We start from the raw sequence: 57,671 nt of genomic DNA, 5'->3' as shown, positions 1-57,671 counted from the left end.
AGGCGAGCATCTCGTCCGTGTAGCCGAAGTCGTTGAAGGTCGCGACCTTCAGGGTGATCGGGCCGTCCTCCTCGCCGGATCCTTCGTCGGATCCACCGCCGCAGGCGGTGAGGGCGAGCGCGACGGCGGCCACGCCGGCGGTCGCCTGGAGGGTACGGGCGGCTGCGCGCCGCGTGGGTCGGGTACTGCTCAGCACTGGGGACTCCCTTGTCGTGCGGTCTGGTCCTACGGGTTCTGCGGGTTCCTGCGGGTCGCGATCTCGTGCCGCGCTCGGCACAGCTGCGTACCGGCATTGGGAGCGCTCCCACTCCTGGGGTGTGGGAGCGCTACCACGCGACCTGATCGTCGCGTTCCGGGCCCCGCCGTGTCAAGGCGGGAGCGGGCGAACCCTGGTTCGCCTACTCCTTGATCCGGAAGCCGGAGACGGTCTGCACCGCCTGGTTCCAGGCGATCTCGGGGCTGTTGGTCCCGGCGTCCACGGCGGCCAGCGCGTTGTTGACCTCGTCACGGATGGCGAAGTAGTACGGCCCCTTGTGCGGGGCGCTGTCGATGGACTGGGCCCGCGCGGTGAAGATCTTGCCCACCGGCGCGTTGTTGAAGAACGGGTTCACGTAGCCCTGCACGGCCTCGGAGTCCTGGGCCTCGAGCTGCGACGGGAACGCGCCGGCGGTCGTGAAGGCCTCCGTCTGCTGCTCCGGTGCCGTAAGCCACGCGGCCAGCTCCTTGGCCTCCTCGGTGTGCAGGCCGGCCGAGGGCACCGTCAGGAACGAGCCGCCCCAGTTGCCGCCGCCGCCCGGGAAGACGTTGGCGACGTCCCAGCCCTTGACCCCCTGGGAGTAGGACTCGATCGGGCCCATCATCCAGCCGGGGCAGAGCATCGTGGCGAACGCGTTCTGCTGGAACCCGGCCGTCCACTGCGGGGTCCACTGCTCCAGGCCGGCCGAGAGGCCGGCGTCGATGCCGGAGGTGATCTGGTCGTAGATCGCGCGGACCTCGCTGTTGCTCGCCAGGTCGGTCGGCTTCTGCGTCGCCGGGTCCTCGAAGGCGGCGGGCAGCTGGTTGACCATGCCCTGGAACATGCCGGTGGTGCCGTCGAACCACGCGGCGTCGGACTGCGCCGTGAACTGGCGGCCCACCTCGAAGTAGCGCTCCCACGTGGCGTCCTTGCCGCCGAGCAGCTGGGCGACCTCGTCGCGGCCGGTCGGCAGGCCGGCGGCCTCGAACAGGTCGGCGCGGTAGCAGATCGCCTCCGGGCCGATGTCGGTGCCGTAGCCGAGCAGCTTGCCGTCCGTCGTCGTGGCCTGGGCCACCTTCCAGTCCACCCAGCGCTTGGTGACCTCGGGGTCCGTCAGGTCCTCGAAGAGCTCCGAGTGCTCCATCAGCTCCGGCAGCCAGTCGACCTCGGCCGCGACCACGTCGGCGAGCTCGGAGCCGTCACCCGTGGTGAACGCCTTGAGCATCTGCAGGCGGGCCTCGTCGGACGTCGGCGCCACGACGTGCTCGATGGTCACGTTCGGGTGCTCCTCGGTGTACCGGGCGAGCAGCTCGTCGGTGTACCCGAAGTCGTTGAACGTGGACACGGTCAGGGTGATCGGACCGTCGTCGCCGTCGGAGCCCGCGGTGTCCCCACCCAGGAGCGAGCCGCATCCGGTGAGGGGCAGGACGAGGGCCGCGAGCGTAGCGACAGCCGCGCGGCGGGGGGCGACGGTCCGGCTTCGGACCGGTCCGTGTTTGGTGGGCACTGATACTCCTCGGGTTCGGTACGCGTGTGGATGCGTGAAAGCGATATCAGAGCACAAACTCGCCCACATCCGACACGAATGTTCGCTCAGGTTCTAGCACCTCGCCGTCGCGAAACGAACGAGATGGAACGAACGTAAAGTACCAATTAGCAAACGATGTCTGAAATGCCGCAGTCGTGCCTGGAAGGGAAAAAACTCGTCAGGATCCGAGCCGGGCCGCACCGTCCGGTGCGGCCCGCAGGGGCATCCTGGCAGGGACATCCCGGTCAGGGGAAGTCCCGTCCGGACGGCTCAGGCCGTTCCCGTGCGCTTGCCGGCGAGCCAGTCGCGCCCCGCCGCGGCCTCGGTCTCGAGGGTGGTGCGCACGGCGCTGACCGCGGCTTCCTCGATCACGGTGCCGAACAGCGGCACCGTCGCCCGGACGTCGCCCGCGTAGGTGAGGCGGGTGCCGCCGTCGGGCAGGGCGGTCAGGGCCGCGGTGGCCGTCACCCGCACCGGCGCGCCTAGGATCTCGACCGCCACGGTGCCCGTCCGGCGCCCGTCGGACGCCGCCTCCCAGGCCTCGGCCTGGCGGATCTCGAGGTGCGCACCCACGAACGGGCGGGCCTGCACGGGGATGATGTCGGTCGGCAGGGTGCGACGAACCACCACGGTGAAGCCGGTGACCGCGGTCCCCGTGACGTCGGCCTGCTCGACCACGCCGTTCACCGAGCCGGTGGAGCGCTGGGCGCGCCACCGCACGAACGACTCGTCGGCGAGCATCGTGGAGACGTCGTCGATGTCTGCGGGGAACGTCAGGTCCACTGTCAGGTGCACGGGCTCTCCTCCTCGCGCCGACGGGGCATGCCGGTGGTCGAACTCTAACCGACACCTTGCGCGCGTCCGATCTGGGGGAGCCGCGGCCGGACCCCGGGTACGCGCCGCGCCCTCATCGGGCCATGCGCCGGTTCCGACATAGGCTGGGCGCGTGTCCGCGATGAGTGACCTGATCCTTGAGCACGCCGACCTCGAGCCGGCCGACGTGGAGTGGCTGCATCTCCTGGTCGGCGACTGGCAGGTGGTCTCGGACCTCGCGTTCGCGGACCTCGTCCTGTGGCTGCCGACCGACGACGGGCGGTTTGTCGCGATCGCGCAGTGCCGGCCGTCGACGGGTGCCACCGTGCACTACGACGACGTCGTCGGCTCGTTCGCGCCCGAGGGGCAGCGCCCGCAGCTCGCCAAGGCGATGGCCGAGGCGAAGGCGCAGCGCGCCCGCGAGCCGCGCTGGTTCGGCGCGTACGCCGTGCGGGAGGAGGCGATCCCCGTGGTGCACAAGGACACGGCCGTCGCCGTGATCGCGCGACAGACCAACCTCGGTTCGGGCCGCACGCCGTCGCGCCTGGAGCTGAACTACGTCGAGGCGGCCGACGACCTCGTGGCGATGATCCCGCGGGGCGAGTTCCCCCTGCCGAACGCCGCGACAGGTTCGCGCCGCGGCGCGCCCCGTGTGGGCGACGGCCTGATCCGCCTCAACTCCGAGGGCGAGGTGCTGTACGCCAGCCCCAACGCGCTGTCGTGCTTCCACCGGCTCGGCGTGATCGGTCCGCTCGTGGGGCAGTCCCTCGTCGAGGTGACGGCGGACATGGTGGAGCAGCTCCAGCCCGTGGACGAGTCGCTGCCGCTCGTGGTGATGGGGCGCGCCCCGTGGCGCACGGACATCGAGGCGCACGGGGTGTCCCTGTCGCTGCGCGCGATGCCGCTGACCGACCGCGGCCAGCGCATCGGCGCCGTGCTGCTGTGCCGCGACGTGTCCGAGCTGCGCCGGCGGGAGCGTGAGCTCATCACCAAGGACGCGACGATCCGTGAGATCCATCACCGCGTGAAGAACAACCTGCAGACCGTGGCCGCGCTGCTGCGGCTCCAGGCCCGGCGCATGGACGTGCCGGCCGCCAAGGAGGCGCTCGAGGAGGCCATGCGGCGCGTCTCCACGATCGCCCTGGTGCACGAGAGCCTGTCGCAGACGCTCGACGAGCAGGTCGAGCTCGACGACATGGTGGGCAGGGCGCTACGGCTCACGGCCGACGTCGCCTCGGCGGACACCTCGGTGCGGACCGTGCGCACCGGCTCGTTCGGCATGGTGCCCGCGCAGGACGCGACGCCGCTCGCCCTGGTGCTGACGGAGCTGGTCACCAACGCGGTCGAGCACGGGTTCGTCGGGCGTTCCGCGGGCACGGTGGAGATCGCCGTGGAGCGCGAGAACTCCGACCTGCGGGTGGTCGTGGCCGACGACGGCGTGGGGCTGCCCGAGAACGGTGGCGCCGGTGGCCGGGGTCCCGGCAGCGGCCTGGGCACGCAGATCGTGCGCACGCTCGTCACCAACGAGCTCGGCGGGACCATCGAGTGGTCGGCGCGGCCCGGCGGCGGCACCGAGGTGGTGCTGCAGCTCGTGCTGCGGGTGGCGGAGCCGGCCCGCTCCTGACGGTGTCAGGAAAGACGCGAGCCACGCCTGGGCGGAGGGGGCGTGCTCAGGCGTGGCTCGCGGAGATCGTGGTGCGGGGTGGTGCTGTGCTGTCGGTTCAGCCTGCGCGACGAGCGCGCGCGGTGCGGCGCTTGAGCGCACGGCGCTCGTCCTCGCTCATGCCGCCCCAGACGCCGGCATCCTGGCCGGACTCGATCGCCCACTTGAGGCAGGTGTCGACTACGTCGCAGCGACGGCACACGGCCTTGGCCTCCTCGATCTGCAGCAGGGCAGGGCCCGTGTTGCCGATGGGGAAGAACAGCTCGGGGTCCTCTTCGAGGCATGCTGCGCGGTGGCGCCAGTCCATGGTCACGTACTCCTTGGAAGGAACTTCCCACCGTCCGGCTCGCCACTAGGGAGCATCGTCGTCGTGCGTCTGGGGCGCGCAGGTCTGGTTGTGGATCGTTTTCCGATCCCTGAGCGCCAGGCGGCGACCGACGGGGGTGTGTTCGGGGGTGTGTGGGATTGCTGCATCTAGGTTCACACGCTCGTGAACGCTCGCACAAGGGGTTACGGCGAAGTTTCTGACCCATGAACCCTGAGGTATCCGTCACACTATTGTGAATACCCGTCTCACAAGTATCCTAGTCCGTCGTGCCCGTACTGGAAGCCTTTTTCGCGCCTCGTGTCCCGCCGTTTCTTCGTGCCCTGGTGATCGGCGTCGTGGTCGAGGTGATCGGCCTCGTTGCTTTCGCGCTGGTGCTCCTTGGTGAACTCATTACGGGTGGTTCCATGTCGCTGGGAGTGAGCCTCTTTCTGGTTCTGTTCCTCCTGGGAGTCGCCTGGGTTCTCGTGGTGTGCTGCCGTGCACTTCTCGCGGGTCGTCGATCCGGTCGCGGACCCGTCGTGACCTGGCAGCTCTTTCAGATCATCGGGTCGATCGCGGCGATCGGGAGCGGCAGCGGACCCTCCGTCCCGGGCGGGTGGGTGGCCCTCGTGATCGCGGTGGGCGTGGCCGTGCTGCTCATGACGCCCTCCGTCGTCGCGGCGACGTCCGGGACCCGCTCGGAGGACTGAGCACCCGGGGCCGGCGCGGCGGTGCGACCTCCGGCTCCAGCACCTGGCACAGCACCGGATCGCCCCGGCCGCACCACGCGGCCCTGCCCGGCGGCCCGCCCGCACCCGCGAGCATCGCCGGTGCCCCGAGCACGACGTCGGCCGCGCGGTCGGTGCTCAGCAGCACCAGGTGCGGTCCGAAGCGCGCGGCCAGGCCGCCCACCGACGGGCCGTCGGACGTGACGGCGAACGCGGCCGCCGAGCGCAGCGCCGCGACGGGCAGCGTGGCGCGCACGTCCTCGACGCCGTCGATCAGCACCAGCGTGCGGGGCGCGGCGGGCGCGGGGCTGGTGCGGCTCCGGGGGCCGGTCCGATAAGCGTCGACGCCGGTCACGGGTTCGCCGGACAGCAGCCGGTCCAGCGCCTCGGCGTCGTCCGGGTGGGTGGTGCCGGCGTAGCCGGGACGGTCCCGCAGCGCTCCCAGCCCGGCGGCGTCGCGCGTGATCCCGTGGACCCGCCAGCCCTGGCGCAGCGCAGCCAGAGCCACCGTGACCAGGGCGGTCGTGCGGCCCGACCGGGCCCGGCCGAGCACCGCGAGGTGGCCGTCCTCCGGGCGCCAGGTGACCGTCGTGCGGCGCTGTCCCTCCGGGTCGTCGCCCAGCGCGAGCGCGAGGCCGCCTCCGTCCCGTCGGGTGCGCGGGGGCAGGTCGGCGGCCCCTGCTGACCGGGGGAGGGGCGGCAGCCAGGGCGGTGCGCCCGGGCGGTGACCCAGCATGTCGGCGGCGCGGCGGACGGCGTCGACGACGAGCATGGCGGCGTCCTGTCCGGGGGTGTCCTGGCTGGCGGCGTCCTGCCGTGCGGCGCCGTGTCCTGGGGCGTGGGGCCCGACGGCGTGGGGTCCGGTGGTGTGGGGCCTGGTGGCGTGGGGCGCGATGACGTCCGGTTCCGCGGCGTCCCGAGCGGCGATGCGTCGTACCGGTAGGCGACCTCCTAGGCGTGCGGGCGCGCGGCGCACCAGCGGCATCCGCGGTTCGGGCGGCCTCGTCGCGTGCGCGCACTGCAACAGCACCGGCGGCGCCGATCCGAGGCGCAGCACGGCTCTCCCGGGCGTCACGCTCGGGAGGTACGCGGCGGCAGGGTCGTCGACGACGTCGCGCGACTCCAGCGGATCGGTGACCCGGAGCGCCAGCCGGGCGCCGACGTTGGCCCGCAGGTCGGGGCCGACGGCGCCGCCCGGCCGCTGGGTCGCGAGCACCAGGTGCACGCCGAGCGACCGGCCCTGCGCCGCGACGCGCAGCAGGGCCGGCAGGAACGCGGGCAGGTCGTCGGCCAGGGCGCGGAACTCGTCGATCACGACGACCAGCCGGGGCAGCACGCCGGGCGGCAGGGCGACGACGTCGGCCGCGCCGTGCTCGGCGAGCACCCGTTCCCGGCGCCGTAGCTCCGCGCGCAGCCCGGCGAGGGCCCGCGCTGCCAGGCCGGGTTCGAGGTCGGTCACCTGCCCCACCACGTGCGGCAGCCGGCCGCAGGCGCCGAGGCTCGCGCCGCCCTTGAAGTCGACCAGCACGAGCGCCAGGTCGGCGGGCGACCGGGCCAGCGCCAGCCCGAGCACCAGCGTCTGGAGCAGCTCGGACTTGCCCGACCCGGTCGTGCCCGCCACGAGCAGGTGCGGCCCGTCCCGGACCAGGTCCAGGAGCACGGGCCCGCCGTCCGCGCTGATGCCGAGCGGCACGGACCAGCCGTCCGCGGGGACCCGGCCCGCTGCGGACGCCCGGCCCGCTGCGGACGCCCGGCCCGCTGCGGCCGGCCAATCCGCTGCGGGCGGCCGATCCTGTGCGGACGCTCGGCCGTCGGCGCGGGCCCAGCGAGCGGCGACGTGGTCCGGTCCCGGGATCTCGTCGAGACCGTGCGCCCTGGTCAGGGACACCGCGGCGGGCAGGCGTGGGTCGCCGCCGTGGGCTGTCGCGAGGCTCCGCCGGGCGTCGGCGGTTCCGGCGAGGGCGCTGCCGGCGCCGGCGACGAGGGAACGGCCGGTGTCGTCGCCGCCGCTGCCGCCGATCGAGCCCCCTAGCGTGGCTGCCGTCCGGCCGAGCCAGGCGGCGCCCGCCAGCAGCCGGGCCAGGTGGTCTGCCCACTCGGCGGTGACGCCGACCAGCGGCACGGTCCGCGCGGCGCCGTCCGGCCCCGTGATCCGGACCCGGCGCGCGTCGAGCACCTGGACAACCGCCCGGCAGCCGGGAGGCATGGCCCCGACGGACACGACCAGGTGGGCGTACGACGGGGCTGGCCTGCCCACCGTGCCGCCGCTGACCACGTCGCTGCGCACCACGCCGCCGCCGATCCCGCCGCCGCCCATCCCGTCGTCGTGCACCCCGCTGTCGTGCACCCCGCCATCGACCACCACCACCGATGCTTCGCCGTCCGGGAGCCAGCGGACCCAGGCCCAGCCCGGGGCGCCGTCGTCGACCCGCACGGCCGCGCCTCGGGCGGCGAGCCCGGCGACCAGCGCGCGGGCGACCGACCGGGCGAGGTCCGCGGGACCGAGTACGGCGACCGCGCCGTCCCGCAGCAGCGCGGCCCACGGGGAGTCTGGCGCGGACGGGAGGTCCACCGCGGCCCCGGACACCCCGCCGGGCACCGCGCCGGAGGCCGCCGCCCCACCTCGAACCCGGGCGGCCGCCCAGGCCGCCCGCGCCGCCGTCCACGCACCCGGCGAGACGTGCAGCGCGGCGTGCGCGAACGCGAGCAGGCGCGCCGGCCCCGGCAGCTCCCGCGACCCGCCGCCCGCGGCACCCCGGCCCGCGGTCCGCTGCCGGGCAGTGCGCAGCTGCGGGGCGGCCACAACCAGGCCTACCAGCGCGAACACCGCCAGGACCGGCTGGCGCAGGACCGCCGCGAGCACCAGCGACGCGACGGCGGGGAGCAGCACGAGCGGCCACGCCACGCCGCCCGAAGCGGCCTCCGGCCGGGGCACGAGCAGGTCGGCCGGACCCCGGGACCGGCGGATCGCGAGACGTCCGCCCCGGCGCAGGCGGGCCCACGCCCGCAGGGCGGCCCACAGGCCGTCGACGCCCACGACCGTCCCGGCGTCGGGACCGGTCACCCGGACGACGAGCCAGGCCCCGCCGGGCCCGCCGGAGCCGAGCCCGGAGCCGAGCCCGGAGCCCGGCCCGGCTCCCGGCCCCGCGACCAGCCCGCCGGCGCTGTGCCCCACACCCTCCGCGACCGGCCCGGCCCCGTCCGCCCCGGCCCCGTCCGGCCGCCGCACCCGCAGCACGGCACCGGGCAGCAGCGGTCGCTCACCGACCACCTGGTCGTCGGTCAGGCGCACACCGTCGACCGTCAGCGGCGCCCACCGCAGCTCGGGGCGGCGGACGAGCGCGGCCAGCGGCGCGCGCACGTGGCCGAGGCGCGTGCCCGGTCGCAGGAGCACGTCCTCGCCGGGGTGCAGGGTCATGCGCACGGCGTCGTCGGACGACGAGGTGGAGGTCATGCCCCCAGCCTTGCCGCCGCTCGGCCGGTACCAGCGCCCTGACCAGGGTTTCTGTGCACAACCCCGGTTTCCACAGGCTCTCCGTCGTGCTCCCTGGGGCACAACCCCTGGGGGACTGCCCCTACCCGGGACTGACGAGATGTACGACCAAGGGATGACACGACCAGGGAAGGATCAGGCCGACGCCCGATGTCCAGACCGGCCCCGGCTCCGTAGGTTCGTTGCTGCCGGCCGAACCGGGGTCCACCCCCGGGAAGGCCGGACCACTTCCGGGCCGCACACGGGACACGTTCCCGCAGGCGACGCCCGGTGCGTGCCGCCACCGGCGACCCGCACATCAAGCACATCAAGCACAGCACGCACAGCACGCACAGCAGCGCCGGCATCCAGCAGCGTCGCATCAAGCAGCGTCGATCACCGAGGAGAAATCTCGTGGACACCACCGTGTACGTCCCGGCGGACCAGCCGGCTCCGGGCTCGGGCGGGGCCGCCCGTGCCGTCCGGGCCAGGAACCTGACCAAGACGTACGGCAAGGGTGAGGCGATCGTGCGCGCCCTGGACGGCGTGGACGTCGACTTCGAGCAGGGCCGGTTCACCGCGATCATGGGCCCCTCCGGCTCGGGCAAGTCGACCCTGATGCACCTGCTGGCCGGCCTGGACTCCGCCACCGGGGGGCAGGCCTTCCTCGGCGAGACCGAGATCACCGGCCTGAACGACAAGGCCCTCACGCGCCTGCGCCGGGACCGGATCGGGTTCGTGTTCCAGCAGTTCAACCTGCTGCCGATGTTCACCGCCGAACAGAACATCACGCTGCCCGTCGAGCTGGCCGGCGCGACCCTGGACCGGGCGTGGCTGAACACGCTGGTGGAGACCCTGGGCCTGACCGGGCGCCTGACCCACCGCCCCGGCGAGCTCTCGGGCGGGCAGCAGCAGCGCGTCGCGATCGCGCGTGCCCTGATCGCGCAGCCCGACGTCGTGTTCGCCGACGAGCCCACCGGCAACCTCGACTCCCGCTCCGGCGCGGAGGTCCTGTCGTTCCTGCGTCGTTCGGTGCGGGAGCTGGGCCGCACCATCATCATGGTCACCCACGACCCGTCCGCCGCCGCGTACGCGGACCGGGTCGTGCTGATCGCCGACGGCCGGATCGCCGGCGACATCTCCGACCCGACGCCCGAGTCCGCCATGGCGGGCCTGGACGCCCTGCGCACGCTCGAGCCCGCCGTCACCACCGGGGCCACGGGCGCCGTGTCCGGGACGGGTGCGTGATGTCGAACTCCTTCCCCACAGCGCGCCTGACCCTGGGGCAGATGCGCCGCAGCATCGGCCGGCTCACCGCCGCGGGTGTCGCGATCGCCATCGGCACCGCGTTCGTCGCGGCCACGCTCCTGGTGGGCAACGTCATCACGAGCACCACGTACGACCAGGTCGCGGCCCAGTACGCCGACGCCGACCTCGTGGTGTCCGACGACGCCGCGGCCCTGACGCCGGACGACGTCGAGGCCGTACGGGCCACCGACGGTGTCGCGGCGGCCGACGGTTCCCTGAGCACCTACGTGGCGCTCAACCACGGCGGCAAGACGATCTACCAGTCGATCGTCCCGCAGGCCTCCGACCCCCGGCTCTCCCCGCTGGTCCTGACGGACGGGGCGTGGCCGGAAGGACCCCACGGCATCGCCCTCCCGGCGGACGTCGCGGAGCGGTTCGACCTCGGCGTGGGGGACACCGTCTCCTCCAACCGCTGGGTGCTGGACGACGAGCCCACCGTCGCGGACGACGGCAGCAGCTACTACGACGGCCACGACGTCAACGAGAAGCTGACGGTCTCGGGGCTGGTGGACGACCCGAACCAGGCTTACGCGCTCGCCGGCGGCATGGCCGTCGTCAGCCCGGAGGCCATGAGCCGGTGGCTCGCCGGCGACCGGGAGCCCGGTCAGCCGGAGACGCTCCAGGAGATCGTCGTGGCCCTCGACCAGCCGGGTGACCCGGCCGCGACCGAGGCGGTCCGGGACGCGCTCGCCGAGGCGGTCCCGGCGGCCACCGGCGTCGTGACCACGCAGGAGTACGCCGAGGAGGTCGTGGCAGGCCTCACGGGCGGCCAGAACATCATCTTCCTGGTGTTCGTCCTGGGCTTCGCCGCCGTGGCGCTCGTCGTCGCCGGCCTCGTCATCGCCAACACCTTCCAGGTGCTCGTCGCGCAGCGGTCGCGGACTCTCGCCCTGCTCCGCGCGGTCGGCGCGGACACCGGCCAGGTCTACCGCAGCGTCCTGCTCGAGGCAGCCATCCTCGGTCTCGTCGCCTCGGTGGCGGGCGTGCTGCTCGGGTCCCTGCTCGTGCAGGGTGGCCTGTTGTTGGCGCCGGTCTTCGACCTCGGGGTCCAGCTGCCCGCGGCCATCGCCGTGAGCGCGCCTGTGGTGCTCCTCCCGCTCGCCGTCGGCGTGCTGGTGACGCTCGCCGCCGCGCTCGCCCCGGCCCGTGCGGCCTCCCGCGTGGCTCCGCTCGCCGCCCTGCGGCCTTCCGATGCGCCGACGCTGCGCGGCGCCGGCCGGGCCCGTGCGGTCCTGGCCGGCCTCGCCACCTTCGGTGGGCTCACCGTCATGGCCGGCGGGGTCTATCTGGGGATGACCGACAAGGCAGACATCGGCGTGCTGGCCGCCGTGGCCGGTGGCTGTGTGTCGCTGGTGGGCGTGGTGATCGGTGCCGTCTTCTGGCTGCCCAAGGTCGCCGCCGGTATCGGCCGCCTGATCGGCTCTGCCGGACCTGCCGCTCGGCTCGCGGCTGCCAACACGCAGCGCAACCCGCGTCGCACGGCGGCGACGGCGACCGCCCTGCTCATCGGGGTCACGCTCGTCTCCATGATGACCACGGGCGCCGCCAGCGCCCGGCTCGCCCTGGACGAGGAGCTGGACGCGCAGTACCCCGTGGACCTCCAGGTCTCCTCGACGTCGTACGGCACCGAGGGGAACCTCGTCGTCCTGCCGGGCTCCGTGACCGAGGCCGTGCGCGGCGTCGACGACCTGCACGCCGTGGCCGAGGTGACGACGTCCACCGCGGACGTCGGCGGTGACGACGGGACGGTGCTCCCGGTCACCGCCGCGGAACCCGAGCAGCTGCGGAAGGTGCTGAACACTCCGGGCGACGTCGCGTCGCTGGAGCACGGCACACTGCTCCTGCCCGACCAGGTCGCCGAGGACTACGGCCTGGAGGGGCGCGAAAGTCTCACGCTCACCGGCCCGGCCGGCGAGGTGACCCTGGACGTCGTCCGCACCGATCTGCGCACCTCCTCCGCCTACCTGACCCCGCGCGACCTGGCCGGCTTCACCCAGGACGTGAGCGCGAACACCCTCTGGGGGAGCGTCGCCGAGGGCAAGGACCCGGCGGACGCCGTCGCCGCCGTGCAGGACGCCGTCTCCGTGACCGGCGAGGCCGTGGACGTGACGGGCGCGGTCGTCGAACGGGAGGCCTACCAGGAGGTGATCGACGTCGTCCTGGGGATCGTGGTCGGCCTGCTCGCGGTGGCCGTGATCATCGCGCTCATCGGCGTGGCCAACACCCTCTCCCTGTCCGTCGTCGAGCGGACCCGCGAGAACGCCATGCTCCGCGCGATCGGGCTCTCCACCGGGCAGCTGCGGGCCACGCTCGCCGTCGAGGGCATGCTGATCGCCGGCGTCGGCGCGGTGCTCGGGATCGTGCTGGGCCTCGTGTACGGCTGGGCAGGCGCGGCCTCGGCCCTGTCCTCGGTGGGCACCGTGCCGCTCGCGGTCCCGTGGACCGACATCGCGCTGGTGCTCGGCGTCGCCCTGGTCGCGGGGCTGGTCGCCTCGGTCGTGCCGGCGCGGGCCGCCGTGCGCACCCACCCCGTGGCGGCGCTCGCCGCGGAGTAGCGCCCCGCAAGGACGGTCAGCACGCAGCAGCCGCGACGACCCGAGGAGAGATCCCGTGGACCCCCATCGTGTACCTCCCCCCGGACCGGCCAGGCCGCGCGTGCTGACCGTCGGCCCCACCGTCCGTCTCACGCTGGCGCAGATGCGCCGCAGCCTCGGCCGGCTCGCCGCCGCGGGGCTCGCGGTGCTCATCAGCACCGCGTTCGTCGCGGCGACGCTGCAGGCCGGCACCGTCGTCACCCGCACCACGTACGACCAGGTGGCCGCGCAGTACGCGGACGCGGACCTCGTGGTCTTCGACCGGGCGGGCACGATGACGCCGGCCGACGTCGACGCGCTACGGGCCGTGGACGGCGTCGCGGCGGCCGACGGGTTCCGCGGCACGTACGTGGAGCTCGCGCACGGCGGCCGGACGGTCCGCCAGTCGCTCGTCGCGGCGCCGTCCGACCCCCGGCTGACGCCGCTGGTGCTGGCCGACGGCGCCTGGCCGGACGGCCCGGACCGCATCGCCCTTCCCGTGGACGTCGCGGAGCTGTTCGGCGTCGGCGTGGGCGACACCGTCTCGTCGACGCGCTGCCTGCGGGCCGGAAAGCCCGCTCCGGGCACGCCCGGCCTCGGCGAGCGCGGCACCGAGTGCTACGGCGGCCAGGAGGCCGTCGAGGCGCTCACGGTCTCGGGCCTGGTCGACGACCCCGTCTCGGCGTACGCCGCGGGCGGCGGCGTCGCCGTGGTCACCCCGGCGGCGCTGGAGCGGCAGCTCGCCGGGTCCGGCGCGACGTCGGGCAAGGCGGCCGGCAAGGCAGCCGTCGAGTCGCCCGGCATGCGGACCGTCGTCGTCGCCCTCGACCGGCCCGGCGACGAGGCCGCCGTCGCGGAGGTCCGGGGCGCCCTCGCCGCGGCCGTCCCGTCCGCCACCGGCGTCACCACCCCCGAGGAGTACGCCGAGGACGTGGTGGCGGGGATCTCCGGCGGCCAGAACATCGTCTACCTCGTGTTCGTCCTGGCCCTCGCCGCCGTGTCCCTCGTGGTCGCGGGCCTGGTCATCGCCAACACGTTCCAGGTGCTGGTGGCGCAGCGGTCGCACACCCTCGCGCTGCTGCGCTGCGTGGGCGCGGGCACCGGGCAGATCCACCGGAGCGTCCTGCTCGAGGCGGTGCTGCTCGGCACGGTCGCCTCGGTGGCGGGCATCGTCGTCGGCTCGCTGTTCGTGCAGGCGGGGCTCCTGGTCGCGCCGGCCTTCGACCTCGGGGTGGCGCTGCCGCGGACGATCCCCCTGACCCCGACGGCGTTCCTCGTGCCGCTCGCGGCCGGGCTGCTGGTCACCCTCGCCGCCGCGGTCGCCCCGGCGCGGGTGGCGTCGCGGGTCGCCCCGCTCGCCGCGCTGCGCCCGGCCGCCGGTCTCGACCCGGCCGGGACCGGCCGGGCGCGCGCCGTGTTCGCGGCGTTCGCCACCCTGGGCGGGCTCGCGGTGATGGCCGCCGGCGTGGCCCTCGGCAGGTCCGGCAGCATCGACACCGGGCTGTTCGCCGCGGTCCTGGGCGGCTCCGTGTCGCTCGTCGGCATCATCGTGGGATCCGTCTTCTGGCTGCCGCGCGTCGCCGCACTCTTCGGGCGCCTGGCCGGCGCCGGGGGCGCGACGGCCCGCTTGGCCTCCGCCAACGCGCTGCGCAACCCCCGGCGGACGGCGGCGACCTCCACCGCCCTGCTCATCGGCGTCACCCTGGTCTCGATGATGACCACGGGCGCCGCCAGCGCGCGCCTCACCATGAACGACCAGCTCGACGCGCGGTTCCCGGTCGACCTGCGCGTCACCAGCACCGCGCACGACGCCGACGGCGCCGCGGCCGCCGTGCCCGCCGCCGTCACCGACGCCCTGGCCGGCGTCGACGGGCTGGGCGCCGTGGTCCCGGTGACGAACGCGTCGGTCCGCCGGGCCGACGGCGGCACCCCCGTGCAGGTCGCCGCCGTCGACCCGGCGGACCTGCGATCCGTCGCGAACACCCCCGCCGACGACCGGCTGCGGCCGGGCAGGATCGTCGTCCCCCAGCGGGCCGCCACGCTGTACGACCTGGCGGGTGCCGACACGCTCGTGCTCACCGGTCCGGGCGGCCGGGTGACCCTCGACGTCGTGCACAGCGGCTCCCGCTCCGACCGCGCCTACCTGACGCCCCAGGACCTCGCCGCCATCGCGCCGGGCCTGGCCCCCGGCGAGGTGTGGGCGCAGGTCGACGGCGACCGCGACGCCGCCGACGTCGTCTCCGCCGTGCAGGCGGCGGTCTCGACCACGGGGGAGACCGTCGGCGTCACCGGGACCGTCGTCGAACGGTCCACCTACCAGCAGATGGTCGACGTGATCCTCTCCATCGTGGTCGGGCTGCTCACCGTCGCCGTCCTCATCGCGCTGGTCGGCGTGGCCAACACGCTGTCGCTGTCCGTCATCGAGCGCACGCGCGAGAACGCGATGCTGCGGGCCATCGGGCTCTCGCGCGGCCAGCTCCGGGCCACGCTCGCCGTCGAAGGAATGGTCATCGCCGGCGTCGGCGCGGTGCTGGGCATCGTGCTGGGCCTGGTCTACGGCTGGGTGGGCGCCACGACCGCGCTGTCCGTGCTCGGCCAGGTGCCCCTAGTCGTCCCGTGGACCGAGGTGGGGGTCGTGCTCGCCGTCGCGCTCGTCGCAGGGCTGCTCGCCTCGGTGGTGCCCGCCCGCGCCGCCGTCCGCACCCACCCGGTCGCGGCGCTCGCCGCCGAGTAGCCGGGTCAGGCGCCCGGGCGGACCAGGCCCGTCTCGTACGCCGTCACGACGGCCTGGACGCGGTCCCGCGCGTCGAGCTTCGCGAGGATGCGGCCCACGTGCGTCTTGACCGTCGCCTCCGCGACGAACAGGTCCGACGCGATCTCCGTGTTGGACCGCCCGCGCGCCATGAGCACCAGGACCTCGCGCTCGCGGCCCGTGAGCCCGGCCAGCGCCTCCTGGGGGCCCGCCGCCTCCTCGGGCGGCAGCGCCGTGACCAGGCGTTCCATGAGCCGCCGTGTGGACGACGGCGCGATCACCGCGTCGCCCTGGTGCACCGTGCGGATCGCCGTGAGCAGCTCCTCCGGCTGGGCATCCTTGAGCAGGAACCCGCTGGCCCCCGCCCGGATCGCGTCGAGCACGTACTCGTCGAGGTCGAACGTGGTCAGCACGACGACGCGCGGGTCGCCCGCCGCGACACCGCCCTCGCCCAGCAGCGCCCGTGTCGCGGACAGCCCGTCCATGCCCGGCATGCGCACGTCCATCAGCACCACGTCGGACGCCGTCGCGGCGAGCAGGCGCAGCGCGTCGCGGCCGTCGTCGGCCTCGACCACCACCCGCAGGTCGGGCTGGGAGTCGATCACCATCCGCAGCCCGGCGCGGACCAGCGGCTGGTCGTCGACCAGGGCGACCCGTACGGGCGTGTCGAGGGCGTCAGTCATCGTTCTCCTTGGGCGTGGTGCTCGGTTCGGTGGTGGGTGCTGCTGCGACGGCGGGCTCGGCGGGCTCCGCGGGGGCGGCCGGCTCGTGGGCCTCGGCCCGCGGGATCGGCACGACGAACCGGACCGAGAACCCGCCGCCGCCGCGCGGCCCGGCCGTGAGCGTCCCGCCGAACATCTCGGCGCGCTCCCGCATCCCCAGCAGGCCGAACCCGGCCGCCGGCTGCGGTGCGGCCGCGTCGGCGGAGCCGGCCGCCGCCAGCCCGCGGCCGTCGTCGTCCACGCGCAGCTCCACCTCTTCCTCGCCCCAGCGCAGCAGCAGGGTGACGGCGGGCCGGGGGCCGGCGTGCTTGCGGACGTTGGTGAGCGCCTCCTGGCACACCCGGAACAGCGTGAGCCCGACGCCGGGCGGCAGCCGCCGCTCCACGCCCACCCGGGCCCAGGAGACGCGCAGGCCGTCGGCCCGGGCCTGGTCCACGAGGTCGCGCAGGTCCGTGACGTCGGGCTGGGGGCGCAAGGGCGCGGCGGCGTCCGGGACCACGGCCCCCGTCTCGCCGGCCCGGTCGGCACCGGGAGCGAGCGCCACGCCCGCGCCGGACGGCGGCCGGGGGCGGCCCGACGGCGCGCCGTCCGGCGCCACCAGGCCCAGCGGGATGCCGCCGTCGTCCGGGCCCTCGCGGAGCACGCCGAGCAGCCGGCGCATGTCGGCCAGCGCCGCCCGGCCGGTCTCGGCGATGGTGCCGAGCGAGCGCTGGGCGGCCGCCGGGTCGGCGGCCGCGGCGTACCGCCCGCCGTCGGCCTGCGCGATGACCACGGACAGGGAGTGGGCCACGATGTCGTGCATCTCGCGGGCGATGCGGGCCCGCTCGGCGGCGGTGGCGATCAGCGCCTGCTGGTCGCGCTCGATCTCGAGGCGCTCGGCGCGGTCGCGCAGCGCCTCCATCATGAGGCGGCGGGACCTGCGCACCAGGCCGAGGGCGAAGGCGGTGGCCAGCAGGGAGCCGGCCCCGAGCATCGTGGGGATCCCGTGCGCGAGGCTGCTGCCGAAGTTGATCCAGCCCGAGATCCCGAGGGTCAGCACCCCGACGACCGCGGCGCCGCCGGCCGCCAGGTACGACCACCGGGGCCCGTAGACGGTGACGCAGTACAGCGACACGAGCACGACGAGGTCCGCGGGCAGGACGACCGGCACCCCGAGGAACGTCATGTGCACCATGCAGGCGACGAAGACCAGGGCGCAGGAGACCACCGGACGGGTGCGGCACCACGGCATCGGGGCGAGCACCGAGGCCGAGATGATCATGGCCTGCGTCGTCGGCCCGGACGAGTACATGTCGGTCGACAGGACGAGCGCGAGGAGCCCGAGCAGGACGGTCCACGTGAGGTCCACGAGGAACCTGTGCCGCTCCGTCCACCCCTGCCACCGCTCGTACCAACCCATGCAGGTCAGAGTAGGTGGAACCGTTGCGCCGGCGCGTCATACCGTGGTAGCACTTGCGTCATCGCGGTGTCAGCCGAAAGGATTCGGTCTGACGGCTGTCAACAGCCGTGACCGGGTAGCGCCAGAGCGTCGGTTATGCCCTACGATGGCGAAATGACTCACGTACTCCTAGCCGAGGACGACCCGGCCATTGCCGAGCCGTTGGCACGAGCGCTCTCCCGTGAGGGATACGACGTCGTCGTGCAAGGAACCGGCAAAGGTGCGATCGAGAGCTCGACCGGTGCGGACATCGTCGTTCTGGACCTGGGCCTTCCCGACATGGACGGGCTCGATGTCGCGCGCGAGATCAGGGCCAACGGCCTCACCGTGCCCGTGCTGGTGCTGACCGCCCGTGCCGACGAGGTCGACCTCGTCGTGGGCCTCGACGCCGGTGCCGACGACTACGTCACCAAGCCCTTCCGCCTGGCCGAGCTGCTCGCCCGTGTCCGGGCGCTGCTGCGCCGCTCGCACGGCGAGACGGGCGAGGAGGAGGAGCTGCACGCGCAGGACGTCCGCGTCGACGTCTCCGCGCACCGCGCCTTCCAGGGCGACCGCGAGCTGCACCTGACCACCAAGGAGTTCGACCTGCTGCGCGTCCTCGTGCAGAACGCCGGCTCCGTGGTTGTCCGGGACACGCTGATGCGCGACGTGTGGGGCTCCGACCCGGTCGGTTCCACCAAGACGCTGGACATGCACGTCTCGTGGCTGCGCCGCAAGCTCGGTGACGACGCGAACGCCCCGCGCTACGTCTCCACCGTGCGTGGCCTCGGCTTCCGTTTCGAGATCGGGGCGAGCTAGCCAGATGCGCGCCCGCGTACTGCAGGCGACGATCGCCGCGGTTGCGGTCGCGGTCCTGCTCCTGGGCATCCCGCTCGCGATCTTCGGTGCCCGTTACATCTACGGCCAGGAAGAGCAGCGGGTCGAGACCCGGGTGCAGGACCTCCTGGCTTCCTCCGTCAACTCCTACGAGCGCAACCGCTCCGCAGCCGAGGCCGGTTTCGTCGACCAGTCCGTGCTGGACCGGGCGGTACAGCCGCAGGGCAACGACATCGTCGCCTACGTCACGGTGAACCAGCCGAACGGCGAGCAGCTCACCTCGGGCGAGCCCATCGCCGGCGCGACGATCGAGCGGGGGCTCATCTCCGAGGAGCAGCCCGTCATGGGCGTGCTGGTCTCGGTCTCGGCCTGGCCCGCGTACATCAAGGCGATCAACGTCGTGGTGCTCGTCGTGTTCGGCAGCGTGGGGGCCTTCGCCGCCGGCGCCGTCACGGCGGCGTGGCAGGCGAACCGGCTGGCGCAACCCTTCGTGTACCTCGCGGCGTCGGCGGAACAGCTCGGCGCGGGACAGGTGCGTCCACGGCTGGATCCCTCCGGGGTGGAGGAGATCGACCTCGTGGCGGCCGAGCTGGCCCGCAGCTCGGACCGGCTCGCGGCGCGGCTCGCGGTGGAGCGGCAGTTCACGTCGGACGCGTCGCACCAGCTCCGCACGCCGCTCACGGCGCTGACGATGCGCCTGGAGGAGATCACGCTCACCTCCAGCGAGCCGGAGGTGCAGGAGGAGGCCCGGATCTCGCTCGAACAGGTGGAACGCCTGGTCGGCGTGGTCGACGACCTGCTCGCCCGCTCCCGGCGCGCGCAGGGCGGCACCACCGAGTCGGTGGACGTCGCCGTCGTCTTCCTCCAGCAGGAGGAGGAGTGGCGCGAGACCTTCGAGCGGGCCGGCCGGCACCTGAACGTCGAGGACTCGGGCGGCGCCCGCGTGCTGGCGACCCCGGGTGCGCTCGCCCAGGTGCTGTCCACCCTGCTGGAGAACTCGCTCAAGCACGGCGACGGCACCACGACCCTCCGGATCCGCGAGGGGCAGCGCGGCGCCATGGCCGTCGAGGTCACGGACGAGGGCGACGGGGTGCCCGAGGACATGCAGGGCAAGATCTTCGAGCGTGGCGTCACGTCCGGCGCGGGGACGGGCCTGGGCCTCGCCCTGGCGCGCGACCTCGTCGCGGCCGACGGCGGCAACCTGCAGCTCACGCAGCGCACCCCGCCGGTGTTCTCGGTGTTCCTCTCGGGCGTGCCGAAGACCCTCGACCCGCACCAGGTGCTGCCGGTCGGGTCGAAGATCTCCACCCTCGGGCAGAAGAAGGTGCGCGGCCGCCGGTAGGCTTCACCGACGTGAGTGCAACAGAGTTCCGTCAGTCCGGCCCACCCGTCGTAGCCGTCGTCGGCGGCGGGCAGCTCGCCCGCATGATGGCCCCCGCCGCCGGCGAGCTGGGCATCCGGCTGCGCGTCCTGGTCGAGGACCCGGCGTCGTCCGCGGCGCAGGTCGTCACCGACGCACCGGTGGGCGTCGCGTCCGACGAGGCCGCGATCCGCTCGCTCATCGCGCCCGACGGCGACCGCGCCGCCGCCGTGCTGACGTTCGAGCACGAGCACGTGCCGAACGCGCTGCTCACGGACCTGATCGAGCACGGGACGCCCGTGCGGCCCGGCCCGCACGCGCTGGTGCAGGCGCAGGACAAGATCGTGATGCGGCAGCGCCTGACCGAGCTCGGCGTGCCGTGCCCCCGCTGGGCGCCGCTGCCCGCGACCTCCCCCGCGGAGGGGCGGGCCGCCCTTGCGGCCTTCCTCGACGAGGTGGGCGGCAGCGCCGTGGTGAAGACCTCCCGCGGCGGGTACGACGGCAAGGGCGTCCGGGTGGTCACCTCCCCGGACGACGTCGCCGACTGGTTCGCGGCCGTGGCCGACGGCGGCCCGCAGCTCCTGGTCGAGGAGAAGGTGCCGTTCACGCGCGAGCTCGCGGCGCTGGTCGCCCGACGCCCGTCCGGCGAGGTGCGGCCCTGGCCCGTCGTGGAGTCGATCCAGCGGGACGGCGTCTGCTCCGAGGTGATCGCCCCCGCGCCAGGCCTGTCCGCCGCCCTCGACGCGCAGGCCCGCCAGATCGCGGCAACCGTGGCCGAGGGCCTGGACGTGACCGGCGTGCTGGCCGTCGAGCTGTTCGAGGTGCCGGGGCCGGACGGGACGCCGACGGTGCTGGTCAACGAGCTCGCGATGCGCCCGCACAACAGCGGGCACTGGACCATCGACGGCGCCGTGACCAGCCAGTTCGAGCAGCACCTGCGCGCCGTCCTGGACCTGCCGCTGGGTGCCGCCGAGCCGACGGCCACCTGGACCGTCATGGCGAACGTCCTGGGCTCCACGCTGGACGAGCTCACCGACGCGCTGCCGGACGTGCTCGCCGCGTTCCCCGAGGCGCGCGTCAACCTGTACGGCAAGGGCATCCGCCCCGGCCGCAAGCTGGGTCACGTGAACGTGAGCGGCGACGACCTGGACGAGGTGCGCCGCCGGGCCGTCGCGGCCGCTGCGCTACTGCGGGGCGAGACGCCGGACGCCGTCGTGCACGCGCCCGCCGCGCCCGCCGTCGCGTCCGTTGCTGCCGGCGCGACCACCGAGGAAGAGGCGAACGCATGAGCACCACCCCGCAGGTCGGCATCGTGATGGGGTCCGACTCCGACTGGCCCGTCATGCAGGCGGCGGCCGAGGCGCTGGGCGAGTTCGGCGTGCCCGTCGAGGTCGACGTGGTCTCCGCGCACCGCATGCCCACCGAGATGATCGACTATGGGCGGCAGGCCGCAGGCCGGGGGCTGCGCGTGCTCATCGCAGGCGCGGGCGGTGCCGCCCACCTGCCCGGCATGCTGGCGTCGGTGACGCCGCTGCCCGTGATCGGGGTGCCGGTGCCGCTGAAGTACCTCGACGGCATGGACTCCCTGCTCTCGATCGTGCAGATGCCGGCGGGCGTGCCGGTCGCGACGGTGTCGATCGGCGGGGCGCGGAACGCTGGCCTGCTCGCGGCGCGGATCCTCGCGTCCGGCGCGGGCGACGAGGCCGCGGTGCTCCGGCAGCGCATGGAGGCGTTCCAGGAGGAGCTGAGCAAGGTGGCGCACGCCAAGGGCGAGAAGCTGCGCGCCCAGCTCTGATCCGGCTCGCCCCCGGAAACATGTCAGACGCCCAGGTCCCCCGAGGGACCTGGGCGTCTGACACGTCCGGGGCGGGTGCGGGTCAGGAGCCCGGCACGCCGCCGATCTTCTCGCCCGCCGCGTACTCGCCGTCGCGGACCTTGGCCCAGAACTCGCCGGTCTGGTTCTCGTCCAGCAGCACCGCCGAGGCGCCCGACGGCGTCCGGTAGTTGATCGTCGCGATCGGCGGGGTGCCGGTCACGCCGTCGTCGCCGTTCGCGGACCGGAAGGCCAGCCCGAGCATCGCGATGTCGATGATGCCCGTGTCGGTGTCGGTCACCACGGCCGCCAGGCCGGCGTCCGCGAGCCCCACCTGGTTGGCCGGGTTGAGCAGCACGCCCGGGTCGGCGACCTTCTTGCCGATCTGCGCGATGACCTGCTGCTGCCGCTCCGCGCGGCCGATGTCGCCCTTCGGGTCGGAGTAGCGCATGCGGGAGAACGCGAGGGCGGTCTTGCCGTCCGCGACGTGGCAGCCCTTCTCCCACTTGAGCTTCGACTTCACGTCGTGCACGTCGTCGGGGTAGCACAGCCGCACGCCGCCCACGGCGTCCACGACGCCCGAGACGCCGCCGAAGCCCACCTCGACGTAGTGGTCGACGGTCAGGCCGCTGAGCCGCTCCACGGCCTGGACCAGCATCGGCGCGCCGCCGTAGGAGTACGCGGCGTTGATCTTGTTGCTGCCCGAGCCGTCGGGCATCTCCGCGAACGTGTCGCGGGGGATCGAGATGAGCGCCACCGGACCCGACCGCGGCTTGTGCAGCACCATGATCGTGTCCGTGCGGGCGCCGCTCGTGGAGTCGTCGATGCCGCCGCTGCCGCGGGCGTCCGAGCCGGCGAGCAGGTAGGTGGTGCCCGGGGTGTTGTCCGCGCCGGACAGCGCCTCGACGTGCTGGATCTTGCCGTTGGCCCAGATCAGCAGGCCGATCGGCCACGCGAGGACCGCGAGGAGCACGAGCACCGCGATGACGCCGGCCACGCGGCCCTTGCGGATGCGGATGTTGCTGCCGCCCCGGCCGCCGCGCCCGCCCGAGGCGAGCGCGCCCTGCTGCGGGTAGCCGCCGCCCCGGCCGTTGCCGCCGGCGGCGGGACGGGGCGCGCTGCGCACCGGCGTCGGGCGCACGGGCCCGGCGCTCGCCCGGACCGGGCGGCCCGGCGGGATGGCCTGCGGCGGCTGGCCGCCGTTGCTCGGCGGCGCCGACCGCGGCGGGATGGACCTCGGCACCTGCCCGGCGGACTCGCTGCGCGCGGGCAGCCCCGACCTTCGTGGTGGAACGGGCGGGGGATTCGTCCCCCTGCGCTCGCCGGACACCGGTACCTCCCGTGAAGACTGTCGACGGATACGTGGTTCGTAGCGCGCCTCGTCGGAGCCTTCCGGCCGTCCGATGCGGTGGGCGCCACCGACGCCGGGAACCCCGACGCCGGGCGTCTCCGCATTAGCGGGTCCGCCCTGCTGCTGCCTGCTCGACGTCGCGCCGGGGGCGACCCGCGGGCGCTCGCCCGTGTCACCCACCGGGATGGCGTCGTCGGCGCCCGGACGCCCGCTCGCGCCCTGGGGCGTGAAGCTGGGCGGGATCCGGACACGCGTGACGTCGTCGTCGGCCTGCGGGGCCGAACGGTTCGACGTTCTGGGATCTGACATGGGCTCAGCCGCAGACCTTGGTGGTGTCGGCGCCGGTGAAGGCCTCTTCACCGGCCTGCTTGATCTCGGTCGACTCCGGCGTGGGCTCCGTCCCGGAGCCGTCGCCGGCCTCTGTTCCGGCGTCGGTCCCGGTCCCGGTGCCCGCGTCGGTGTCCGTGCTCTCCTCGCCCGTCGCCGTACCGGCGTCCGTCGCGGAATCCGAGGGGTCCGCGGACGGGGCGTCCGGGTCGCTGTTGATCGGCCGGTCGTGCTTGACGTTGTCCCACAGCTGTACGGCATCGTCCGTCCATACGACGTTAGCCGCGTTGTTCGGGTCGTACTCGTTGGGGACGGTCATGAACGTGATCGTGTCAGGCCGCACGTTCCGCATGGAGTAGGCCAACCCGGCGAGTCCGTCGATGCTGGCCAGCTCCTCGTTCATGGTGAGCGAGCCGGTGACCGCCTTGAGGAACTTGAGCGTCTTGGACGGGTTGGTCAGCACGTCCTGGCTCAGCACCTTGCGGGAGAGGGAGGCCATGACCTCCTGCTGGCGACCGATGCGGCCGAGGTCGGAACCGTCGCCGAGCCCGTCACCCTTGCGTGCCCGGGCGTAGTCGAGGGCCTTCTGCCCCTGGAGCGTGTGGGTGCCGGGCGAGAGCGAGAGGTGGTTCGCGTCGGCGGAGTAGATCTCCTCCTCGACGCAGACCTCGACACCGCCCACGGCGTCGACCATCGCGGAGAAGCCGGCGAAGTCCGCGACGATGAACCCGTCCATGTACACGCCGGTGAGCTCTTCGATCGTCTTGACGGTGCACAGGGCGCCGTCGGCGACCGTCCCGCCGACCTGCACGCCCTGCGAGAACGCGGCGTTGAACTTCCTGCCGTACAGCTCGGCCGTGGTCGCGCCGTCGGACGTGGTGCAGCTCGGCACGTCCACCGTGGAGTCGCGGGGGATGGAGATCATCTCGATCCGCGACCGGTCGCCCGAGATGTGCATGACGATGGTCGTGTCCGAGCGGGCGCCCATCTCTCCGCCGCCCGCCAGCGCGTCGTTGTCCCCGCTGCGCGAGTCGCTGCCCATGACCACGATGTTCAGCGGGACGCCCGCGTTCGGGTCCTTCGGGAGCACCTGCTTGGGCCGGTTCGTGCCGAGCGCCGCCATGTCGGCGGTCTCGATGTTCCCGGTCAGCTGGGTCACCGCGGTGGCACCGCCGGCGACGGCCAGCGAGAGGACCGCGACGACCACCATGGCGATCGCGCGGGAGACGCTGCTCAGCTGTCCCAGCGCCCGGGCATGCGACGGCCCCCGGGTGGGGTTCGTCGCACCAGAGGCGCTCAAGTCGGGAAATGTCACGGCCACCGATCCTAGAGGCTGCATGTTGCACGGCGGCGCACCGCCCGGGGGCGGACCGTAGAGGGTTCGTGGAGAAGCCCTGGCTCGATCGGCCTGGACCCTTTTCGACCGGTCCGTCCCCGGTGGTGGCCCGGGAAGTCCTGTGGTCCGGGCTTTGCCCGGTTCAGTCGACGCGCTCGCTGCCGCGCAGGCGCGCGAGCCGGTCGGCGTCCGCCTCCAGCGCGGCGGCCGTGGCGGACGACGTGAGGACCACCGACCCGCCGCCCGCCCAGACGCCGAGCAGGTCGCGCAGCACGTCGGCGACGGGCGCGCGCCCGTCGACGAGCACGCGCGCCCCGGCGCCGGGCTCCGGGACCAGCTCCTTGTGCCCGACGGCGCCCGCTGCGGTCACCAGCGCGTCCTGGTCGGGATCCACCTCGGGCACCCAGGCGATCGCGTCGCCGTAGGTCATCACCGCGGACGCCGCGTCGATAGCGCCGGCCGGCAGGTCGCCGTCGTACTTCCGGGCGAGCGCGGGCAGGGAGACGACGACGATGTCCGCCCCGCCGTCCGCCCACCGCTCCGGCGCGTCGGTGACCACCACGTCCGGCCCGGCCGTGCCGGCGTCGGGCAGCGCGACCGTCGCACCCGTGCGCCAGGCGGCCAGCGCCCAGACGGCGGTGCGCCAGTGCACGGGCAGGTCGACGACGACGGTGGTGCCCGGTGCGGCGTCGAACTCCTCGACGAGCAGGTTGACCGTCTTGCTGGCCCAGTTGGCGAGGACGGCGCCGGAGAGCTCGACCCGCTCGCCGTCGTCGCCGTACCAGGTGAGGCGCGGCCGGCCGCCGTCGGCGGCGAGGCGGGCCAGGAGCGAGGCGACGTCGGGCACGGAGCCGCCGGTGCGGGGCGCGATCTGCATGCCGCCAGCCTAGGTGTGAACCCGGGGGGAGGACGTGGCGCGACGTCGTGCACGGGGTGGCGGGTGTGTGCGCGTGCTGCGTGCGTGGCGCACTCCCGGCGGCATGTCGGACAGGTGCGCCATATCGCGACCGGATCGTTCTCGCGGTCGTCGCCCGGCTGGTTCGCCGGCCATTGTCCGCAGGGGCCCGGAAGGACACTCCGGCGTGTCGGCGCGCCGGGGGTTTCGCAGGCCGGAAAAGCGACCGGCGGGTGAGACGTGCGCCACGACCTGCGGAAGGACTCGTGAATTACCCGTGGAACCAGTGGGCGATAGCACATTTCCGCTTGACGACTCCAGGCGACACGCGTGTAATTCCATGTATGCAGTTTTCGTAGCGAATACGCAACGGGGCCTGAAACTGCAGGTCTGGCCAGACAGGCTTGATGGGTCGGTCGATCACATGATCTACCGGCCAGGCCTCGGGGCACGGACACGGCATGGAGGGGCACGTCATGTGGAACATGCTGGAATCGGACGTGGAGTTCCCGACTGACGCGGAGAGCGAGGTCGCACCGGTGGCACCGGTCCTGCCCCTCTTCGGCGAGCTGTATGTGCTCAACGAACCGGACGACTCCCTGCTCGGCTGGCAGGAGCGCGCCCTGTGCGCGCAGACCGACCCGGAGGCCTTCTTCCCGGAGAAGGGTGGGTCCACCCGCGAGGCCAAGAAGGTCTGCTCGGGCTGCGAGGTGCGGGCGGAGTGCCTGGACTACGCGCTGGAGAACGACGAGCGGTTCGGCATCTGGGGCGGTCTCTCGGAGCGGGAGCGCCGCAAGCTGAAGCGCCGCGCCGTGTAGTTGGGTTCGCCTCCAGGGCGGACACGGCAGAGGTGAGCAAGCAGCGCACCGTTCGTCGCTCCCCGGCGCGTCGGCGGCGTGTCGGCACAGACGCGCCGCATGATGTGAAGCGAGATGAGCGCTCCACGTACCGACAGCCTGTCGGCCCCCAGCCCGGACCGGGGCTCCCATGCCGCCCCGGCGGGTCCGGTGTGGGCCAAGGTCCCGGCCCAGCCCTCCGTGCAGCCGCCCGTGGCGGTCACGGTCACCGCCGTCGTGGTGACCCGCGGCAGCAGCCCCTATCTCGCCGCGACGCTCGCCGCGCTGCGCGCCCAGTCGCGCACCCCGGACGACGTGGTCGTGGTCGACGTCGACACCGCCCCTGCGACGTCGGGCCACCAGGACCTGCAGCTCGGCGGCGCCCGGTACGTGGCCGGCGCGGGCGCCCGTACCTTCGGTGAGGCGGTCCAGGCCATGCTCGCCGCGACGGGGGTCCCGGAGCGCGGCTGGCTCTGGTTCCTGCACGACGACTCCGCCCCCGCGCCCGGCGCACTGGCCGCGCTGACGCGGGCGGTGGAGCACTCCAACGCCGTGGCGGTGGCCGGGGCCAAGCAGCGGCACTGGGAGTCGGGCCCGGACGGGCTGCCGCTCGACCCGGACGCGGCCGACCGGGGTGTACTGGTCGAGGTGGGGCACACGGTGTCGCCGCTGGGCCGGCGGATGACCGGCATCGACGACACCGAGATCGACCAGGGGCAGCACGACTCGCGCGAGGACGTGCTGGCCGTGGGGCTCGCCGGGGCGCTGGTGCGCGCGTCGGTGTGGCGCGAGGTGGGCGGCACCGACCCGGCGTACGGCCAGTTCGGCGACTCGACCGACTTCTGCCGGCGCGTGCGGCTCGCGGGCCACCGCGTCGTCGTCGTGCCCGACGCCGTGGTGCGGCACGCGCAGGTCGCCCTGCACGCGCCTGGCTCGGCCGGCGCGCGCCGCCGCAGCCAGCTCTACCTGCGCCTCACGTCCGTCGCGCCGTGGGTCCTGCCGTTCGCGATGCTCGCCATGGTGGTGTGGGCGCCGTTCGCCGCGAGCTACCGGCTCGCGATGAAGCACCCCGACCGGGCACGCGACGAGCTGGTCGCGCCGCTGTGGGCCGTGTTCCGGCTGGGTCCGCTGCTGCGGGCCCGACGTCGGATCGCGCGCACGTCGACCGTGCCCCGCAGCGTGCTGCGGCCGCTCCTGGGCACCTGGCGCGAGGTCGCGGCGGAACGGCGCGACAAGCGGCTCGCGCGCGGCGAGGCCCACCGCGTCGACGCCGCGCCGTCGGAGCTGGAACAGGCCGAGCTGCAGGTCCTGGCCGTGCGGCGCCGGTCGGCGCTCGCCGTGGTCGTCGTCGGCGCCGTGGGCCTCGCGGCCGCGCTGTTCGGCCCCGGGCTGGGCGCCCTCGCCTCCGGCGGGCGGCTGGTCGGCGGGGCCCTGCTCCCGGCCGGCGGCACGACGGCGACCACCTGGTCGGCGGCGACGTCCGGCTGGGTGCGTGACGGGCTCGGCACGGCCGCGCCCGCCGACCCCCTTCTCCTCGTGCTGTCCGGGCTGTCGGTGCTCGCGGGCGGCACCCTGCAGCACGCGGTGAACGCGCTGCTCCTGCTGGCACTGCCGCTGGCCGCCGTCGGCGCCTGGGCCGCCGCGGGCACGGTGACGCGCTCCGTGTGGCTGCGCACGCTCGCCGCGTTCGCGTGGACCGTCGCCCCCGCGTTCCTCGGCGCCCTGGACGGCGGCCTGCTCGGTGGCGTGCTGGTGCACACCCTGCTGCCCTGGACCGCCGTGGCGCTCGTCCGCGCGGTGGGCGCCCAGGCCGTCGACCGGGTGCCGCACGCCGACGGCGCCCCGGACGGCGCCTCCGACGGCGCGGCCGGCGCCTCGGCGTACTCCGCTCGGACCGGTACCGGCTCGCTCGGCGCGGCCGGCGCGGGCGGCCTGCTGCTGGCCTGCGTGGTCGCGGGGGCGCCCGTGCTGCTCCCCGCGGCGATCCTGGTCCTGGCCGGCGCGATGCTCGTCGCCCCGCGCCGCCGCGTGCACCTGGCGCTCGCGCTCGTCCCGGCCCTCGTGGTCGGCGCCCCGCTGTGGTGGACGGCGCTGCGCGACCGCGACCTGGGCCTCCTGACCGCCGAGCCCCTCGCGGGCTCGGGCGTCCCGGACCCCGGGACGGCCTCCGGGCCGGAGCTGCTGCTCGGCCTGCCCGCCGCTCCAGCCGCCTGGTTCGACGTGCCCGACGGCGGCCCCCTGCTCACCGCCGCCGGCGCCGTCGTCGCGGCCGCGCCCTGGGTGCTCGGCGCGCTGGTGCTCGCACTCGCGCTGGTCGGGCTGGTCGGGGCGCTCGCCGGGATCGGCCGGCGGGGCGGCACGGACACGGCGCGGCACGTCGCGGCGACGGCGCTGGTCGGCTGGCTGGTCGCCGCCACGGGTCTCGCCGCGGCCGTGCTCGCGCAGGACGACGGCCGCTGGGTGGGCCCCGGGCTGTCCCTGCTGCTGCTCGGCCTGGGGGCCGCGGCGGTCGCGGGCGTCGGCGTGCTCACCGGCCACGGGGCGCCGCTCGCCGGCTTCCTGGGCTCGGCGCGCAAGGTCGCCGTCGTCGGCCTGACCGTGGTCGCGGTGCTGCTCCCCGCGACGCAGGCCGTGGTGTGGCTGACCGGCTCCGGGAGCGTCGCGCACGGCGGCCGGTCCGGGATGCTGCACGTGACGACCGACCCGGTGGTGCCCGCCGTCGGGCAGCAGATGCAGGCGCCGCCCCGGCAGGCCCGCGTGCTGGAGGTCGGCTTCTCCGACGACGGCACGGTGCGGTACGCGCTGCTGCGGGCCGACGGCTCGCAGCTCGCCGACGCCTCCGTGGCGCCGCGGGTGGCCGCCCGTCCCGCGGGCGACCAGACGGCTGACTCGGCGGCCGACCCGGCGACCGACCCGGCGACCGACCCGGCGACCGACCCGGCCGCCGCGCTCGACGTGGTCGTGGCCGCGCTCACGTCCGGGACGACCGAGGGGGTGCCGCAGCAGCTCGCCGACCTGGGGATCGGCGCGGTGCAGGTGAGGTCCGCGGGTGCGGCCACGGACCCGGCGACTGACTCGGCAGCGGGGCCCGCCGTCGGCGACCTCGTGGCCACGCTCGACATGGTGCCGGGCATGAGCCGCGTGACCGAGGGCCAGGCGGTCTCGGTGTGGCGGGTGGCGCCCGCCGAGGAGCCGGCACCCGGCTGGGCCCGGATCGAGGAGGACGGCGCGACGCGCCAGGTGCTGCCGGCGGGCGGCACGGCCGTGCACACGGAGGTCGAGGCCGGGGGCGCGGACCGCGTCGTCGTGCTGGCGGAGTCCGCCGGCCGGGGCTGGCAGGCGTCCCTCGACGGACGGCGGCTGGAGCCGGTCGCCGCGGACGAGGCGGCCGGGCTGCAGGCCTTCACGCTGGGCCCCGACGCCGGGCACCTCGTGGTCCGGTACGAGGCACCGCACCGCCCGGCCTGGCTCGTGCTGACGACGTTCACGCTGGTGGTCTTCGCCCTGCTGGCACTGCCGGTGGGACGCAGGAGGGGTCGATGAAGCGCAAGAACCTGACGGCCGGGTCCGCGGTCCGACGCGCGGCGGCCGCGGTGGGCGCCCTGCTGTGCGCGCTGGCGGTCGGCGCCCTCGCCACGACGGGCACGGCAGCCGCGGGCGGCGCCGCCCCCGACGCGGCCCCGGCGGTCGACGACGCGCGTACCGTGCCCGTGGCGGCCACCGAGACCGGGCTGGTCTGCCCCACGCCGGCGCAGCTCGAGCAGCCCGACGTCGGGGACGACGCGTTCAGCGCCGCCCCCGTCGCGACGACCACGTCGCTGACCGCCGCCGTGCTGGACGGGGCCACCGGCGAGGAGCCGGCGGTCACGACGCTCGACGGCGAGCAGGAGGCGGAGCTCACCGGGCCGCTGGAGCAGGGCGCCGACGCGGCGGTGCTCGACGGCAGGCTGCCGGGCGCGCGCGTGCTGCGCCTGACGCCGTCCGCCGCGACCTACGCCGCCGGGACCGTGGCGTCCGTGACCACCGAGGGCGACCTGCGCGGCCTGGTCGCCGGGCCGTGCGTGGAGCCGGCCGTGGAGCACTGGCTGGTGGGCGGCAGCACCTCGGTTGGGTCGAGCGGCCGCCTGGTGCTGCAGAACCCGGGCCGTACCGCGGCCACCGTGACCCTGCAGGCCTGGGGCGCGTCCGGCCCGGTGGTGCTGGGGAGCCAGTCGCTCGTCGTCGTGCCTCCGGGCGAGCAGGTGGTCACCATGCTGGAGGCCGTCGCGCCCGACCAGGGCCGGCTCGCCCTCCACGTCACCGCCGAGGGCGGCCGGGTGGGCGCCTACGTGCAGCACCACCGGATCGAGGGGCTCGTGCCCGCGGGCGCGGACCTCGTCGTGTCGGGCGCCGCACCGTCGGCCACCACGGCGGTGTCCGGCGTGACCAGCACGGGCGAGACCGTCGACGACCCGCACGCCCCGCGGCTCGACGTGCTGACGCCGGGTACCCGCGCCGGCACGGCGCGGCTCGCGGTGCTCGGGCCCGACGGCCCGGTGCGGCTGCGCGGCGGCGAGGAGCTGCCGCTCGAACCGGGGCAGGTCACGACCCTGCCGCTGGGCGGCCTGCCCGCCGGGAGCTACACCGTGGTGGTGGACGCCGACGTGCCGGTGGTCGCCGGCGCGGCCGTGGACCGCAAGGGCACCGCCGCGGACGACGCGGTGATCGACGACGACCCCTACGACCGGGCCTGGCTGGCCGGGCAGGCGGTAGCAGGAAAGGCGGGCACCGAGCGGACGGGCGGAACCGCCGACGGCGCCGTCGCCGTCCCGGAGGACGTCGTGTACGGCGTGACCCTGAGCGGCGTGCCCGACGAGCGCGGCCCCGACGAGATCGAGGACGCGACGGGCAGCACCGAGGTGACGCTGCGCGGCGTCGGGCCGGACGGCGAGGTGGCCTGGACGCACCCGGTCGACGTGCCCGCCGGGCAGACCGTCGAGGTGGGCTGGTCCGAGCTGGAGGAGCTCGGCGAGGCCGTGGCGGTGGTCGCGGAGCAGCCCGCCGACCAGCCCGAGGTGGTCTGGTCGGTGCGGCTGGTCCAGGCCGACGACGCGAGCCTGTTCTCGGTGCTGGCCCCGACGCCACCGCTCGCGGCGGACGGCGACGTGCGCGTGCGCCGGGTCGACGCCGCGGGCTGACGCCGCGCCCCGCCGTCCGGCCCAGGAACGTCCGGGCTAGGAGCGCTCGCCGAAGTTCGGGTCGATCTCCTCCGGCGTGCGCGCCAGCAGGTGCGCCACCTGCTCGACGACGACGTCGCGCACCAGGTCCGCGAGGTCGTCCAGGTCGACGGCCCGCACCTCCACGGGGCGGCGGTAGACCACCACGCGGCCGGGGCGGCCGGCCTCGGCGGGGAAGAACCGCCCGAGCAGCACCCCACCGTCCTCCCACGGGGCGGGGTCCGACGGCGGCACGTCCTCCACGGCGAACTCGGTGCCGCGCAGGTGCGTGGCCCAGGTCCGGTCGAGGTCCTCGACGACGTCGAGCACGAGCTCGTCGAACCGCTGCGCGCGCGTGCGGTGCGCGGGGGTGCCCGGCGGGAACATCGGGCCGCGCAGCCCGCGCCCGCGCCGGTCCCGCCGCCGCGGTGCGGCGTCCTGTCCGGACTGCGCCTCACCGGGCGCGCCGGGACGGGCGGCGGCGAGCCGGAGCAGGTCGGCCTGCGAGGCCTTGGAGATCCCGGTGGGGCCGGGTGAGCCGCTGGTGGAACCGGTACCGGAGGAGCCGTTGCCGGACGAGCCGCTGGACGAGCTGCCGGCGGGGCCGGAGCCCCGGCCCGACCGCCGGTTCCGGCCGCGAGGAGAAAACGGAGGCACCTACTGACGATACGTCGGATCGGGGGTGCGATCGGTCATCGCCACGACGACCGGCTCGCTTCACCTCACACCCCTATCCTGTGGGCGTGCGCGACGATCCCGCCGAGGCGGCGTACCGCAGAGCCCTGGCGCTGGTCACCGCGCTCGTCGTCCTTGTCGGCGGGCTGTGGGCGGTGCTGACCCCGGCGTTCCGCGCCCCGGACGAGCCGCAGCACGTCAACAGCGTGCTCCGCCTCGCGTACGGCGGCGGCTGGCCGCCCGCCGGCGAGGCGCTGGTGGGCCCCGCCGTCGACGCGGCGCGGGACCAGGCCGCGCTGGCCACCGACGTGCCCGGGCGGCACCTCGACCGCGTCGGCGTCCCCGCGTTCGTCGGCGTGCCGCCCACCCCGGACGCCGAGCGCGGCACGGTGACCGGCGCGAACGCCCTGGCCGACCCGCTGCCGCCGGGCACCGACACGCGGCACCTCGACACCGAGGCCGTCGACCAGATGACCCAGCACCCGCCGCTGTACTACGCGGTGGCGGCCGGCGTGCTGCGCGCCACGGGCCTGGCCGAGGCGCGCTGGGACCTCCAGCTCCTGGCGCTGCGGCTGTTCGACGTCGTCCTGCTGGCGCCCCTGCCGCTGCTGGCGGCGGCGGCCGTGCGCCGGCTGTCGCGGTCGCGGGCGGCGGCGCTGGTGGCGGCGTCGTTCACGCTGTTCGTGCCCCAGGCCGGGCACATCCTGGGCAGCGTCACCAACGACGCCCTGGTCACGCTCACCGGCGCGGCCACCGCGTACCTCTGCGCCCGCGTGCTCACGGGCGACCTGCGGACGCGGACGGCGGCCGCGCTCGGCGCGGCGGTGGGCCTCGGGCTGCTCACCAAGGTGATGGCGGCGTTCGCGCTGCCCGTGGTCGTGGCCGCGTACCTGCTGGCGTCCGGCCCGCGCGGCCGGCGGGTGGCCGGTGCGCTGCTGGCGGGTGGTGCGGCGTTCGTCGTCGGCGGCTGGTGGTGGCTGCGCAACCTGCTGGTGCTGGGCACGGTGCAGCCCGTGGGCATCCCGGACCGGTTCCCCGAGGCGGAGTCCCGGGGCCTCTGGTACTTCCTGCTCACCGTCGTGACCAGCCTGACCAGGTCGTTCTTCGGCAACTTCGGCTGGCTGGAGGTCCGCCTGCCCGACGCCGTGTTCTGGACGGCCGCCGTCGTCGTCGGCGCGCTGTGCGCGCTGGCGGTGCTGCGCGGTCCCGCGCGACGCGCCACCGCCGTGCTCCTGCTGCAGCCGGCGGCGCTGTGGTGCGGCGTGCTGGTCAACGCCTGGCCCGACTACGCGGCCCACGGCTGGATCTCCGCGGTGCAGGGCCGCTACCTCTTCGCGGGCCTCCTCGCGCTGAGCGCGGGGGTGGCGCTGGGCCTGCTCGCCCTGCTCGGGCCGCGCCTGCGCCGCGCGACGCCGTGGGTGGTCGCCGCGGCGGGCCTGGCCGCGGCGAGCGGCCTCGCCTACGGGTTCTGGGGTTTCTACCAGGGCCCGGGGGAGTCCGTGGCCGACGCCGCGGCCCGCTGGGCCGGGTGGAGCCCGCTCACCGGGGCTCAGCTCGTGGCGTTCAGCCTCGTGGTCGTGGCCGCGGGGATCGCCGCGGTGATGGCCACGGCCCGGTTCGCCCGCAGCGCGAGCGCCGCAGAGGCGGCCACCGCGCCGGCCGCGAGCACGCCCGCGACGGCGGCCGGCAGCGGCAGCTCGGCGTAGTAGCCGGGCGGCGCGGGCGTGGTCAGCTCGACCGTGAGCCAGACCGCCAGGTCGATCAGCGTCAGGGCGGTCCAGGCGGGGACGAGCCGCCCGGGCCGCACCGCCAGGCCCGCCGCGATCGCGAGGCACAGCGGGAGCGAGACCACCAGGAGGTACCGGGGGTAGACACCGCCGCTGTTGGCGGCGTACGTGACCTGCACGGTCACCGCGACGCCGACGGCGACGACGGGCAGGGCGCGCAGCAGCAGCCGGTCGGTGCGGTGGGCCGGTGCGCGGCCGGGCTCGTCCGGCGCCGCGGGGGAGAGCAGGCCCCGGGCGGCCGCCCGCCGCCGGCGGACCGCCGCGACCAGCGCGAGCACCAGGGGCGTCCACACGAGCAGCGCGGCGGTGACGATCATCGTGGTGAGCGTGAGCGCCGTGTTCGGGGGCAGCCGCCCGGCCCACCAGAACAGGTCGGGCAGGCGGGTCCAGGTCTCCGGGTCGGCGAGCACCGCCCACACGGGACGCTCCGTCCGGTTCTGGTTCGCCAGCGCCCAGTCGAAGTGCGAACCGGTGACGGTGCCGGTCAGCTCCAGGTTGCGCAGGTAGAACCAGCCGCTGGTGGCCAGCACGGCCCCGGGGCCGGCCAGCGCCAGCGCGCCGACGGGCGCCCACCGGCCCCGGCCCTGCGCGGCCCGCACCGCCCCGGCGGCCAGGGCGACGCCCGCGACCACGGCGGCGATGAGCGCGGCGGACAGCCGGGTCAGCGCGCACGTCGCCGCGACCAGGGACAGCCACGTGATCAGCCGGGCGTTCAGCCCGCGCCGGATCGCCGTAGCGGCCAGCCCGAACAGGGCGGTGACGGCGGTGGCGGCCAGCAGGTCGTTGTACGCGCTGCCGCCGACGTGCGCGGCGGCGGGCATGGCCCCTGCGAGGAACGCCACGAGCGGGGGCAGCGGGCTGCCCGGCCGGGTCAGCCGGCGCGCGCTCCACCACGCCGCGAGCACGAGGACGCCGCTGAGCAGCACGTTCACGCCGCGGGCCGCGTAGACGGCGGCGACCGGGTGGCCGGCGTCCGCCAGGGGGCCCACGAGCGGGGCGACCAGCAGGTAGTACAGCGGCGGGTGCTGGGCGGTCCACTGCACGGGGGCGAGCCAGGCGCCGTCGGGCCGCAGCACGAGGCCGTCCTCGAAGACGGGCAGGTCGCCGTGCCACACCTGGTAGGCGTAGTCGACGTGCGGGGGCTCGTCGCCGGTCGCGTAGGGCGCGTCGGCCAGCGCGACGGTGAGGGACAGGAGCATCCCGGAGAGCACCGCGACCAGGAGGGCGAGGCGTTCGGCCCGCCCGGTCCGTTCGGTCAGTAGCCGGGTCATGCGGCCGGCACCGGGTCGGCGTCGGCGCGGGGTCTCCGGGCGGCGTCGTCCGGCGGCGGGCCGACGGCCGCCCGGGCGACCGAGACTGCGACGGCGGCGGCGAGCGCGGCCCCGGCGGCCACCACCGCGCCGAGCACCGCGGCGGGGAGGGGGTACCAGTGGCCGACGGCGGCCAGGGCACGGCCGAGCGCACCGGGGCCGTCGTCCGCGGGCCACCAGTACAGGCGCCACACGTCGTACTGGTAGGCGGCGTGCATGCCGCCGGCGAGCACCAGCACCGCCGCGGGCACCGCGCGCCGCCAGGCCGGCCGGAGCACGGCGGCGCCCGCGAGCGCGACGACGAGCAGCCCGACCAGGCCGGTGTAGAGGTAGCGGCCCTGCTGCGCGGCGCCGACGTCGTGGAACGCGGCGAACTGCTCCCAGGACCCGCGGGCGACGATGGCGGCCAGCGCGGGCACGGGGAACAGCAGCACGAGCGCGTCGAGCCGGGGGATCGGGCGGCGCGCGAGGGCGGCGGCGATCCCGGCGACGACGAGGACGAGCGCCACGCGCGCCGCCCACCAGGACGCGTCGTGCGCGCGGGCGGCGGCGTGGTCCTGGACGAAGAAGAGCGTGACCATGCGCTCGGCGAACCGGCCGAGCCAGGTGAGGCCGCCGTCGGACCAGCCGTACACGGGGGCGAGGTCGGGCGGGGTGGCGTGCGTGCCGTGCGGCTGGAGCATCCCGTGCACCACCACGTTGCGCACCCACCACGCGATCCCCGGCACGGTGACGACGGCGACCACCAGCAGCGACGCCGCGGCGGAGCGGAGCTGCCCAGGGCGGCCGCGATACCGCCAGGCGGCGACGACGTAGGCCAGGAGGATCCACGCGGGGAACATCAGGGCGAAGCCCTTGGTCAGCAGGGCGAGCGACGAGACCAGCCCGAGCAGCAGGGCCGTGCGGCGGCCCAGGTCGCCGGTGAGCACCCGGGCCACCAGCAACGTCGCGCAGGCGCCGAGCACCACCAGCAGGTTGTCGTTGTTGACCGCGGACTCGAGGTGCGTCAGCTCGGGGACCGCGAGCGGGGCCAGGGCTGCCGCGACCGGCAGGGGCTCGGGGAGGCGCAGCCGCCGCGCCGTCGCGAACAGGAGCAGCGGCAGCGGGAGCGCGAGCAGCGCGTTCCACCAGCGCAGGAGCAGCCAGACCTGGTCCAGCGGGGCGTCCTGCCACCCGGGCACCAGGCCCACGACGCCCGCGCCGAGCAGGTAGTACAGCGGCGGGTGCTGCACGAGCTGGTTGAACACCGGGGCCTCGGCGCCGTCCGGCCCCGGCGCGGTGAGGGTGGCGGAGCCGCCGGCCGCCAAGTACGACGGGCGCTCGCCGCGCGGCGGGACGTCGTCGCGGTCGGCGAGGTGCTGGGGCCCGTCCAGGCTGTCGGCCCCGATGAAGCCGCCCGCCGTCACGCCCTGCGTGACGAACGCGGTGCCCGGGCCGGGCCACGGCCAGGCGTCGCCCTGCCGCACCTGGAGCACGAGGTCCACGTGCTGGCGCTCGTCGGGCGAGCGGACGTTGGGGAAGACCGCGGTCTGGGCGAGCATGACGGCCAGGTGCAGGAGCACGATCAGCCACACCACGCCGGGGACCGTGCGGGGTCGGGACACGCGTGCAGGGTAGCCACGGCAGGTTGCCCCGGCCGGGCGCCCCGGTCACGGCCGGGTAACAGTCATTCCCCGGCACCCAGTGTTCACGCCCTGGTCATGTGCCGCTCCTACGCTCGTGACGCGAGTCACTGCTGCTCGGAAAACACTTCTCGGAACCACACCTCGGAACACTGCTCATCGAAGGCACAGGCCATGAAGCTGTTCGTGCAGATTCCCTGCTTGAACGAGGAAGAGACCCTTCCTGACGTGCTTGCCACGATCCCCCGCAGCATCCCGGGGGTCGACGAGATCGAGATCCTGGTCGTCGACGACGGGTCCACGGACAACACCGTGGAGGTCGCACGCCGCCTCGGCGTGCGCCACTTCGTGCGGCACACCCGGAACATGGGCCTGGCCCGGTCGTTCCGCGACGGCGTGGACTACGCGCTGCGGCACGGCGCAGACGTCGTGGTGAACACCGACGGCGACAACCAGTACCCGCAGGAACGGATCGGCGACCTGGTGCTGCCCGTCGTCCTCGGGGACGCCGACATCGTGATCGCCGACCGGCAGACCGCCACCATCGCGCACTTCTCCCCGCTCAAGAAGCTGCTGCAGCAGGCGGGCAGCGCCGTCGTGAACTTCGCCGCCGGGACCGACCTGCCCGACGCCGCGAGCGGGTTCCGCGCCTACTCGCGCGGCGCGCTGCTCCGGCTCAACGTCGTCACGCAGTTCAGCTACTGCATGGAGACGATCATCCAGGCCGGGCACAAGCGGATGCGCATCACGAGCCTGCCGGTCACCACCAACCCGAAGACCCGCGAGTCCCGGCTCTTCACCAGCATGTGGCAGCACATCGCCAAGTCGGCCCAGGCCATCAGCCGGTCCTACGTGATGTTCAAGCCCCACACGGTGTTCGTCACGCTCGGCCTCCTGTTCGCGCTCGGCGCGCTGGTCCCGTTCGGCCGGTACGCCGTGCTCCTGGCCACGGGCACCGCCGGGCAGCACCTCCAGTCGATCGTGCTCGGGGCGACGTCGATGGTCGGCGCGCTGCTGAGCTTCGCCCTGCTCGTGCTGGCCGACCTCCAGCGCACCAACCGGGTGCTGCTCGAGGAGACGCTGGAGCGCCTCAAGGAGGTGCAGTACGGCACGACGACGGGGCCCGCCGCGACGGGGCTCGCCGACGTCCCCGCGAGCGTCCAGTGATCACCTTCGGCACGTACGACGCCGCCCGGCACCCCCGCACCGCCGTCCTGGTCGCCGGGCTGCGCGCCCACGGGACCAAGGTCACCGAGCTGAACCGGCCCCTCGGCCTGTCCACCGCCGAACGGGTCCGGATGCTGCAGCAGCCCTGGCGGCTGCCCGTCCTCGCCGCCCGCCTGCTGCGGTGCTGGGCCGCGCTGGTGGGCGACGCCGTGCGGCACCGGCGGGCGGAGGGTCGGCCCGAGGCGGTGCTCGTGGGGTACCTGGGCCACTTCGACGTGCTCCTGGCCCGCCTGCTGTACCCCCGTTCCACGGTGGTGCTCGACCACCTCGTCTTCGCCGGGGACACCGCCGCCGACCGCGGGGCCGCCGGCCTGCGCGTCCGGCTGCTGACCGGGCTCGACCGGCTGGCCGTGGCGTGCGCCGACGTGGTGGTCACCGACACCGACGAGCACCGGCGGATGCTCCCCGACCCGGACAAGGGCGTGGTCGTGCTGGTCGGCGCCCCGGACGAGTGGCGGACGGCGGGGGAGTCCCCGGCCCCGTCCGGCGGGGACGACCTGTCCGTCGTCTTCTTCGGGCTGTACACCCCGCTGCAGGGTGCGCCCGTCATCGCCGAGGGGGTGCGCGACGCCGTCGCGGCGGGCGCGTCCCTGCGCGTCACGATGGTCGGCGCCGGCCAGCACCTGCCCCGCGCCCGCGAGATCCTCGCGGGCACCCCGGGCGTGGCCTGGCACGACTGGGTCGAGCCCGGCGAGCTGCCCGCCCTGGTCGCCGCGCACGACGTCTGCCTCGGCATCTTCAGCGACACCCCGAAGGGCCTGCGTGTGGTGCCCAACAAGGTGTACCAGGGTCTCGCGGCCGGCTGCGTCGTGATCACCTCGGACACCCCGCCGCAGCGCCGCGCCCTCGGGGAGCACGTCGAGCTGGTCCCGCCGGGCGACGCCGCGGCGCTCGCGGCCGGGCTCGTCCGGCTGGGCGACCGGGCGGAGCTGGCGGACGCTCGGGAGCGGGCCGCGCGGGGCCGCGACCGGATCCGGCCCCAGGTCGTCGTCGAGCCGCTGGTCACCGAGCTGCGGCGTCGGGACGTGTCGTGACCGGGCTGCTCCGCTCGCGCTGGGTGCGGTGGGGCTTTCTCGGCGTCGCCCTGGCGCTCGCGCTCTGGTACGTGCTGGCCCACCGCGAGGCGCTGGTGCGGGCCGCGGCCGGCCTGTCCGCGGGCGAGGTGGCGCTCGTCGTCGTCCTCGGCGTGCTGTACGTGGGGTGCACGCTGCTGGCGTGGCGCGCCGTCCTGGCCGACCTGGGCTCGCCGCTGCCGCTGCGCGGCGCCGTCGCGGTGTTCGGCACCAGCCAGCTCGGCAAGTACGTGCCGGGCGGGGTGTGGAACGTCGTGGCCGCCGCCGAGGTCGGGGCGGGGCACGGGGTGCCGCGCGCCCGGTCGGCGGCGGCGATGCTGGTGACCGTCGCGGTCTCGGTCGCCTCGGGCGCGGCCGTGGGCGCGGTGACGCTGCCGCTCGTGTCCGCGGGCGCGCTCGGCGTGTGGTCCTGGGTGGTGTGGGCGGCGCCGGTGGTCGTGGTGGTCCTCGCGCCGCCCGTGCTGAACCGGCTGATCACGCTGGCCCTGCGGGTCGCCCGCCGCGGCGCGCCGGAGCACCCGATGACCTGGGGCGGCCTGGGCCGCGCCGCCGCGTGGTCGGTGGCGGGCTGGCTGGTGGCGGGGCTGCAGCTCTGGGTGCTCTGCCTGGGGCTGGGCCTGCCCCCGACCGCCCGGACGCTCGCCCTCGCGACGGGCGGCTGGGCGCTCGCGTGGACCGCCGGGTTCCTGTTCGTGGTCGCCCCCGCGGGTGCGGGCGTGCGCGAGGTGGTGCTCGCGGCGGTGCTCGCCGGGGTGCTGCCGGGCCCGGCTGCGGGGCTCGCGGTGCTCGTCAGCCGGGTGGTCCTGACCCTCGTCGACCTGGCGTTCGCGGGCGCGGGGCTGCTGCTCGCCCGGGGCGCCGGACGAATTCGTGCCGGATCACCGCCGTTACGCCCGTGAATGCCCGGCGTGTTCGGCACGTCCTACCCGGTCAGCGGCGTAGTCTCGGCGCGTGAGATCGGTGAGACAGTGTTCGCGCTCGGCCTGCACCAATGCGGCCGTGGCGACGCTCACGTACGTGTACGCGGACTCGACCGCGGTCTTGGGTCCGCTGGCGCACCTGGCCGAGCCCCACAGCTACGACCTGTGCGCGGAGCACGCCGAACGGCTGACCGCGCCGCGCGGGTGGGAGGTGGTGCGCCTCATGCCCGAGTTCGAGGACGCGGGGCCGAGCCCCGACGACCTGTCCGCGCTGGCGGACGCCGTGCGCGAGGCCGGCCGCCGTCGTCGTCCGGCGGAACCGCCGACGGTGACGGAGACCGCGCGCCGCGGTCACCTCCGCGTCCTGCGCGCGGACGACGACAACTCGGCCTGACCCCCCCCGTCACGGGTCAGACGTGCAGGTCACTCCCGGTGACCTGCACGTCCGACACGGAAAAGATCAGGGGACCCAGGCGCAGACCGCGTGGCCCGCGCCCGTGAGCTCCAGATTGCCGGCGTCGTGCGGCACGAAGACCGACTCGCCCTGGGCCAGGCGCTGCGGCCCCTCCTCGGAGCGGTCCGCCGTGAGCACCAGCTCGCCGTCGAGGCAGAGCAGGATGCGCGGCCCCGTCGCGGGCAGCGCCACGGGCTCGCCCGGGTCGACGTCGGCGGTGGTCAGCGCGAACTCCGTGACCGGCACGCGGTAGGTGTGCACCTGCCCGCGGCTGCCCGCCGTCGTCACCTCGGGGGCGGACGGCTGCTGCGGGGCGAACACGGTGCACGCGACGAGGTTCTCCTCGTCCACGAGCTTGGTGGTCAGGCCCGCGCGGAGCACGTTGTCGGAGCTGGCCATGATCTCGATGCCGACGCCGGACAGGTAGGCGTGCACCACGCCCGCGGGCGTGAACGCCGCCTCGCCCGGCTCCAGCGAGAACCGGTTGAGCATGAGGGACGCGATGGCGCCCGGGTCGCCAGGGTGCTGCTCGGCGAGGTCGATCACGGTGCGGTCGGCGCGCTCGAACGGGGAGCCGGCCGCCAGGCGGGCCCGGACCGACCCGAGGGTCGCCTCGATGTCGGCGGCGCAGGCCTCGTCGGCGCGCGCGGAGAGCAGGTGGTTGAACGCCTCGCGCATGCCGTCGTGGCTGCGGTCGTGCAGCAGGGCGGCCCGCACGCTCGCGACCATCTCGCCCGCCAGGCCCTCCAGCACGTCGAGGATGGTGCGCGGCGTGCGGAAGCCCGCCAGCCCCTCGAACTGCGAGAGCGCGACGATCATCTCGGGCTTGTGCTGGTCGTCCTTGAACGACCGCTTGGGCGAGGTCAGCGGCATCCCGGCCTTGTTCTCGCGCGCGAAGCCCTCCCGGGCCTGCCGCGGCGAGGGGTGCACCTGGAGCGACAGCGCCTTGCCGGCGGCCAGCACCTTGAGCAGGTACGGCAGGCGCGGCCCGAACTGCTCCGCGACCCGGTGGCCGAGCGTCTGCACGGGCGCCTCGCGGACCAGGCGGTCGAGGGCGACGTGGTCCACCTCGCCGTCGCGCGTGATCGCGCTGACCGACGGCGCGCTGGTGTGCGCGCCGAGCCACATCTCCGCCTGCGGCTCACCGTCCGGTTCCGCGCGGAGCAGGTGCGGGATCGCGTCGACGGATCCCCAGTCGTACCGCTGGATCGTGTTGGTCAGCGGGAGCGGGGCGTGGAACTGGGCAATCGCAAGCACGGCGCAAGGATAACCGTACGAAACATCCGGTTCCTGGACAGGGGGCGGTCGGGGCACCCCGACCCGCAGATCGGGGGCACCCCTGATCGCGGTGGGCCGTCCGCGTTCCGTAGGCTGGCGGCGTGGCCATCGACCTGAGCACCCTCGTCAAGGCGTACGACGTACGCGGTGTCGTTCCCGACCAGCTCTCCCCGCACGTGGCGCAGGCCCTGGGGGCCGCGTTCGCCCGCGTCGTCGTCCTCGCGGACGCCGCGACCGGTTCCGCGGACGGCGACGAGGACGCCGGCGACGCCGCGGCGGGCCGCCCCGCCATGGTGATCGGCCGCGACATGCGCGACTCCGGCCCGGAGCTGGTGGACGCGTTCGCCCGGGGCGTCACCGACCAGGGCGTGGACGTCACGCTGATCGGCCTGTGCTCCACCGACGGGCTCTACTTCGCGTCGGGGCGGCTGGACGTGCCGGGCGCGATGTTCACCGCGAGCCACAACCCGGCGCGGTACAACGGGATCAAGCTGTGCCGCTCGGGCGCGCGCCCGGTGGGGCAGGAGACGGGCCTGGCCGAGGTCCGCGAGCTGGCACAGGGTTACCTGGACGGCGGGCTCCCCGAGCCGGTCGCCGAGCCCGGCCGGGTCACCGAGCAGGACGTGCTCGCCGACTACGCGGCCTTCCTGCGGGAGCTGGTGGACCTGTCCGGCGTGCGGCCGCTGAAGGTCGTCGTCGACGCGGGCAACGGCATGGGCGGCCTGACGGTCCCCGCCGTCCTGGGCGACGCCGCGGGCCTCGCGGGGCTGCGGCTGGACGTGGTGCCGCTGTTCTTCGAGCTGGACGGCACGTTCCCCAACCACGAGGCCAACCCGCTGGAGCCGGCCAACCTGATCGACCTGCAGGCCGCCGTCGTGGCGAACGAGGCGGACCTGGGGCTCGCGTTCGACGGCGACGCCGACCGCTGCTTCGTGGTGGACGAGCGCGGGGGTGCCGTCTCGCCGTCCGCCATCACCGCCCTGGTGGGGCTCGCGGAGGTGACCAAGGAGCTGACCGCGGGCCGCACGCCGACGGTGATCCACAACCTGATCACGTCCCACGCCGTCCCGGACCTGCTGTCCGCGGCGGGCGCGGAGACGGTCCGCACCCGCGTGGGGCACTCGTTCATCAAGGCGCAGATGGCCGAGCACGGCGCGGTGTTCGGCGGCGAGCACTCCGCGCACTACTACTTCCGCGACTTCTGGTTCGCGGACACCGGGATGCTGGCCGCGCTGCACGTGCTGGCCGCGCTCGGCACGCAGGACCACACGATGTCGGAGCTGGCCGAGATGTTCGAGCCGTACGTCGGCTCGGGCGAGATCAACTCGACGGTGCCGGACGCCGCCGCGGCGACCGAGCGGGTGCTGGACGCCTACCGGGCGGCCTACCCGGGGATCGTGGTGGACACCCTGGACGGGGTGACGGTCTCGCACTGGGAGTCGCACCCGCAGTGGTGGTTCAACCTGCGCGCGTCCAACACCGAGCCGCTGCTGCGCCTGAACGTCGAGGCCGCCGACCAGGACATCATGGAGAAGGTGCGCGACGACGTCCTGTCGCTCGTGCGTGATCCGGCCGCCGCGCCGGCCGAGGGAGAAGAGACACCGTGAGCACTGCCAAGACCGAGGCGCTGGAGCCGTGGGTGCGCGAGATCCTGCGCTGCCCCGTGACCGGGGCGACCCTGACGGACGGCGTCGGGCCCGGCGGCGAGCCCGAGCTGCACTCGACCGATCCCGAGCGGCCGCTGGCCTACCCAGTGCGCGACGGCATCCCGGTGCTGCTGGAGTCGGACGCCCGCCCGCTCTGAACCCGCGCCGTACGTGGCAGACGCTCAGGTCACCCGGGTGACCTGAGCGTCCGACACGTCCCGGGGCTCAGCCCGGTTTGATGCTCGTGAACCAGGACGACGGCACGTTGCCCGCCGAGGTCTTCGCGCCCACGCGGGACCGGATCTGGTCGGCCTTGCCCGAGACGCTCCTGGTGGCGCCGCTCGGCGACGTGGCCACGAGCCGCTTGACCTGACCGCTCGAGTACCGGTCCGTCACCTTGATCGACGCGACCCGGTTCAGCCCGAAGAGCTGCTGCGCCCTGGCCTGGCTGAGCGCCCGCTCCCAGCGCACCATGCCGTTGCCGGGGGCGGCCTTCGAGTACGGGTCCGTCTCGGACCGCTCGTAGGGCACGGCCGACGACCACACGTCCTCGGACCGCGCGCTGCGCCAGCCGTACCGGCTGCTCCCGCCGCTCGACGAGTAGTAGTGGGCGGCCACGGGCCGGCCGCCGTAGGTCAGCACGCTCGCCCGGCTGAGCGTACGGGCGGTGGAGCTGACGGCCTTGCGCCAGTAGCCGCTGCCCTCGCCCGAGGCCTTCTTCCACCCGGAGAACTGCTGGTCCCGGATGTCGTCCACGACGTGGCAGCGGCAGACCGCCTTGCGCTGCGCCGTCTCCAGCACCGCGTAGGAACGGGCGACGACGGCCTGCGCGCGCAGCGCCTGCTGCCCGCCGGCCGAGCCCCAGGACGAGGGCATCTCGGCCACGCCGTACAGGTAGTCGGTGTTCAGCCGCAGCCGGTTGACGACGTTCGGCACCCCCTGCGACGCGCTGAGCAGCAGCCGCCCGTACCGGTAGGAGCCGTGCGCGCCCTTGACGCTCGCCGTCGCGGGCTTCGCGCCGGGCTTGTAGGACGGCGTCCCGGCCCACTGGAGCGTGAGCTCGTCGTGCCGGTGCAGCCTGCCGTCCGGGGTGCGCACCAGCACGTCGCCCTTCGACGTCGACACCTTCAGCGTGCCCGCCGGGCCGAAGGCCACGGTCCGTTCGCCGACGCGCAGCCGCCATCCGCCGCCGCGCACCGTGACCTTGGTCGCGCTCGTGTCGCCGTAGCTCGCGTACGAGTACGGGTCGGGCCCGTAGACCTGGACGTCGATCAGGGTCTTCGTGTTGACCCGCTTCGCCACCGTGCCCTGGTAGTAGTGCGCGAGGATGCCGGCGGCGGAGTGCCCGCGCCGGGACATCTCGTAGGCGCCGTACTGCGACATCCCCACACCGTGCCCGAAGCCCGAGCCCTCGATGACGAACCGGTCGGGCACCGCCGCGCTCGCGGTGCCCGGGGCCGCGACGAGCGACGCCGCCGCCAGGACGAGGGGGAGCAGGAGGTGACGCCAGCGGCGCGGGCGACGCTGCCTCCGCTCGCGTTCGCGCCCGCCGCGCTGGGCGGGGGAGGGGACGGGTCGTTCGGCGCCGGCTCGTGTGCTCATGGTGATCACTCCCTGCCTGCACTGTGCATCACCGCCGGACGCTCGGCACCTGGGGTCCCCCGGAGTCACCCGTGGGTCACCCGAAACGGGTGATTGATGCCGACATGGGTGCGGTATCGCCCGACGGTGCCTACGGTCGGGGTCATGACGCCACTCGTGCGGAGAACGACCACGACATCCCTGGTACTCGTGCTCTCCGCCGGTGGCGTGCTGCTGCCGGCGATCGAGCTGCCCCTCCCGGAGGCCTCGGCGGTGACACCGGAGCTCGACGAGGTGCGCCTTGCCGGCGTCGACCCCGCGGCGCGGCGCGACCCGAGCGCCCTGCGCGCGGCGCAGGGGCACGACGAGGCCCACGCGGACGCCCCCGCGGACGGCGGGGCCGACGGCGGGGCGGGCGGTACGCAGTCCGACGCCGGCGCCGCCGCTGACACGGCCGCCGCGGCGCCCGGCCGGCTCGCGGCGCTGAGCGCGCGCACCGAGACCCTGGACTTCCTCGTCGCCGGCGTCACCTGGGACGCCGGCACGGACGAGGAGGTCACCGAGGTCGCCCTGCGCGTCCGGGAGGACGACGCCTGGGGCGCCTGGCAGTCGGTCGGCGTCGAGGAGGTCGGCGCCGACGGCGCGGGGGTCCCCGGCGGCCGGGCCGGGACCGAGCCGTTCCTCTCCGCCGGCGCCGACGCCGTGCAGGCCCGCGTGCGAACGGTGAGCGGGCGGACGCCGTCCGGCCTGCGGGTCGACGTCGTGGACCCGGGCGCCACGGCCGCCGACGCGAACGCGGGGGCGACGGCGCAGCCGGCGGGCTCGGCGAACGCGGCGACGGGCGACGAGATCCGGCCGGCGCTGGTGCCGCGCAGCGCCTGGGGCGCCGACGAGTCGCTGGGCGAGGTGTGGCCCGAGGTGTCGGGCCGGCTGGACGCGATGTACGTGCACCACACGGCGGGCACCAACTCCTACAGCCGGAGCCAGTCGGCGGCGATCGTCCGCGGCATCTACGCCTACCACACGCAGTCCCGCGACTGGCCGGACATCGGCTACCAGTTCCTCGTCGACCGGTACGGGACGGTCTTCGTGGGGCGCCGGGAGGCGGCCACGGACAACCCGATCGGCGCGCAGGCCGGGGGCTTCAACACCGGCACCATCGGCATCTCCGCGATGGGCAGCTTCGGCTCGGCGTCCCCGACGTCGTCCCTGCTGCGCAGCCTGGAGCGGGTGCTCGCGTGGAAGGCGTACCGCTACCACATGCCCGTGACCGGGACCGTGGGCCTGCCGAACGGCGGCAGCTCGGGGTCCGGCACGCGCAGCGACCCGGGCGACGTGGTGCGGGTGCCCCGCATCCTCGGCCACCGCACCACGAACTTCACCGCGTGCCCCGGGACCCACCTGGCCGAACGGCTCCCGGCGATCCGCCGGGCGGTGAACGCGATGAAGAACGCCGCGCTCGACCGGTACGGCACCGTGCGCTTCACGACGGGCACGATCACGGCGCGGGCCGCTAAGGGGAACCAGTACCCGGTCCAGTGGCCGGCCCGCACGCGGTTCCACTGGGCGCCCGAGCCGGGGGCGGTGCGCTACCAGGTGCTGGAGCGGTACGCCGGCCACCGGTCGCCCATGCCGAACGAGCGCTACTGGCGGCGGATCGTCACGGTGACGGGCACCTCGGCCAACCTGTACGCCGCCGAGGGACTGTCGGTGCAGTACGCCGTGCGGGCGGTCGACCGCAACGGCCGGCTCGGCCCGATCTCGCACCTCGTGCGGACCACCCGCCCCGTGTCGTTCGCCTCGATGAGCCGCACCACGGGCACCTGGGCCCTGGTGCGCAACGACGCCTACTTCCGGGACCGGGCCTGGTCCACCGTGCACGCCGACAGCCGGCTCGTGGTGTCCGACGTCGAGCGCGTGACCCAGATCCGGGTCATGACCGCGACGGCGCCCGGGCGCGGACGGGTGGCCGTGTACGTGGGGTCCACCCGCGTGGGCGTGCTCGACACCGACCGGCCGAGCGCGGCGCAGCGGGTCCTCACGGTCCGCCTCCCGCGGACGATGTCGGGACGGGTGACGCTGCGCACGCTCGACGACGCCCGGCTGCGGGTCAGCGGGGTGGCGTTCGTGCGGTGGTGAGCCTCCCACGAAGCACTTCACGGAGGGGGTAGGGACCGCCTGTATCCTCGTGGGCGTTCATCCGCCCCGAAAGGTTGGTTCCCGTGAAGCACCTCGTCCTGCACGTCGGCGCGCACAAGACCGGTACGACGCTGGTGCAGAAGGCCCTCCGTGCGAGCCGTGAGGCCTTCGCGGCGCGTGGCTACGACGTACTCATCCGCAACGAGTACGAGAACCTCACCGAGGGTCACCACTCCCGGTGGCGCCGGCAGGGCGGCAGCCTCCGCAACGTGACCCGGGCCTTCGAGATGGTGCGGAACGCGGCGACGCAGGACAGCCTGATCATCTCGCACGAGGACCTCCTGGCCTCGGTGCACTCGTTCCGGACCGGCCCGCTGTACGCGCCCGCCGGCGACGTCCTGGGGATCGCCCAGGAGGTGCTGCGGCCGGAGCGCACCACGGTGCTGCTGTACGTGCGCCGCCAGGACCGGTTCGTCGAGAGCTCCTACCTCCAGACCGTGCGCGTGGGTTCGACGCAGTCGTTCGAGGAGTTCATGAAGCCCGTGACCGCGGACAACCTGCGGTGGGACACCCTGGTCGAGACGATCAAGGGGGCCGTCCCCGCGGACGCCGAGGTGCGGGTCAACTACTTCGAGGGCATCAAGGAGCTGCACTCGCGGCCGTTCGTGCGCGAGTTCTACCAGCAGACCGGTGCGGGCGTGACGCCCACGTTCTCCTTCAACACCGAGGCCGTCAACCGCGGGTACTCTGACGCCGCACTCAAGCTCGCGCTCGTCGGCAACGGCGAGCTCGACGCGGAGGACCGCCGTAAGCTCCGCCTGTTCCTCGACGCCAACTTCTCCAACGTGACGCACCCGTCGCCGCTGCTCCTGACGCCGGAGCAGCGCGAGCAGATGCTGACCGAGCTCGCGCCGTCCAACAAGGCGCTGCACGAGATGGTGACACCCGGCATCTCGCAGGCCGCGGCGGAACTCGCGGTGAACAAGGGCGAGTCGCCGTACCTCCGCGGCGGGAAGTGACCCGGACCGCGACATGACGTTCCGTCGCCCAGGGGGCGGCGGGCTTGGCAGATCTGACCACACTGATCAAGGATGGTTCCCGTGCATTCCAAGACCCGGCGCGTGACACGATGAAGCGACTTCGACTTTTCCATTTCGACATCAAGACGTACGGCAACTACGGGGACACCCTGCTGTTCGAGACCGTGCGCGAGCTCTTCGAGGGCTTCGCGGGCGGGGACGCCTTCGAGATCGTCCAGAGCCGGCAGCTGCGCGACCCCGTGACCGCGCGCCTGGTCGACTTCATCAACGAGAACGTCGACGCCGTCGTCGTCGGCGGTGGTGGCCTGTTCCTCAGCGACACGAACCCGAACCAGCGCTCCGGCTGGCAGTGGAACATCTCGCTGGACCTGCTGCGCCGCATCGAGAAGCCGCTCATCATCTTCGCGGTGGGCAACAACCGCTTCATCGACCAGCCGGACTTCGAGGACCCGTTCCGCGAGCACGTGAACCTGACGCTCGAGAAGTCGGTGTTCTTCGGTCTGCGCAACCACGGCTCGGTGGAGACCATCAAGCCGTACATCAAGGAGTCGAACCGGGACCGGGTCACGTACCAGCCGTGCCCGACGACGCTCTCGTCGTTCCTGTACCCGGACCTGTTCCGTGACGAGATCCCGCACGAGCGCCGCATCTCCGCCGAGTCGATCGTGGGCAAGCGCCAGGCGCGCGCTGGGTTCGACGCCGACAAGATCTACGCCGACCAGGTGGACGTGCTGGCCAAGCTCTCCGGCGAGGGCTGGCGCGTCGAGAGCGTGCCGCACGCCCGTGCCGACATGGGCTTCCACGACCGGCTCACCGAGCGCGGCATCGTGGACAGCGAGCACGTGCTGTGGGGCAACCGCGACGTGCTCTACCAGGGCATCGAGTACTTCGCCGGCCTGCCGATGATCCTGGGCACGCGCGGCCACGCGCAGATGGTGCCGTTCGGCATGGGCGCGATCCCGCTGTCCCTGTACGTGCACCACAAGATCCGCTACTTCGCGACCGACATCGGCCACGCGGAATGGGCGATCGACCCGCGCGCGGACGGCTTCCAGGACACCCTGTACCGCACCATCAACGAGTCCTACGAGCGCCAGCCGGAGCTGCGCAAGGAGCTCGCGGGCGTCCGCCAGGGCTTCTTCGACACGTCGATGGACAACCTCTCGTCGATCTACAAGAGCCTGACGGGCGAGACGGTCACGCCGTCGTTCCGCGCGCTGACGCCGCAGGAGCGCCGCACCGCGGCGCGGGCGTACGACTCGTCCATGCGGTTCGACAAGCTGGAGCAGGACAACGGCCGGCTCAAGCGCGAGCTGAACAAGGCCCGCAAGGACCTCGAGGCCGTGGGCGGTCCCCGCAAGCAGCTCGTGCCGGACGGCCTGCGCCGGCGGCTGCGCCCGCTGCGCAAGCGCCTCATGGGCGGCTGACCTGACGTGAGCCGGAGCGCCGGGGTGGTCCGCCGACCGCCCCGGCGCTCTGTCGTGCCCGGAAATCCGCGCCTGCGGGCCTGCCCGCGCGTAATCTCGGTGCGATGAAGCACCTCGTGCTCCACGCGGGCGCCGCCAAGACCGGCACCACGCTCGTGCAGAAGGCCCTCAACGCCAACCGGGAGAAGCTCGCGGCGCAGGGCTACGCGGTCCTGGTCCGGCACGACTACGAGGCCGCCACCGGCGGGGCGCACGCGCGGTGGCGCCGCAACGGCGCCGGGATCGAGAACGTCGGCCTGGGCTTCGCGCGGCTGCGCGACCAGCTCGACCACGAGAGCCTCGTGCTGTCGCACGAGGACCTGTTCGCGACGGTGCAGTCGTTCCGCAAGGGGCCGGTCTACCGGGCCGCGGGCGACGTGCTGCGCATCGCCCTCGAGGAGCTGCGCCCCGAGCGGACCACGGTGCTGTTCTACGTGCGCCGGCAGGACCGGTTCGTGGAGAGCGCCTACCTGCAGACCGTCCGCATGGGCTCCACCCTCACGTTCGAGGAGTTCATGGAGCCGGTCGCCGACGAGAACCTGCGCTGGGACGTGCTCGTCGACCGGATGCGGGCGGCGCTGCCCGACGGCGCGGACCTGCGGGTCAAGTACTTCGAGACCATCAAGACCCTGGGGTCGCGCGGCTTCGTGCGGGACTTCTTCGCGGCGACCGGCGCGGGCGTGCCGCCGGAGTTCTCGTTCAACACCGCGAGCGTCAACCGGGGCTACTCGGACGTGGCGCTGCAGATCGCGCTGCTCGGCAACGGCCTGCTGGAGAAGCAGGACACGCAGGAGCTCCGCCGCTTCCTGGACGCGCACTTCTCCAACCGCACGCACCCGGCACCCCGGCTCCTGACCCCGGAGCGACGGGCCGGGCTGCTCGCCACGCTCGCGCCGTCGAACGAGGCCCTGCACCGGGGGATCGGCGCGGACGGCACGTCGCCGTACCTGCCCGACGCCGGGTGACGCCGTCGCGGTCCCCGCGCAGGTCCGGCGGCCCGCGGTTATATTCCCCAGGAGGGGGCAGCCGCGCGATGTGAGGGGACCATGCGACGTCTACGCCTTCTGCACCTCGACCTCAAGACCGTCTACAGCTACGGCGACCAGCTCCTCTTCGAGCTCGTCCGCCAGACCTTCAACTCCTGGGGCGGCGGTGAGCAGTTCGAGCTCACGAGCAGCAGCCCGTTCCGCGAGCGGGCGACCACCGCGTTCGTGGACGACATCAACGAGCACTTCGACGGCGTGGTCATCGGCGGCGGGGGCATCTTCCCGCGGCGCACCAACGCCACACCCGCCTCGGGCTGGCAGTGGAACATCACCACCGAGCTGCTGGCGCGGCTGAGGAAGCCGATCATCGTGTTCGGCGCGGGCAACCCGGCCCCGTTCGACCCGGAGCGCTACAACGAGGTGTTCCGCAGGCACGTCAACCGGACGATGGCGCAGAGCGTCTTCTTCGGCCTGCGCTCGACCGGCGCCGTCGAGGACATGCGCGACTGGCTGGAGGCGCCGGAGGACGCCCCGCAGCTCACCCTGCAGCCGTGCCCGACGACGATCGCGCGCGTGCTGCTGCCGCGCATCGCGAGCGAGCCTCCTGACGAGGACGCGCGGCGGATCGGCATCCAGGTGGGCCTCGAGGCGGCGCACGTGAACTCGGGTCTGGAGCCCGACGCGATCTTCCCGCGGCTGCGCGACCTCGTTCTGGCGCTCCAGGAGGACGGCTGGGCCGTCGAGTTCCTGGGCCACAAGCGCACGGACATGAAGTTCTTCCAGGAGTACGGCGCCGAGCTCGGGCTGGTGGGGCACCGGCTGTTCGGGAGCACCCGCGTGCTGTTCGAGGGCGTCCGCACCTACGCCCACCTGCCGCTGGTGCTCGGGGCGCGCGGGCACTCGCAGATGATCCCGTTCGGCCTGAACAACATCCCGCTCTCGCTGAGCACCAACAACAAGATCAAGTACTTCGCCCACGAGATCGGCCATCCCGAGTTCCTCGTCGACCCGTGGCGGAGCGACTTCGCGACCGACGCGTTCGCGCGGATCGACGCGGCCGACCAGAAGCACGCGGTGCTGCGCGCCGAGCTCGCGGCCACCCAGCAGCGGTTCGTCGACACGACCCGGCACAACCTCTCGCTCATCTACGAGCGCCTCACCGGAGAGCAGGTCGACGCCGACCTCGTGCCCTACCGCGAGCGGGAGCTCAGCCTCGCGCAGGCCTGCTACGACGCCGACTTCGAGCGGCGCCGGCTGGCCGAGGAGGCCCACGACGCGCAGGCCGCGGCGCGGGGGCAGGCGGCCGGCGCGGTCGCCGGGCAGCGCACCCGCGCGGCGGCGCAGGCGGTCCCGGGCAAGAACGGGTCGCTGGCCACCTTCCGCCGGATCGTGCGGGCCGGACGCCGCAGGGCCCGGCGCGCGCTCAGCCGGTAGCACGAAGCCCGTGGGGCGGGAACCGTCCGGTTCCCGCCCCACGGGCTGTGTGACGCTCGGGTGCGGCTCAGGCTCTGTTTGTTGTCGCCTGAGCCTGCGGCTCCGCTCCGGGCGAGTGCCTCGTTCCTCGGCCCTCACCCTGCGCTGCGCCTCCGGCTCAGGCGAGCTTCTTCTTGATGGAGCGCGCCTGCGCCAGCATCATGTCCTTCATCACGCTACGGCGCGGGTCGATGGCGTACGCCTGCTTGAGCACGCGCGCGCAGTCGTCGTGCCGGCCCAGCCGGCGGTACGCCTTGGCCAGCTCGCGCAGCTCGCCCGACGTCGGCTGCCGCTCCGCGATGACGCCCTCGAGCAGCCGCACGGCCTCGTTCGCCTTGTTGGTCCGGTTGGCGAGCTGGGCCTGCCGGAACGGGCTGCTGCTGCCGGCCTCCGGCGGCTTGCCGCCGGCCGCGGTGTGGCGCAGCTCGCGCACCAGCTCGTTCTTCTCCCAGTCGGAGAGGTAGTCGAGCCAGGCGTAGTCGAGCTGGTCGTACCGCTCGCCCGTCGACGTCGGCTCCCACGGCTTGCGGCCCACGTAGTGGAGAACCTTGACGTCCTCCTCGTTGAACACCTGCGGGTGGTGGGAGTAGATGCGCTTGGTGGTGTTGTACTCCAGCGGCAGCTTGCGCCAGTCCGAGAAGAACTGGTTGAGGAAGCCCTGGTCGCCACCGTCGTACGACGTGGTGTGGCCGAGCTGCGACATCATCTTCTCGAACATCCCGTGCGACGGGTTCACGGCGAAGACGCCGGAGTTGAACACGTTGCCGTCGGGCAGGTCCAGGCCGGCGTCGGGCACGGCGGCGAAGTCGTCGCCCTCGAACAGCTCGTCCAGGCTGCCCTTCACGACGGTGTCGCTGTCGAGGTAGACGACGCGGTCGAAGAAGTCGAGCCGGAACACGTGCAGCTTCGTGTACGTCATCGCGAAGCGCGCCTGGATCTTGTTGCCGCCCGAGTTCATCGGGTTGCGGATGCCCGGGACCTGGATGGTCCGGATGTCGCTGGCGGCCAGGGCGCTGCGGTCGGCGTCGGGCGTGACGAGCGCGATGAGCGGGACGTCCGAGTGCTCGCGCAGCGAGTTCGCGAGGGCGCGCGCGCCGTGGTGGTACGAGCCGGAGACCACGGTGATGTACGCGCACTTGCGACCGTCGATCTCCTTCCACAGCGGACCGCCGACCGCGGGGACGATCATGGAGGTGTCCTCGCCGACCTCGGGGAGCTCGAGGTCCACCGTGTCCTTGGACACGGCGAGCGTCGGCACCGCCTCGGGCGTCAGGTGCGGGCGCTCCGTCAGCTCGTCGGCCGGGGGCACGAACAGGTGCAGCGTGTCCGACTGGCTCACCGAACGGATGGTCGCGTCCGGGAACTCGGCGAGGCAGGAGCGCAGGAACGCGAGGTCGGAGTCCAGGCCGTGGGCCGACTCGTAGCCCGGCGTGAGGTCCTTGTCCTTGAGCGCGGACTCCGCCGCCTGCGTGACCGTGTAGCCGTAGCGGCTGTCCTTGGACTCGTAGAGGTCGACACCCGCGAGGTAGACCTCGCGGAAGCCGACCCCGAGGCCGAACGCCAGGGCCTGCATGCCCGTGGTGGGCAGGCCCGGCCGGCTCATGAAGGCGCGGGCGAGGCGGGGGTGGCGCGCCGGGATGGACCAGGAGTCCAGCTCCTCGACGCCGGCGAGCGGGTCCAGGCCGTACTTGTCGCCGTCGCGGTTCGCGGCGTGGCGCATCGGGCTGAGGATCCGGCGGACGTCGTAGCGTCCCGAGCGGACCTCGTCCTGCAGCAGCTTCTCCAGCTTCTCGTTCGGGATGGCGCTGAAGTACGCGTCGACCCGGTCACCGAAGTGGTAGTTGCTCTCCAGGAAGAACCAGTTCATCCGGAAGACGACCACGTCCGCCGGGATCCGGTGATAGGGAGGCATGGCCGACGACGGCCCGTTGCCGACGATCAGCAGGGGCCTGTCGATCAGGTCGGCGAACGATGCGATCTCCGCGTCGCCCGGTTCACGGCCGAGCGGCACGCTCCGCATGGTGGGCATCGAGATAACTCCCTTTCGGTGTACTGAGACCGGTTGAGTCTAACGGCGATGTGGTGACACGAGAGGTCAAGCCTTGGCGACGTCCGCGGCCGCGGCGCGGACGTGCGGGAGCAGCAGCTGCTGGCGGTCCGCGACGTCGGCCCGGTACTCGTCCTCGCGGGCCAGCACGTCGAGGGTCCGCTCCGCGAGCCGGGCGCCGAGGTCGGCGTCCGCCACGTCGTAGCCCCAGTCCGGGCGCTCCACGTCCTCCAGGAAGTACCGCATCTTCGGGTGCGACACGATGCTCAGGACGGGGGTGCCCAGGCCGAACGGGATCATCGTCGCGTGGCCGCGCATGCCGATCACGAGCGACGCCTGCCGGTAGACGGCGAGCGCGTCGGCCTGGTCCATGTAGTGCAGCTCGTCGACGGGCAGCACCAGGTCGTGCGCCTCCTCCAGGTCCTTGGCCAGCTTCAGGTCGCCGCGGGTGTGCGCGGCGATCCGGACCTCCGCGCCGCCCTTGCCGGCCTTCTCCGCGAGCTCGACGATCTGCTCGAGGAAGTCCGCGTACCCGGCGCCGAAGCGCCGCTCGCTGCGGTCGAAGGCCGCGTTGACCAGGACCGTCCCGGAGCCGGTGCGTCCGGCGGGGAGCTCGGGGCGGATGTGCTCGAGCACGGTGGTCGGGCAGGGCACGAAGCGCACCTTGTCGTGCAGCTCGGCGGGCAGCAGGTCGCGCACGCGCTCCATCGAGCCCGTGTTGCGCAGGCCCAGGAACTCGGCCTTGCGCGTGAACTCGATCAGGCTGCGGCGGAACAGGTCGCCCTTGAACCGCTGCCCGGTGAAGAGGTTGAAGCCGACGGCGAAGGCGTAGACCGGCACCGTCAGCGCGTCGAGCGAGGCGGGCGGCACGTTCCACTGCCAGCCGCTGTTCGAGTTGGGCGAGGTGTCCGGGAGGAAGAGGCCGCCGCCGCCCACGACGAGCGCGCGCTGGGCGTTCGCGATCCGGACGAACTCGTCGTCGAACACCTGGTGCGCGTGGAACGACGTCCACTCGGTGGGGCCGGCGGGCTCCATGACCGCGTCCCGGACGGCGTCCGGGAGCACGATGTCGCCGAAGTTCTCCCCGCGGTCCACGTAGAACGCGACGTGGCCCATGCCGCCCGTGGGGGCGTCCGCCTCCGCCGGGGTGACCGGGTTCTCGGACCGGGCGAGCACGGTCCGCACCGACGTGCGCGGCATGTCGTTGCGGATCGCCTTGCGGGCCAGGTCGTGCGCCGACTGGTCGTCGTGCATGATCCAGGCCACCTGCGCCGCGCGGGCCGAGCCGAGGCCGGGGCTGGCGATCCGGAAGGCCCGGCGCGCCGCGTCGTACCGGCTGAGCGCCGACAGCGTGGTGCCGAGGGCGACGAGGTACCGCTCGGTGACCATGCCGTACTGGCGGAACGTGCCCTGCAGCAGGTGCAGCGCGCCGGCGTGGTCGCCGTCGGCGGCGATGTACTCGGCGTTCTCGACGGCGACGTCGAGCAGGTCGGGCTTCGCCTCCAGCACCGTCATGCGGCCGGCGTCGGCGAACGCGTCCAGGAGGTCGCCCAGCGGTCCCTCGACGCCGTGGGTCAGGCACGCGACGAGGTAGCGGCCGAACGCGGCGTCGGCCGCCCTGCGGTCCGCGAGGGGGACCGACGCCGCGAGCTCGCGCAGGTCGGCGAGGTCCGCCGGGCCGTCGTCGGTGCGCATCCCGGCCCGGAAGTCCACGAACTGCTGCATGTCCTCGACGGCGCGCTTCGCGTTGGTGCGGCGGCGGGCCACCGAGCCGGTGCCCTTGGAGGCGTCGTAGAAGTGCTGCTCCGCCGCCTCGGCGTCGCCGCCGAGGAGGGCGACGATGCCGGCGAGGCGGAGGGTCTCGGCGTCGGGCGCGCCGGTCCGCAGCAGCCGGGTCAGCACGGCCGCGGCGGGCAGGTCCCCGCGGTCGATCGCCTTGCTCGCGCCGGCGAGCAGCGCGGCATGCACCGCGGGGACGTGCTTCCAGGCGATGACGCCCCGCGCGAGCGCGCGCGTGGTGGCCGCGTCCAGCTTCGGCCGGGAGCCCGTGGCCCGCTGCAGAGCGCGCATCACCTCGGCGGTACGCTGCGCGTTCTCACGCCGCTTGGTCCGGGAAACGGCTCGAGGCACGTCGCCGTCGTGCGGGGAGTTCGCCATGCGACCTTCGGTTCCGGGCACTCGAGCTGTCTCCGTTCTCGGCACGGTCACGCCGGCTTCTGGGGCGCCGCATACCGTTTCGTGGGGATTCTTCTGGGGGACCGGCGGCTGTCGCCGCGCAACGGCAGGATCCCACATCCTGCCCGGCGCCGGGGGCGGGCCCGTGTGCGTCGGACGGCGCGGGTCGCGCTAGTGTGGACGGCGTACCCGTCCAGTCCCGATCCGAGAGTGCCACGTATGTCAGTACCCGGTGAAACCCCGTCCGCCGTCGTAGTCATCCCGGCCCGGGGAGGTTCACAGGGTGTACCCCTGAAGAACCTCGCGCGGGTGGACGGGATCACGCTCGTCGGACGTGCCGTCCAGGCGTCCCTCGCCGCCCCGTCGGTGGCCGAGGTCATCGTCTCGACCGACCACGACGAGATCGCCGCAGAGGCGCGGCTGCACGGTGCGCGCGTGGTGGTCCGCCCCGCCGAGATCGCCGGCAGCACGGCGTCGTCCGAGTCGGCCCTGCTGCACGTGCTCGACCGCGTCGAGGCCGGGGACGGCGGCCTGCCCGCCCAGGAGATCCCGCCCGTCACCGTGCTGGTGCAGTGCACCTCGCCGTTCATCGACCCCGAGGACCTGGACACCGCGATCCGCCGCGTCACGCGCGGCGAGAAGGACGTCGTGGTCGCGGTCTCCGAGACGCACGACTTCCAGTGGCGCATCGACGACGGCGTCGCGACGCCCGTGGGCCACACCACCGACTTCCGCCCGCGCCGGCAGGACCGCGCCCCGCACTTCCGCGAGACCGGTGCGTTCTACGTGATGCGCACGGACGGGTTCCGTGAAACCGGCCGCCGCTTCTTCGGCGACGTCGGCATCCAGCCGCTGGCGCCCGAGTGGTCGATCGAGATCGACGAGCCGCGCGACCTCTGGCTCGCCCGCCAGCTCGTCGACCAGGAGAGCGACGCCGCGCCGGTGCCGCTCGACGTCGACGCGCTCGTGACCGACTTCGACGGCGTGCACACCGACGACCACGCCTACGTGGACCAGGACGGCACCGAGCAGGTGCGCGTGAGCCGCGGCGACGGCATGGGTGTGTCCCGCCTGCGCCGGACCGGCCTGCCGTTCCTCATCCTCTCGACCGAGACCAACAAGGTGGTCGCGTCCCGCGCCGACAAGCTGAAGGTGCAGGTCATGCACGGTGTCGAGGACAAGGCCACCGCCCTCCGGGCGTGGATCGCCGAGCAGGACCTCGACCCGGCACGGGTCGCGTACGTCGGGAACGACGTGAACGACCTGGCCGCCATGGCCGTCGTCGGGTGGCCCGTCGCGGTCGC

Annotated in this window: 41 protein-coding genes (2 of these 41 cut by a window edge); 25 read left to right on the top strand and 16 right to left on the bottom strand. The window is 74.2% G+C overall.

The annotated features are described in order from the left end of the window. The 3 genes from ACFV9Q_RS12500 to ACFV9Q_RS12490 form a co-directional block, all read right to left on the bottom strand. On the bottom strand, nucleotides 1-196 hold the beginning of the coding sequence (locus ACFV9Q_RS12500) for an extracellular solute-binding protein (protein WP_377234677.1). It extends 1,127 nt beyond the left edge of the window; 196 of the gene's 1,323 nt are visible here — the first part of the coding sequence; the start codon lies at nucleotides 194-196; its stop codon lies off the left edge, out of view. A gap of 202 nt (nucleotides 197-398) precedes the next feature. Further along, nucleotides 399-1,742, bottom strand: coding sequence for an ABC transporter substrate-binding protein (locus ACFV9Q_RS12495; RefSeq protein WP_377234676.1), 1,344 nt, complete (start codon nucleotides 1,740-1,742; stop codon nucleotides 399-401). A 291-nt stretch (nucleotides 1,743-2,033) separates the two neighbouring features. After that, entirely contained in the window at nucleotides 2,034-2,558 is a 525-nt protein-coding gene (locus ACFV9Q_RS12490) for a DUF2505 domain-containing protein (protein ID WP_377234675.1), read from the bottom strand. A gap of 160 nt (nucleotides 2,559-2,718) precedes the next feature. Between ACFV9Q_RS12490 and ACFV9Q_RS12485 the strand changes: the two genes are divergently transcribed. Next, nucleotides 2,719-4,200 carry a sensor histidine kinase gene (locus tag ACFV9Q_RS12485; protein WP_285105921.1) on the top strand — a complete coding sequence of 494 codons (1,482 nt, stop codon included), beginning with the start codon at nucleotides 2,719-2,721 and terminating at the stop codon, nucleotides 4,198-4,200. Nucleotides 4,201-4,297: 97 nt separating this feature from the next. On the opposite strand, the gene ACFV9Q_RS12480 is transcribed toward ACFV9Q_RS12485, so the two are convergent. After that, nucleotides 4,298-4,546, bottom strand: coding sequence for a WhiB family transcriptional regulator (locus tag ACFV9Q_RS12480; RefSeq protein WP_026365970.1), 249 nt, complete (start codon nucleotides 4,544-4,546; stop codon nucleotides 4,298-4,300). 287 nt (nucleotides 4,547-4,833) lie between these two features. On the opposite strand from ACFV9Q_RS12480, the gene ACFV9Q_RS12475 reads away from it, so the two are divergent. Next, nucleotides 4,834-5,256 (top strand): hypothetical protein, encoded by a 423-nt coding sequence (locus ACFV9Q_RS12475; RefSeq protein WP_377231908.1) that lies wholly within the window; start codon nucleotides 4,834-4,836, stop codon nucleotides 5,254-5,256. On the opposite strand, the gene ACFV9Q_RS12470 is transcribed toward ACFV9Q_RS12475, so the two are convergent. Continuing rightward, complete coding sequence (locus ACFV9Q_RS12470; protein WP_377234674.1) at nucleotides 5,204-8,728, bottom strand: FtsK/SpoIIIE domain-containing protein; 3,525 nt, start codon at nucleotides 8,726-8,728, stop codon at nucleotides 5,204-5,206. The two genes, ACFV9Q_RS12475 and ACFV9Q_RS12470, sit on opposite strands and share 53 nt — an antisense overlap. 444 nt (nucleotides 8,729-9,172) lie before the next feature. Between ACFV9Q_RS12470 and ACFV9Q_RS12465 the strand changes: the two genes are divergently transcribed. From ACFV9Q_RS12465 to ACFV9Q_RS12455, 3 genes are all read left to right on the top strand, one after another. Then, nucleotides 9,173-9,994: an ABC transporter ATP-binding protein gene (locus ACFV9Q_RS12465; protein ID WP_377234744.1), complete on the top strand. Its 822-nt coding sequence runs from the start codon at nucleotides 9,173-9,175 to the stop codon at nucleotides 9,992-9,994. Then, nucleotides 9,994-12,609 (top strand): ABC transporter permease, encoded by a 2,616-nt coding sequence (locus tag ACFV9Q_RS12460; RefSeq protein ID WP_377234673.1) that lies wholly within the window; start codon nucleotides 9,994-9,996, stop codon nucleotides 12,607-12,609. The genes ACFV9Q_RS12465 and ACFV9Q_RS12460 overlap by 1 nt, the downstream gene beginning before the upstream one ends. Nucleotides 12,610-12,751: 142 nt before the next feature. After that, nucleotides 12,752-15,361: an ABC transporter permease gene (locus tag ACFV9Q_RS12455; protein ID WP_377234672.1), complete on the top strand. Its 2,610-nt coding sequence runs from the start codon at nucleotides 12,752-12,754 to the stop codon at nucleotides 15,359-15,361. A 5-nt stretch (nucleotides 15,362-15,366) separates the two neighbouring features. Here the strand turns inward: ACFV9Q_RS12455 and ACFV9Q_RS12450 are convergent, their stop codons facing one another. Further along, nucleotides 15,367-16,062, bottom strand: coding sequence for a response regulator (locus tag ACFV9Q_RS12450; protein ID WP_377227852.1), 696 nt, complete (start codon nucleotides 16,060-16,062; stop codon nucleotides 15,367-15,369). Continuing rightward, a complete protein-coding gene (locus tag ACFV9Q_RS12445) occupies nucleotides 16,055-17,500 on the bottom strand; it encodes a sensor histidine kinase (protein WP_377234671.1) in 1,446 nt (481 codons plus the stop codon). The genes ACFV9Q_RS12450 and ACFV9Q_RS12445 overlap by 8 nt, the downstream gene beginning before the upstream one ends. A gap of 153 nt (nucleotides 17,501-17,653) precedes the next feature. On the opposite strand from ACFV9Q_RS12445, the gene ACFV9Q_RS12440 reads away from it, so the two are divergent. The 4 genes from ACFV9Q_RS12440 to purE all read left to right on the top strand — a co-directional run bounded on the left by ACFV9Q_RS12440 (nucleotide 17,654) and on the right by purE (nucleotide 21,510). Next, nucleotides 17,654-18,337, top strand: a complete 684-nt coding sequence (locus ACFV9Q_RS12440) for a response regulator transcription factor (RefSeq protein ID WP_026366105.1) — start codon at nucleotides 17,654-17,656, stop codon at nucleotides 18,335-18,337. Between the two features lie 4 nt (nucleotides 18,338-18,341). Further along, on the top strand, nucleotides 18,342-19,697 hold the full coding sequence (locus ACFV9Q_RS12435; protein ID WP_377227854.1) for a sensor histidine kinase: 1,356 nt from the start codon (nucleotides 18,342-18,344) through the stop codon (nucleotides 19,695-19,697). 83 nt (nucleotides 19,698-19,780) lie between these two features. Beyond that, a complete protein-coding gene (locus ACFV9Q_RS12430) occupies nucleotides 19,781-21,004 on the top strand; it encodes a 5-(carboxyamino)imidazole ribonucleotide synthase (protein WP_377234743.1) in 1,224 nt (407 codons plus the stop codon). Continuing rightward, complete coding sequence (gene purE / locus ACFV9Q_RS12425) at nucleotides 21,001-21,510, top strand: 5-(carboxyamino)imidazole ribonucleotide mutase (protein WP_377234670.1); 510 nt, start codon at nucleotides 21,001-21,003, stop codon at nucleotides 21,508-21,510. Before ACFV9Q_RS12430 ends, purE begins: the two co-directional genes overlap by 4 nt. An 82-nt stretch (nucleotides 21,511-21,592) precedes the next feature. Here the strand turns inward: purE and ACFV9Q_RS12420 are convergent, their stop codons facing one another. The 3 genes from ACFV9Q_RS12420 to ACFV9Q_RS12410 form a co-directional block, all read right to left on the bottom strand. After that, complete coding sequence (locus ACFV9Q_RS12420; RefSeq protein ID WP_377234669.1) at nucleotides 21,593-23,188, bottom strand: LCP family protein; 1,596 nt, start codon at nucleotides 23,186-23,188, stop codon at nucleotides 21,593-21,595. 4 nt (nucleotides 23,189-23,192) lie between these two features. Further along, the gene (locus tag ACFV9Q_RS12415; RefSeq protein ID WP_377234668.1) at nucleotides 23,193-24,521 is read right to left on the bottom strand and encodes an LCP family protein; all 1,329 of its coding nucleotides are present in this window, start codon (nucleotides 24,519-24,521) and stop codon (nucleotides 23,193-23,195) included. 163 nt (nucleotides 24,522-24,684) lie between these two features. Continuing rightward, nucleotides 24,685-25,419, bottom strand: coding sequence for a TIGR03089 family protein (locus ACFV9Q_RS12410; protein WP_377234667.1), 735 nt, complete (start codon nucleotides 25,417-25,419; stop codon nucleotides 24,685-24,687). Nucleotides 25,420-25,913: 494 nt separating this feature from the next. On the opposite strand from ACFV9Q_RS12410, the gene ACFV9Q_RS12405 reads away from it, so the two are divergent. The 3 genes from ACFV9Q_RS12405 (at nucleotide 25,914) to ACFV9Q_RS12395 (ending at nucleotide 31,450) form a co-directional block, all read left to right on the top strand. Further along, nucleotides 25,914-26,255 (top strand): WhiB family transcriptional regulator, encoded by a 342-nt coding sequence (locus tag ACFV9Q_RS12405; RefSeq protein WP_036960858.1) that lies wholly within the window; start codon nucleotides 25,914-25,916, stop codon nucleotides 26,253-26,255. Nucleotides 26,256-26,369: 114 nt separating this feature from the next. Further along, nucleotides 26,370-29,816 (top strand): glycosyltransferase, encoded by a 3,447-nt coding sequence (locus tag ACFV9Q_RS12400; RefSeq protein ID WP_377234666.1) that lies wholly within the window; start codon nucleotides 26,370-26,372, stop codon nucleotides 29,814-29,816. Next, nucleotides 29,813-31,450, top strand: coding sequence for a DUF5719 family protein (locus tag ACFV9Q_RS12395; RefSeq protein WP_377234665.1), 1,638 nt, complete (start codon nucleotides 29,813-29,815; stop codon nucleotides 31,448-31,450). The genes ACFV9Q_RS12400 and ACFV9Q_RS12395 overlap by 4 nt, the downstream gene beginning before the upstream one ends. A gap of 36 nt (nucleotides 31,451-31,486) precedes the next feature. Here ACFV9Q_RS12395 and ACFV9Q_RS12390 read toward each other — a convergent pair whose 3' ends face one another. After that, a complete protein-coding gene (locus ACFV9Q_RS12390; protein WP_377234664.1) occupies nucleotides 31,487-32,125 on the bottom strand; it encodes a metallopeptidase family protein in 639 nt (212 codons plus the stop codon). An 86-nt stretch (nucleotides 32,126-32,211) separates the two neighbouring features. On the opposite strand from ACFV9Q_RS12390, the gene ACFV9Q_RS12385 reads away from it, so the two are divergent. Further along, a complete protein-coding gene (locus ACFV9Q_RS12385) occupies nucleotides 32,212-33,849 on the top strand; it encodes a DUF2142 domain-containing protein (protein ID WP_377234663.1) in 1,638 nt (545 codons plus the stop codon). A gap of 1,348 nt (nucleotides 33,850-35,197) precedes the next feature. Here the strand turns inward: ACFV9Q_RS12385 and ACFV9Q_RS12380 are convergent. Further along, nucleotides 35,198-36,844, bottom strand: coding sequence for a phospholipid carrier-dependent glycosyltransferase (locus tag ACFV9Q_RS12380; RefSeq protein WP_377234662.1), 1,647 nt, complete (start codon nucleotides 36,842-36,844; stop codon nucleotides 35,198-35,200). A gap of 219 nt (nucleotides 36,845-37,063) precedes the next feature. Here ACFV9Q_RS12380 and ACFV9Q_RS12375 point away from each other — a divergent pair, with 219 nt between their 5' ends. The 4 genes from ACFV9Q_RS12375 to ACFV9Q_RS12360 are packed head-to-tail and all read left to right on the top strand — an operon-like array spanning nucleotide 37,064 to nucleotide 40,476. Next, nucleotides 37,064-38,029, top strand: a complete 966-nt coding sequence (locus tag ACFV9Q_RS12375; RefSeq protein ID WP_377234661.1) for a glycosyltransferase family 2 protein — start codon at nucleotides 37,064-37,066, stop codon at nucleotides 38,027-38,029. Next, entirely contained in the window at nucleotides 38,026-39,123 is a 1,098-nt protein-coding gene (locus tag ACFV9Q_RS12370; RefSeq protein WP_377234660.1) for a glycosyltransferase, read from the top strand. The genes ACFV9Q_RS12375 and ACFV9Q_RS12370 overlap by 4 nt, the downstream gene beginning before the upstream one ends. Further along, nucleotides 39,120-40,061 carry a lysylphosphatidylglycerol synthase domain-containing protein gene (locus ACFV9Q_RS12365; protein ID WP_377234659.1) on the top strand — a complete coding sequence of 314 codons (942 nt, stop codon included), beginning with the start codon at nucleotides 39,120-39,122 and terminating at the stop codon, nucleotides 40,059-40,061. The genes ACFV9Q_RS12370 and ACFV9Q_RS12365 overlap by 4 nt, the downstream gene beginning before the upstream one ends. A gap of 52 nt (nucleotides 40,062-40,113) precedes the next feature. Then, nucleotides 40,114-40,476 carry a DUF3499 domain-containing protein gene (locus ACFV9Q_RS12360; protein WP_026366101.1) on the top strand — a complete coding sequence of 121 codons (363 nt, stop codon included), beginning with the start codon at nucleotides 40,114-40,116 and terminating at the stop codon, nucleotides 40,474-40,476. 66 nt (nucleotides 40,477-40,542) lie between these two features. On the opposite strand, the gene manA is transcribed toward ACFV9Q_RS12360, so the two are convergent. Beyond that, the gene (gene manA / locus ACFV9Q_RS12355; RefSeq protein WP_377227867.1) at nucleotides 40,543-41,793 is read right to left on the bottom strand and encodes a mannose-6-phosphate isomerase, class I; all 1,251 of its coding nucleotides are present in this window, start codon (nucleotides 41,791-41,793) and stop codon (nucleotides 40,543-40,545) included. 122 nt (nucleotides 41,794-41,915) lie between these two features. Between manA and ACFV9Q_RS12350 the strand changes: the two genes are divergently transcribed. Both ACFV9Q_RS12350 and ACFV9Q_RS12345 read left to right on the top strand, forming a co-directional pair. Beyond that, complete coding sequence (locus tag ACFV9Q_RS12350) at nucleotides 41,916-43,421, top strand: phosphomannomutase/phosphoglucomutase (RefSeq protein WP_377234658.1); 1,506 nt, start codon at nucleotides 41,916-41,918, stop codon at nucleotides 43,419-43,421. Then, nucleotides 43,418-43,618, top strand: a complete 201-nt coding sequence (locus ACFV9Q_RS12345) for a Trm112 family protein (protein WP_377227869.1) — start codon at nucleotides 43,418-43,420, stop codon at nucleotides 43,616-43,618. The genes ACFV9Q_RS12350 and ACFV9Q_RS12345 overlap by 4 nt, the downstream gene beginning before the upstream one ends. 67 nt (nucleotides 43,619-43,685) lie before the next feature. Here the strand turns inward: ACFV9Q_RS12345 and ACFV9Q_RS12340 are convergent, their stop codons facing one another. After that, on the bottom strand, nucleotides 43,686-45,062 hold the full coding sequence (locus ACFV9Q_RS12340) for a SpoIID/LytB domain-containing protein (protein ID WP_377234657.1): 1,377 nt from the start codon (nucleotides 45,060-45,062) through the stop codon (nucleotides 43,686-43,688). 144 nt (nucleotides 45,063-45,206) lie between these two features. Here ACFV9Q_RS12340 and ACFV9Q_RS12335 point away from each other — a divergent pair, with 144 nt between their 5' ends. From ACFV9Q_RS12335 to ACFV9Q_RS12315, 5 genes are all read left to right on the top strand, one after another. Continuing rightward, complete coding sequence (locus ACFV9Q_RS12335; RefSeq protein WP_377234656.1) at nucleotides 45,207-47,180, top strand: N-acetylmuramoyl-L-alanine amidase; 1,974 nt, start codon at nucleotides 45,207-45,209, stop codon at nucleotides 47,178-47,180. Nucleotides 47,181-47,263: 83 nt separating this feature from the next. Next, a complete protein-coding gene (locus ACFV9Q_RS12330; protein WP_377234655.1) occupies nucleotides 47,264-48,199 on the top strand; it encodes a hypothetical protein in 936 nt (311 codons plus the stop codon). A gap of 110 nt (nucleotides 48,200-48,309) precedes the next feature. Next, on the top strand, nucleotides 48,310-49,647 hold the full coding sequence (locus ACFV9Q_RS12325; protein WP_377234654.1) for a polysaccharide pyruvyl transferase family protein: 1,338 nt from the start codon (nucleotides 48,310-48,312) through the stop codon (nucleotides 49,645-49,647). 104 nt (nucleotides 49,648-49,751) lie between these two features. After that, nucleotides 49,752-50,651 (top strand): hypothetical protein, encoded by a 900-nt coding sequence (locus tag ACFV9Q_RS12320; protein WP_377234653.1) that lies wholly within the window; start codon nucleotides 49,752-49,754, stop codon nucleotides 50,649-50,651. A gap of 81 nt (nucleotides 50,652-50,732) precedes the next feature. Beyond that, nucleotides 50,733-52,106: a polysaccharide pyruvyl transferase family protein gene (locus tag ACFV9Q_RS12315; protein ID WP_377234652.1), complete on the top strand. Its 1,374-nt coding sequence runs from the start codon at nucleotides 50,733-50,735 to the stop codon at nucleotides 52,104-52,106. Nucleotides 52,107-52,263: 157 nt separating this feature from the next. Here the strand turns inward: ACFV9Q_RS12315 and ACFV9Q_RS12310 are convergent, their stop codons facing one another. Further along, entirely contained in the window at nucleotides 52,264-54,174 is a 1,911-nt protein-coding gene (locus ACFV9Q_RS12310; RefSeq protein WP_377231824.1) for a glycosyltransferase, read from the bottom strand. A 66-nt stretch (nucleotides 54,175-54,240) separates the two neighbouring features. Beyond that, nucleotides 54,241-56,262, bottom strand: a complete 2,022-nt coding sequence (locus ACFV9Q_RS12305; RefSeq protein ID WP_377234651.1) for a polysaccharide pyruvyl transferase family protein — start codon at nucleotides 56,260-56,262, stop codon at nucleotides 54,241-54,243. Between the two features lie 324 nt (nucleotides 56,263-56,586). Here ACFV9Q_RS12305 and ACFV9Q_RS12300 point away from each other — a divergent pair, with 324 nt between their 5' ends. Beyond that, on the top strand, nucleotides 56,587-57,671 hold the 5' portion of the coding sequence (locus tag ACFV9Q_RS12300) for a cytidylyltransferase domain-containing protein (protein ID WP_377231826.1). The gene runs 160 nt beyond the window's last position; the window shows 1,085 of its 1,245 coding nt (coding positions 1-1,085); it begins with the start codon at nucleotides 56,587-56,589; its stop codon lies off the right edge, out of view.

Origin of the sequence: Promicromonospora sp. NPDC059942 (assembly GCF_042731755.1) — a bacterium.
Classification (GTDB): Bacteria; Actinomycetota; Actinomycetes; order Actinomycetales; family Cellulomonadaceae; genus Promicromonospora.
The sequence above is the reverse complement of the archived record's forward strand: the minus strand, read 5'-3'. Positions and strand labels throughout refer to the sequence as shown.

Excerpts from the sequence above, each read along its gene's own strand:
- ACFV9Q_RS12315 (WP_377234652.1), top strand. The coding sequence starts at position 50,733 with ATGCGACGTCTACGCCTTCTGCACCTCGACCTCAAGACCGTCTACAGC.
- ACFV9Q_RS12440 (WP_026366105.1), top strand. The coding sequence starts at position 17,654 with ATGACTCACGTACTCCTAGCCGAGGACGACCCGGCCATTGCCGAGCCG.
- ACFV9Q_RS12400 (WP_377234666.1), top strand. The coding sequence starts at position 26,370 with ATGAGCGCTCCACGTACCGACAGCCTGTCGGCCCCCAGCCCGGACCGG.
- ACFV9Q_RS12320 (WP_377234653.1), top strand. The coding sequence starts at position 49,752 with ATGAAGCACCTCGTGCTCCACGCGGGCGCCGCCAAGACCGGCACCACG.
- ACFV9Q_RS12430 (WP_377234743.1), top strand. The coding sequence starts at position 19,781 with ATGATGGCCCCCGCCGCCGGCGAGCTGGGCATCCGGCTGCGCGTCCTG.
- ACFV9Q_RS12420 (WP_377234669.1), bottom strand. The coding sequence starts at position 23,188 with ATGTCAGATCCCAGAACGTCGAACCGTTCGGCCCCGCAGGCCGACGAC.
- ACFV9Q_RS12450 (WP_377227852.1), bottom strand. The coding sequence starts at position 16,062 with ATGACTGACGCCCTCGACACGCCCGTACGGGTCGCCCTGGTCGACGAC.
- ACFV9Q_RS12325 (WP_377234654.1), top strand. The coding sequence starts at position 48,310 with ATGAAGCGACTTCGACTTTTCCATTTCGACATCAAGACGTACGGCAAC.
- ACFV9Q_RS12445 (WP_377234671.1), bottom strand. The coding sequence starts at position 17,500 with ATGGGTTGGTACGAGCGGTGGCAGGGGTGGACGGAGCGGCACAGGTTC.
- ACFV9Q_RS12470 (WP_377234674.1), bottom strand. The coding sequence starts at position 8,728 with ATGACCTCCACCTCGTCGTCCGACGACGCCGTGCGCATGACCCTGCAC.
- ACFV9Q_RS12455 (WP_377234672.1), top strand. The coding sequence starts at position 12,752 with ATGCGCCGCAGCCTCGGCCGGCTCGCCGCCGCGGGGCTCGCGGTGCTC.
- ACFV9Q_RS12435 (WP_377227854.1), top strand. The coding sequence starts at position 18,342 with ATGCGCGCCCGCGTACTGCAGGCGACGATCGCCGCGGTTGCGGTCGCG.
- ACFV9Q_RS12310 (WP_377231824.1), bottom strand. The coding sequence starts at position 54,174 with ATGCCCACCATGCGGAGCGTGCCGCTCGGCCGTGAACCGGGCGACGCG.
- ACFV9Q_RS12480 (WP_026365970.1), bottom strand. The coding sequence starts at position 4,546 with ATGGACTGGCGCCACCGCGCAGCATGCCTCGAAGAGGACCCCGAGCTG.
- ACFV9Q_RS12460 (WP_377234673.1), top strand. The coding sequence starts at position 9,994 with ATGTCGAACTCCTTCCCCACAGCGCGCCTGACCCTGGGGCAGATGCGC.
- ACFV9Q_RS12395 (WP_377234665.1), top strand. The coding sequence starts at position 29,813 with ATGAAGCGCAAGAACCTGACGGCCGGGTCCGCGGTCCGACGCGCGGCG.
- ACFV9Q_RS12485 (WP_285105921.1), top strand. The coding sequence starts at position 2,719 with ATGAGTGACCTGATCCTTGAGCACGCCGACCTCGAGCCGGCCGACGTG.
- ACFV9Q_RS12305 (WP_377234651.1), bottom strand. The coding sequence starts at position 56,262 with ATGCGCGCTCTGCAGCGGGCCACGGGCTCCCGGCCGAAGCTGGACGCG.
- ACFV9Q_RS12340 (WP_377234657.1), bottom strand. The coding sequence starts at position 45,062 with ATGAGCACACGAGCCGGCGCCGAACGACCCGTCCCCTCCCCCGCCCAG.
- purE (WP_377234670.1), top strand. The coding sequence starts at position 21,001 with ATGAGCACCACCCCGCAGGTCGGCATCGTGATGGGGTCCGACTCCGAC.
- ACFV9Q_RS12410 (WP_377234667.1), bottom strand. The coding sequence starts at position 25,419 with ATGCAGATCGCGCCCCGCACCGGCGGCTCCGTGCCCGACGTCGCCTCG.
- ACFV9Q_RS12335 (WP_377234656.1), top strand. The coding sequence starts at position 45,207 with ATGACGCCACTCGTGCGGAGAACGACCACGACATCCCTGGTACTCGTG.
- ACFV9Q_RS12405 (WP_036960858.1), top strand. The coding sequence starts at position 25,914 with ATGTGGAACATGCTGGAATCGGACGTGGAGTTCCCGACTGACGCGGAG.